We start from the raw sequence: 56437 nt of genomic DNA on the forward strand, positions 1-56437 counted from the left end.
GTGCTCGACGCCGTTATGGCGGCAGCCCTCCAGGATGTTGCCGAAGCCGACCAGGTTGGTGTCGACATAGGCCGCCGGGTTCTCCAGCGAATAGCGCACGCCGGCCTGGGCCGCCAGATTCACCACCCGCTGCGGCCGGTGCTCGCGGAACACCCGCTCCATCGCGGCGCGATCGGCGATGTCCTCGCGCACCTCGGTGAAGTTCGGGTGGTCCTGGGTGCGCGCCAGGCGCGCCTCCTTCAACGAGACGTCGTAGTAGTCGTTCAGATTGTCGACGCCGACCACCTGGTCGCCACGCTCCAGCAGGCGCAGGCTCAGGGCGCTGCCGATGAAGCCGGCCGAGCCGGTCACAAGAACTTTCATCGCGTTAGTCCTGGTCGTCCGGCAGGGTAATGTTCAGCTCGAGGACCTCGCAGTCCCCTTCGCGGTCCACGTTCATCTGCACGGCCTCGTCGTCTACCTGAACGTATTTGCGGATCACCTGCAGCAGCTCCTGCTGCATGGCCGGGAGGTAGTCGGGCCCGGAGCGCGCCGCACGCTCGCGCGCCACGATGATCTGCAGGCGCTCCTTGGCAACGCTGGCGCTCTTCTGCCGCGGCTGACGGAAGTAATCGAAAATCCCCATGATCAACCCTTGAACAGGCGCCCGAAGAAGCCCTTCTTCGGTACATCGACAAAGCGCAGCGGGCGTTCCTCGCCCAGGAACCGGTCCACCGCGTCCTGGTAGGCCTGCCCGGCGTCGGATTCCTCGTCCAGCACCACCGGCTGTCCGGCGTTCGAGGCATTCAGCACCGCCTGGGATTCCGGGATCACGCCCAGGAGTTCGATCGCCAGGATCTCGCCGACATCCTCGATGCTCAGCATCTCGCCGCGTTCGGCGCGCTCGGCGGAGTAACGCGTCAGCAGCAGCTTGCCCTCGATCGGCTCACCGCCTTGCTCCACCTTGCGCGTCTTGCTCGCCAGAATGCCGAGGATGCGGTCGGAGTCGCGCACCGAGGAAACCTCGGGGTTGGTCACCACGATCGCCTCGTCGGCAAAGTAGGCGGCCATCAGTGCGCCGCGCTCGATCCCGGCCGGGCTGTCGCAGACGATAAAGTCAAAGTCGCCGGACAATTCGTTCAGCACGCGCTCCACGCCATCCTGGCTCAGGGCGTCCTTGTCGCGGGTCTGCGAGGCGGGAAGGATGTAGAGGTTGTCCACACGCTTGTCGCGGATCAGGGCCTGCTTCAGGTTCGCATCGCCGTTGATCACGTTGACGAAGTCGTACACCACGCGCCGCTCGCAGCCCATGATCAGATCGAGGTTGCGCAGACCGACGTCGAAATCGATCACGACGGTCTTGTGACCGCGCTGGGCCAGGCCAGTGGCAATCGCGGCCGAGGTGGTGGTCTTGCCCACCCCGCCCTTGCCGGAGGTAATCACTACGATACGTGCCATGTTGGCGGTAGCTCCTTGTCGTCTTGCACGCGCCCGGTGTTCCCGGGGCGTGCGGACGGGTTCCTGTCATTCGTGACCGGCAGGTGGCCGGTCAGATCTCCGCGATCTTGAGGCTTTCGTCGTCCAGTGTCACCAGCCGATTCTCGCCGCGTTCAGCTTCCGTGATGTCTTCGGCGATCCGGTAGTGTCCGGCGATGGACAACAGCTCGGCGTCCAGGCGCCGACAGAAGATACGCGCGGTCACCAGACCGCGCACCCCGGCCAGCGCACGCCCACGTAACGGACCCAGCACATGGATATGCCCGTCCGCCAGCAGTTCGGCGCCCGGCGAGACTGCGCCGGTCACGATCAGGTCCCCCCCGCGGGCGTAGATCTGCTGCCCGGAACGCACCGGTTGATCGACGATACGAGTCGCGCTGTGGACCGCCGCCACGGCGGTCGGCGGGCGTTCCCGCTCGGGCTCGACGGCCTTGTCCTGCGCCGGGGGCTCGTCTTCCAGCGGCACCTCGCCGGAGGGTGCGCCGCCACGCCCGCCCAGTTGCAGCACCGGCAGGACGTCGAACAGTTCGGCATAGCTCTGCAGGCGCTCGGCGGCGGCGCCTGCCTGCAGGCCGATCAGCTTGAAGCCCTCGGCGCGTACGCGCTCGATGGTTGCCTGCAGGTCGGACTCCGGGCTCTCGGCCACTGCCTCCAAATCGAGCACGATGGGCATGTCGCGCATCAGATCCGGGGCCTGGTCGCGCCGCGCGGCCAGCACCTCGCCCAGAACCTGCGGATCGGTCTGGTACACGCGCAGCACAGAGACCAGCATCATGCGGCCTTTCAATTCAATGGCCTGGACAGAACTCGGGGACGCGCTCATCGGATCGGCTGGCTCGCTGGCGGTGACGTGCACAAAAAAGGCGGCGTCCGCAATCTGGGGCGCCGGACAGGACGTGCGCTTTATAGCGCGGACGGGGAAAGCACAGCAAGGGTGCGGGATCACTCCTGCCGCCACATCAGCTGCGCGGCGGGCCCGGGATCAGCGTGTTGGTGCGGCGCACGTAGTCGGCATAACCGGGGCGGGATTCATGCAGACGACTTTCCAGCAACGTGACACCGGACACACGCAGGATCAGCAGGATCATCAGCACCGCCGAGGGCACGGCCCACCAGCCGCCCGCCGCCAGGGCGAGCAGGCCGAACCCGACCCAGACCACAATCTCCCCGAAATAGTTGGGGTGACGGCTGTAGCGCCACAGGCCACGATCCATCACCTGCCCGCGATTGCCCGGATCGGCGCGAAAACGTGCCATCTGCGCATCCGCCACCGTCTCGAAAAAAAGTCCCACCGCCCAGAACAGCAACCCGGCGACGGCCAGCGGCCACCACACCACCTCGGCCCGCACCACGGCCAGCATGGGCAGACCGATCACCGCCACCAGTGCGCCCTGCAACCAGAAGATCGTGACCAGACTGCGCGCGGCAAAGGCACCCTCGCTCCGGCCCGCACGCATGTCCGTGTAGCGCCCGTCCTCGCCGTGGTCCCAATTGCGCCAGGTAATAAAGGCGGACAGCCGCAGCCCCCACAACAGCACCGGGATCACGATCCACAGCCCCAGCAGAGGCCACCCGGCCAGCCCCCACCACACCAGCGTGACCAGGACGAAACCCAGACCCCAGTAGCGGTCCACCAGGCTCGCGTCGCGCCGCAGCACGCTCGCCGCCCAGACCCCCGTCATCAGGGCCAGCGCCGCGCCGAACCCGACCAGGAACATCACCCAACCTGCCATCCGCTAGGCCTCGGGCCGGCGAAACAGGATATGCGACACGAACCACTCGTTCCCGCCGCGATAATCGAACAATTCGGCACAGGCCATGTAGAACATGCGCCAGCGCTGGAACCACAGCGCGGCATCCTGCGCGCCGTAGGTCTGTTCGAACAATGGCATCAGCTCGTCCCGCGCGGCGTCCTGGCGCGCCAGCCAGGCGTTCAGGGTGCGCGCGTAGTGGTGGCCGTTCACCCGCCACTGGCGCACCACGCGCAGATCCTCCTGAAAATGCCGCGCCAGATCATCCGATGGCATCAACCCGTCGCGGAAGAAGTACTGCCCCATCCAGTCGTGTTCGCCCTCGCTCTCGAAGAAGTAGGCGAACTCGCGATGGGCGAAGACATGCATGAACAACTGCCCGCCCGGACGCAGCCAGGTCGCCACGCGCCGCAGCAGCTCGGGCCAGTTGCGCATGTGTTCGAACATCTCCACCGACACCACCCGGTCGAACCCGGTCTGGTCCGGCGCAAAGGTGTTCATGTCCGCGGTCATGATCGTCAGGTTTTCCAGCCCGCGCGCATCCCGCCGGGCCTCGATCGAGGCCCGCTGGGTCGCCGAGTTGGACACCGAGACGATGCGCGACCGCGGGTATTGCTCGGCCATCCAGAGCGACAGCGAACCCCAGCCACAGCCCAGCTCCAGGACCTGCTGCCCGTTCTCGAGGCCCGCCCGTTCGCAGGTCAGCTGCAGCATGGCCGCCTCCGCCCCGCGCAGGTCATCCACGCCCTCCGGCCACCAGGCGCAGGAGTATTTCAGCCACGGCCCGAGGCAACGCTCGAAATATTCGGTCGGAACCTCGTAGTGCTGCTCGTTCGCCACCTCGGTGGACAACGCCACGGGCGCGGCGCGCATCGCCTCGATCAACGCATAGCGCCGCTCCATTGCTTCCTCGGCCGGGGCACCACTCGCGCGCAGCCGCTCGGCCAGCAGCCGACGAATCCCCGCCCGCACGAGCGGGTCCGGCACCCGTCCCTGTTCCGCCCATTCGATCATCCGCTGCATCTGTCGGCCTCTGTTGCAATATTCAGGGAGACACTGACCCGTTCGCACTTTGGCGTTCGAGTCGGCCTTGCGTGCTAGCCCCGGCACCCGCCGCGCCGGGGCTTGTAGAAAGATAGAAGGATCAACGCCAACGTGCGAATGAATCAACATCAACCTCGTTGACCCGGGGCCCGATATGCGGTTCCCCGTCAAGCCAGGGAAACGTCGCGGGTGACTGACACCTTTGCTTGCCGGGGTGCTAGATTGGCAACCTTGATCTCAGCTACTGAACCGACATGGCGCAACCCCAACGGATCCCGGCCCGCACCCTCCACCGCATCTGGGCACCTTTTTTCAAGGCGGTCCAGGAGCGACATGACGCCTTTCTGAATGACCTCGACGACCGCCTGATGGAGGCCTCCGAACGGGCCATCGATTCGCAGCGGGCGGCCCAGAATTTCGCCCTGTCGCGACAGGTTCGAATGGGGAGCTCGACGATCAGGCAACACTTCCGCGAGCGACTACACGCGGCCCTGATCTCTGTTGACGAAACAGAGGGCGCAGGCGACCTCACCGGTGACGGCCTGGAATTGTCCCTGATGGATGACGCCGACACCGAACGTGAAGTTGCCCTGCGCAAGCTCGTCAACAGCGCGCGCTCCAGCCTGTCCGAGGAGATCGACGCGCTGGAGACGGTCACTCGGGATTATGACCTGGCCACGCCGCCCGAAGCCGCGCCCTGGCACCCCCACGCACTGGGCGAGGCGTTCCTCGAGGCTATGGAGGCCGTCCCGCTGTCCACCGACGAATGCCTGCTGCTCCTGCACTGGTTCGATCGTGACATGCTCCGGGAAATGCAGCCCGAAATGCAGGCGCTGCTGCAGGATTTCCGCGAGGCCGGCTTCACGGTTCCCCAGGTGCGCCAGACGACACGCAGGCCGGCCGGTCGTAGCGACACCAACGCGGGACAAACCGCCCCCACCGGCGCCCCGCCGGGGACCGACTTGCCCGGGACCGGCGCCGCATCGGGCAACTGGGGCCAGTTCGGGTACCAGGTACCGCTCGCCGGCCAGGTAATGACTGCAACCGGACAGATGCCCGCCGGCAGCCCGGTCGAGGCTATCACAACCGTGTTGAACACATCCCCGGCCAGCACGCTGGAACCGTTCATCATGGATCTGCTGCAGGGTCTGTTCGACCTGATCCTGAAACGGGACGACCTCAACCCGGCCCTGCGCGAACCGCTTGCCGACCTGCAGCTGCCACTGGTGCGTATTGCGATGCGCGAGACCCACTTCTTTCGCGATCGCACCCACCCGGCGCGCCAGATGACAGGCCTGCTACTGAACATCGCGTTGCGCATCGACCCCGACCTGCCCCTGGAGGAGGCTCGGCAACTGCCGCTCACCCGCCTGGTGTTCGAGAACGTGGAGCGCGTGCGCAACGGTGGCCTCAGCGACAGCGCAGCCTTTGACGAGGCCCTGGATCGACTGCGCAACGAACTCGCGACGGCCGAGGACCAGATCGCCCACCAGGCCGCGAGCGAGCAGGCCGATGCACAGCAGGAAGAACGCACGCTGGAGATCCGTTACAGCGTCGAATCCACGGTGGAGCGCACCGTGATCTCCATGGGCCAGGACATCCCCGACGAGGCCCGCGAGCAGCTGATGGATGCCTGGGTACCCCTGATGACGGCCCAGAAGACCGCTGACGCCGAGACTTCGGCGGTCGGCGATACGCCCCCGGACCCGGCCAACCCGGACAACGATGGCATGGCTCTGCTGCACGAACTGCTGACGCTGATGCAGAAGGAGCCGGACTTCCAGTCCTCCGCCCCGCTCCTGGCCCGTATCCGCGCCTTCCTCGATCGCGCCCCGCTGTCGAAGGAGGAGCGCGCCCGCATCAAGCAGGACCTGGTCAGTGCCCACCTGGTCGCCGCCGGGAAACGCCGTTCCGCCACCGCCGATCGGCAGTCGCCAGCCGAACAGGCGCCGACTGGGCCAACCGGCGAGTCTGGCACCAGCGAAGAACGGTCCGAGCCAGCGCGCAAGCGAGCCAGCGCCCGCCCGGGTTCCATCTTCGGCAGTTCACCGCGCCATCCGGACGACGACCCGTCCCTGATGCGCGACCATGACGACGAACATGTCGAGCATGCCGACAACCTGATCTCCGGCACCTGGATCCAGTTCACCTCCCCCGCCGGCACCCGGGTCACGCGCATGAAGCTGGTCTGGCGCGGCAGTCACGCCGGACGCCTGCTGTTCACCGATGCCGCGGGACGCGCCAAGCGCCAGCACAGCATTCAGGGTCTGGCGCACGAATTCCGCAGCGGGCGCGCCCAGATCATTCCGGAAGAATCGCTGTTCGATCACCTGATGGACCAGCGCCTCGGCCAGACCGCCTGAGTCCAACCCTGGCCCGGTTCGGCACGCGACCTGCCACCCCAGCCGGACCTTTTCCGCCGCGAAGCGGTCCATCTCTCGAACCCCTTTGGGATGCATCGATGACACGCTCACTGGCGGCCCTGTTCGCGGGCCTGGTACTGGGGATCCTGATGACCGGATGCAGCAGCCCGCAGAAGATGCCGACCGTGGATCACGTCGACCTCGACCGCTACATGGGCGACTGGTACGTGATCGCGAATATCCCCACCTTCCTCGAGCGCGATGCCTACAACGCGCTGGAGCAGTACGCGCTGAACGACGACGGCACCATCGCCACCACCTTCTCGTTCAACAAGGGCGGCTTTGACGGGCCGCGCCGCGAGTACAACCCGACGGGTTTCGTGCAGAGCGAGGACAACGCCGAATGGGGCATGCGCTTCCTGTGGCCGTTCAAGGCCGAGTTCCTGATCGTCTACCTCGACGAGGACTACAGCCAGACGGTGATCGGCCGCAGCAAGCGCGACTACGTCTGGATCATGGCGCGCGAGCCGGCGATGCCCGAGGACGACTACCAGGCCATCCTCGCCTACCTCGACGAACTCGGCTACGACACCGACGCGATCCAGCGCGTCCCCCAGCGCTGGGACGACTGACGTCCCCGTGCTGCGGCGAGCCTAATCCCTGACGCGCCCGTAGCCGCCACCCCCCGGAGTCCGGATCTCCACCGCATCCCCCGGACCCACCGACTGGCGATCACAGCCTGCCATCGGCTCGCGCGTGCCATCCGCGCGCAGGATGGCATCCTCGCCCAGCGCCCCCGGCTCGCCACCCGCCAATCCGAACGGGGGTACGCGGCGCCGATTGGCCAGCAGCACCACCTCCATCGCCGCATCAAAACCCAGCCGCCGGATCACGCCATCACCCCCCCGGCGCTGCCCCCGGCCACCGGAGCCGTGGCGATAGCCGAACTGTTCTACCCGCACCGGAAAACGGCTCTCCAGGACCTCCGGGTCGGTCAGGCGCGAATTGGTCATGTGGGTCTGCACGGCGCTGACCCCGTCATAGCCGGGTCCGGCCCCGGCACCCCCGGCGATGGTCTCGTAGTACTGCCGCTCGGCATCGCCGAAGGTCAGGTTGTTCATCGTGCCCTGGGCCGCGGCCTGCACCCCGAGGGCGCCGAACAGCGCGTCGGTCACGACCTGCGAGGTCTCGACGTTGCCCGCCACCACGGCAGCGGGTGGGGCCGGGTTCAGCAGGCACCCCTCCGGGATCGCCAGGTCCACCGGCGCCAGGCAGCCATCGTTCAGGGGAATCTCGTCCTCCAGCAGCGTGCGCAGCACGTACAGCACCGCCGCACGGACGATGGAGCCCGGGGCGTTGAAGTTGTCCTCGCGGGCCGGCGAGGTCCCCGCGAAATCGATCCGCAGGCGGCGCGCTCCCGGATCGGGTGTCACGGCCACCCGGATCTCGGCCCCGTTGTCCAACGCATAGGTGAACGTGCCACCCTCCAGGCCCGCGATCAGCCGTTGTACCGCCTCGGTGGCGTTGTCCTGCACATGCCTCATGTAGGCCGCCACCGTGGCCGCGCCATATTCGTCCAGCAGCCGGCCCAGCTCTTCGAGCCCCTTGCGGTTGGCCGCCACCTGGGCCTCCAGATCGGCCAGATTCTGCTCCGGATTGCGCGCCGGCCAATCGCCCGATCCCAGTAGCGTCCGCATCTCCCCGGTCGCGAAGCACCCGTCGCGCACGAGAAGGGTCGGTGGGATCAGCACCCCCTCTTCTTCCAGACGACGGGAAAAGGCCGGCATCGAACCCGGCGTGATGCCGCCGACATCGGCATGGTGGCCGCGCGAGGCCACGAAAAACGCCGGTTGCGCGATCTCGGCCTGCGGATCCTCCGTCACTGCATCCCCGGGGTCCACGAAGACCGGTGTGACCACGGTGATGTCCGGCAGATGGGTGCCGCCGTTGTAGGGATCGTTCAGCACCCAGGCGTCTCCGGGACGCAGATCACCCTCCGCCGCCGCGATCACCGCGCGCACGCTAGCGCCCATCGAGCCCAGATGCACTGGCATGTGCGGGGCATTGGCGACCAGGTTCCCGCTGGCATCGAACAGCGCACAGGAGAAATCCAGGCGCTCCTTGATGTTCACCGAATGGGCGGTATTGCGCAGTGTGAACCCCATCTGGTCTGCGATTGCCATGAAGCGATTGTTGAAGACTTCCAGCAGGATGGGGTCGCGCGGGATCGCGTCCACATCGGTGGTTTCGGCTGCCCCCCGCCGACCGGCGCCCGCCTCGCGCTCCAGGCACAGCGTGCCCTCGTCCTCGATCCGACCCCGCCAGCCCGGCTCCAGCACCAGCGTTGCGGTGTCCTCGATCACCAGTGCCGGCCCTGCCAGCGTCATCCCGGGGCTCAGGGCCTCGCGCCGGTACAGGGGTACGTCGCGCATCTCGCCCGCCACGACCATCGCGACCGTATCCGCCTCCGGTGCGGGACGCTCGACCATCGAATCCGGTACCCGATCCAGCGGCCACTCGGTCCCGGTCGCGATGGCCTCGGCCGCCGCGACCGCTACCACCAGCTCGCGATCCGGCGGGGCGAAGCCGTAGCGCCCGCGATAAGCCGCAGCGAAGGCCTCCATCAGAGAAGGGGTGGATCCGGCCGAGACCTCCAGCGCCGTATCCGAGCCGGCTAGCCGCAGATGCAGCCGTCGCTCGATGCGCATGTCCCCGGATTCCACCCCCTGTTCCGCGAGGGCCGCGGCCGCCACCGTGGCCTGATCGTCCAGTGCGGCCTCGATCGCTGCGACATGCTCCTCGTCCAGGGGCCACTCCAGGCTGCGCTCGCGCAGGGCCCGCAGCTCGCCCAGCCCCATCCCGTAGGCGGACAGCACGCCTCCCAGCGGATGGAACAGGATGTGGCGCATGCCCAATTGCTCCGCGACCCGGCAGGCATGCTGCCCACCCGCCCCGCCAAAGCAGACCAGGGCATAGCGCGACACGTCATGGCCCCGCTGCACCGAGATGGTCTTGATCGCCTGGGCCATGTGCTCCACCGCGATCTGCAACAACCCCTCGGCCAGCCCCTCCGGCGTCACCCGTTCAGCCGTCATCGACATGACCTGAACCGCCAGCTCATCGAACTGCTGCCGGACCGGCTCCGGGTCCAGCGGACGGTCGCGCTCGGGGCCGAACACGGCCGGGAAATACTCCGGTCGCAAGCGCCCCAGCAGCACATTGCAATCGGTCACCGTCAACGGCCCACCCTGGCCGTAACAGGCCGGACCGGGCTGGGCCCCAGCGGACTCCGGCCCGACCCGCAAGCGGATCCCGTCGAAGCGGCAGACCGACCCACCGCCAGCGGCCACGGTATGGATATCCAGCATCGGCACCCGCAGACGCGCACCCGCCACCTCGCTCTCCTGGCGGCGTTCCAGCTCCCCGGCCAGGTGTGCGACATCGGTGGAGGTCCCGCCCATGTCGAAGGTGATCAGGCGCTCGAACCCCAGGGGCGCGGCGGTCTTCAGCGCGCCAACGATGCCGCCGGCCGGCCCGGACAGGATCGCGTCGCGGCCGCGAAAATGCACCGCGTCCACCAGCCCGCCATGCGACTGCATGAAGCGCAGCGGCACATCCCCCAGTTCGCCGGCCACCTGATCGACATAGCGGCGCAGCACAGGCGACAGGTAGGCATCCACCACCGTGGTCTCGCCACGCGGCACCAGCTTGATCAGCGGGCTGGTCGCGTGGCTGGTCGCTACCTCGGCAAAGCCCATCTCCCGCGCGAGCGCCGCGATGGCCTGCTCATGCGCCGGATAGCGATAGCCGTGGATGCAGACGATCGCCACCGAACGAATGCCCTCATCCAGCGCCGCCTGCAGGCGCGGACGCAGCTCATCAAGATCCACCGGCTGGAGGACCTCCCCGTCCGCGTTCACCCGTTCGCGCACCGGTGCAACCCGCGCATAGATCGGCTGCGGCAGGCGGATGATGCGCGCAAACAGGTCGGGCCGCGCCTGGTGCCCGATCGCCACTGCGTCCTCCAACCCCGCAGTAATCACCAGCAGGGTCGGCTCGCCCTTGCGCTCCAGTAGCGCGTTGGTCGCCACCGTGGTGCCCATGCGCAGCTCGTGGATCACCCCGGCGGGTATCGCGGCGCCGGCGGCCAGCCCGAGGAGGTCGCGGACGCCCTGCACCGCGGCGTCGGCATACGCCTGCGGGTTGTCCGACAGCAGCTTGCGGGTATGCAGGCGGCCTTCCGGGTCGCGTGCGACCAGGTCGGTGAAGGTGCCGCCGCGATCCACCCAGAACTGCCATTGGTTGTCGGTTCGGGCTTGAGTCATGTTTGCCGCTCTGGTCTGATCCCGTGAACTCGGGCGCCGCGCGCCAGTCGCAAGCGCGTCACCTAATAGGAAATGCTCCCGCATGGATCCCGTCACCCAAGCCAGCCTGGGCGCCGTTGTCGGCGGCCTGACCCTCGGATCACGCCTGGGCCGAAAGGCCATCCTGCTGGGCGCTGTAGTGGCCATTATCCCGGACCTGGACGTGCTCATAGCCTACGGGGATGACGTCTCCGATTTCATCCATCACCGCGGCTTCAGCCACTCCCTGCTGCTGCATCTACTGGTCGCGACGGGCATAGCGGGCCTGCTCGCACGCATCCCGGCCACGCGCGATATCGGCTTCGGACGCTGGTGGTGGTTCCTGTTCCTGGTGCTGTCCACGCATGTGCTGCTGGATGCGCTCACCACCTACGGCACCCAGATCCTGTGGCCCTTCGCCGGACCTGTGGGGACAGCCTCGATCTTCGTGATCGACCCGCTCTACACCCTGCCCCTGCTGGTCGCGGCCATCGGCGCGCTGTTCTACCGCTTCGCGCCGCGGCTGCTGGTGGCCGGACTGGTCCTTTCCACCGCCTATGCGGGCTCGGGCCTGGCGCTGAAGGCCTGGATCGACCACCGCATCCAGCCCGCGCTGATCGCGATGGACCTGCAGGACCAGCCGCGCATGGTGCAGCCTACCCCGTTCAACCTGCTGCTGTGGCGCGTCACCGTCGTGGATAATGAACGCTTTCTGGAGGCATGGGTGGGCATCCTCGACCAGCCGATCCGCCCGGACTTCGAGGCCTTCGAGCGCGGCGCGCACCTGCAGCACGAGGCCCTGGCCCTGGAGGATGGCCGGCGCCTGCAATGGTTCGCCGGCGACTTCCTGCGCTTCCACCGGGCCGAGCACACCGACGGCCCCGACCGGCTGGTCGTCACCGACCTGCGCCTCGGCGCACCTGGCTTCTTCCCCTTCGGCTTCGAGATCGCCGAGGAACGCGACGGCGACTGGCAACCCATCACCAGCCGCCAGGTCCGCGAGACCGGCCCGCGTGAAGACGCGATCCGTGCCATCGCCACGCGCATCATTGATCCGGAGGGTGCGCCCTGCCTCATGGACCTGGCCGAACCCGATTACGCCATCACCCGGCCGCCGCCGCGCTGCCGCCTGCAGATGCCGTGATCGGATCCGACGAGCCTGAACCGGGACCCGCGGCCGCCTGCGAACTGTGTGGCCGCAAGATGGACGCGCTGACCCGCCACCACCTGATCCCGCGCAAGCAGCACCGGCGCAAGCGCATCCGCCGGCGATTCAGCCGCGCCGAGCGCGAGGCCCGCATCCTGTGGGTCTGCCGCCCCTGCCATGACCACATCCATAAACACTTCGACGAACAAACCCTGGCGGAACGCCTGAACACGCGCGAGGCGCTCCTCGCCGAACCGGTCGTCCACGACTTCGTCACCTGGATCGCCCGCCACCCACCCGGCTTCAAGCCCCGCGGCTAGCCCCCGGGGGACACAGGACGGCCACTTCCCAAGCCCCGACCTCTTTTGCCTGCGCCGGCGGTGTCGGCGGCTGGTCCTGGTTCGTCCTCCGGTGTTTACGGTGGCTCCGGTCCGCATACTGCCCGGCGCTGACTCGCCAGCGCGCCCCGAGGCACTTTCTTGCTTGCCCAAGAAAGTGCCCAAAGAAGGGCACCCGGATTCCGCCCGGGAACCTTGCTCCAGGGCCCTCGGGCCGGCGGCGCTGAACTCGCTGCGCCTGCGGCTTCGCTCAGACATCCAGCGCCTTCTCCCGGCCCGAGCACCCTTCCGCAAGGGGCTCCATACGGGAGGAGAAGGTCAAAACAGACGGTATCCCGTAGGGTGCGGTTGAGCGCAGCGAAACGCACCGTTCCCCACGTCGTGCGAGACCCTGATGCGATTCGCTTCGCTCATCACATCCTACGCCCCCCGGCGCCCGCTAAGCGGGCGCGGCACGCCGTGGCCGCAGGCCGAGCGTGCCCAAATGCCGGAACAGCCTGCCTCCATCCAATGGCACAGGCCTTCGGGCCGCCGTTGTCTTGACCTTCCTCCCCGTTGTCGTCGCGCCGAGTGGAGAGGGTTTTCGCGGGACGATTCAAAATAGACACGGGGCGCTGGATGTCTGATCGGAGCCGAAGGCGCAGCGAGTTCAGCGCCGCCCGCGAAAAGCCTCGGAGCGAGGGAAACCCCGGCTCGCGCAGCGGGCCGGGGTCGCGGCAGTCGGGCGTGTTTCTTGGGCACTTCTTTGCACGAGCAAAGAAGTGCCTCGCGGCGCGCTGGCGAGAGAGCGCGTGGCAGGCGGCCGGACGGAGGCACGTAAACACCGAGCGCCGAACCATGGCCAGCCAGCAACCGGCAGGCGGCGGACCGAAGTCGCCGTAAACACCGAACGACGAACCAGGGCCAGCCTCCACCAGGCAGGCGATGGCGGAATCCGGTGGGGCTAGAAGTTTTCGGTGGAGGTGAACAGGCCGACGCGGAGGTCGTGGGCTTCGTAGATCGGGCGGCCGTCGACCTTGACGATGCCGTCGCCGATGCCGAGGACCAGCTTGCGCGAGATCACCCGTTTCATGTCGATGTGGTAGGTGACCTTCTTCGCGGTGGGCAGGACCTGGCCGGTGAACTTGACCTCGCCCACGCCCAGGGCGCGGCCGCGGCCCGGGTTGCCGAGCCAGGCCAGGTAGAAGCCAACCAGCTGCCACATCGCGTCGAGGCCGAGGCAGCCGGGCATGACCGGGTCACCCGGGAAGTGGCAGGCGAAGAACCAGAGGTCGGGGTTGATATCCAGTTCGGCGATCATCTCGCCCTTGCCGTACTGGCCGCCGTCGCTGTTGATCTCCAGGACGCGGTCCATCATCAGCATGTTGGGGACCGGCAGCTGGGCATTGCCGGGGCCGAACATGTCGCCGTAGCCGCAGGCCAGGAGTTCGTCGCGATCGTACTGATTCTTCTGCATGGGAGCGCCGCTCGGGGAAAAGGCCGGTATTGGACCGAAACCCGCGCGCAAAAGCAATTGCGGCGGGCGTGGTGACGCTGACCGGCCGGTCGTCAGGCGTCGGATGGATACCGTAGCAGTTCCGCGAGGGTGAAGAAGCGATCGCCGCGCAGGTAGCCGGCCTGGATGTCGGCGGTCAGGGCCGTCGGGCGCCCCTTGCCGTCGCGTTCGGCGACCCAGGGCGCGGGCACGGTATCCAGGATATGCGTGCAGGCCAGGCGCCCGTCATCCAGATGGCTGGCATGGACCGCGCCGGTGCGGCGGTCGCGGAAGGCCGGGAGCCAGCCGGCAGTGAACCCGGCATCCAGCCAGGCGGGGTTCTCGGTGCGGGCCGGGGCGGGTGCCGGCAGGAGGTCGAGGCTGAGCATCGCGAAGTCTCCGGGGATTTAATCCGGATATCGGCGCGGGCGGCGCAAACTTGAGTACGGATCCTTGCGCGCGCCGGCAGGCGTGGAGGCGTTGCGACATAATCGGAGCGCGAAGGCGGAGGTCCGAGTTGCGCTGGAGGGTGCGGGCACCGACCATGCCGTAAAACAATAAGCAAGGGGTCGTCGTGGCGGTCACTGTAATGCTGTGGGTAGTGGGGGTTGTTGTCGCGATTATCGTGCTCGATCTGGCGCGACGGCCGCTGCGGCGATTGCTGGTGGGCCTGACGGGTGGGATTACGCGGCTGGTCTGTGCCCTGCGGCGCCAGGTGCTGCATCTGCGCGATGCGGCTCAGCGCTGGCACCAGGCGCATCTGGCGAGGCTGGAGGCGGAGCGCGTGCATGTCGCGGTGCATGCCCTGGAGCGACGCTACGCTCGGCTGGTGGGCCATGATCTGGCCGAGATCCCCGATCTGCGCCAGCAGGTCCACGAGACGCTGCGCCAGCTGGAGGACGCCTACGCCCGCGACGAGGGGCGCTTGTCCGCCGACCCGGGCTGGGTCAGCCGGCTGGAGGCGCTGGTGAGCACGCCCGTCGGCGAGAGCCCGCAGGGGCAGCGTCTGGCGCAGGACATGCAGGAGACGGTGCTGCGCATCGCTCGCCTGGGTATGGAGGAGCACCGCCAGATGGCCCGTGGCCTGTTGTCGGCGCGCCGCCGCATGGAGGCCCCGTTGCACGAGCTGACCGGGCGCCTGGAGCAAGTTCACCGGCGACTGGCGGACCTGCAGCGCCAGGGGGAACGTCTCGACAACGGTTTGACTCGTTGCGAGAGCCGTGACCATCCGGCGCACCGACAGTGGCCGGCGTATGCCCAGGCGGGTAGCCAGTGGCTGCTGGGCGCAGCCGGACTGGCGCTGACGGCGGTCGCAGTGATCGTGTACCAGCGCCTGTTCGACCCGGCCCTGGGCTCGCAATTTCCGGCGTCCATGGAGGCCGGCGGCGTCGCCTTCCCGGATCTGGTGGTCGTGATCCTGTTGGGGGCGGCCGCGGTCTGTGGCTGGCTGCTGGCCGAGGCGCGCGGTGTCTCGCGGCTCTTGCCACAATCCCTGATGGACGGCAGCGAGGGCGTGCGCCGCGCCCTGGTGGTGGTGGCTGCGGTGGCATTGGCCGCACTGGCGCTGGTCTCCGGGTTTGGCGGTTTTCACCTGGAGTGGGTGGCTTATCGCCAGGAAATGGTGGATACCCTGCTGGCAGGGGGCGAGGCACCCCCGGTGACGCTGGATCTGTTCGAACAGTCGGTGGGGGCGATCCTGGGGCTGGTAATCCCGCTGATCGTGGCGCTGGCACCGATCTGGCTGGTGGGCGTCCTGCAGGCGACCCGAGTGATGCTGGGTGGGCTTCTGAGCTTGCTGCTCGCCGTGCTGGCCGGGGTCCTGTACCTGCTGGCGGTGACGGCGGCGCAGATGCGCCGGCTGGCGCCGATGGCGTTTGACCTGCTCACGTTTCCGTCGCGGGTGGTGCGCGAGCAGTTCTTGTAAGGCTCGCGGCAACCGTTATGTGAACTCGATCAACCCCTGGCGCGGCCTGGCACGCGCTGCGCGGATACCGCTGTAGAATGCAGCGCCGTTGATCCCTGACGAATCAAGAGATGGCAGAAGACATGACGACGAATGGGTGGCCGATGCGGGTGATGGTGCTGGTTCTGGGCGGATTGCTGATGGTGGCCTGGAGCGGCGCCGCCGCTCAGCAGACCCGGTATATCAGCGAGGAACTGGAGGTCGGCGTGCGTGGTGGTCCGTCGAACCAGAACCGGATCGTTAGCGCAGTACGTGCCGGACAGCCCGTGGCCGTGATGGAGCAGTCCGGTGACGGCTGGAGCCGGGTGCGGCTGCCCAGCGGCAACGAGGCCTGGATCCTGACCCGCTACCTGCAGGACGAGCCGCATTCGCGCGAGCGCCTGGCCGAAGTCGAGGCCGAGCTGGCCGAGATCCGCTCTGGGGCAGATGACCAGGAGGGCCGGATCGCGGAACTGCTGGATCGGCGCAATGCGTTGACCGCGGAACGTGACGAACTGCAGGCACAGCTCGCGGAGATGGAAACCGAGCTGGAAGAGCTGCGTGATATCGCCTCGCGGCCGCAGGAAATCCAGCGCGAGAATCGCCGCCTGGAAGAGAACCTGATCGATGCCCGCGACTCCGCCGACGAGTATCGCCGTCAGGTCGAGGTGATGCAGGCGGACAGTCAGCGCAAGTGGTTTATGACCGGGGCACTGGTCACGGTCGGTTCGGTGATCCTCGGGATCGTGCTTACGCGGATTCCCGCCCGACGCCGTCGCAGTGAATGGAGCTGATACCGGGGTCTTGATCGGCGCTTTCCTGAGACCGGTTCTTCTCGTCTGAATCGGCCGCTGTCAGCGTGTCTTTCGGGGCTTGCGCGAGGAACGTCACGTTTCTTGCGCGGCCTCGGCCGAGTCGGTAGGCTTCCGCGACCGATTTGACCCTGGGGTGCCTTGAGCGGCTTGCCCCGTCAGGATCGGAAGGACCCTCACATGCGCGGTCGCGGTCGCGGCCGCGTGCCTTGGCCCGGAACTGAAAGGACTGAGCTGACCGGATGCTGTACGCAATTCTGTCAACGTTCCTGGTGGCGGCGTTTGCGCCCACGATCCACCGCCTGACCGGCCGCACCAGTGGCTGGGTGCTGGGCCTGTTGCCGGCCGGGCTGTTCGTCTATTTCCTGAGCTTCCTGCCGGCGGTTTCCAGCGGCGAATCCATCGTGCTGGCCTGGCCCTGGCTGCCGGGGCTGGATATCCAGCTCTCGTTCCTGGTGGACGGCCTGTCACTGCTGTTTGCGTTGCTGATCTCGGGTATCGGTTTCTTCATCGTCACCTACGCCGGGCGCTACCTCGAGAAGGATCGCGATCTCGGGCGCTTCTACGTGATTCTGCTGGCTTTCATGGGGTCCATGCTCGGGCTGGTGCTGGCGGATAACCTGATCGCGATGTTCGTGTTCTGGGAGCTGACCAGCATCACGTCCTACTTGCTGATCGGCTACAACCACGAGAACGCGGACGCCCGCAAGTACGCGCTCCAGGGTCTGTTCGTAACCGTCGGCGGCGGCCTGGCGATGCTCGCCGGCGTCATCATGCTGGCGATGGCCGGCGGCTCCTACGAGATCTCCGAGATCCTCTCCAACGGCGATGTGGTGCGCGAGCATGCGCTGTATCTGCCGCTGTTGTTCCTGATCCTGCTCGGGGCCTTCACGAAGTCGGCACAGGTCCCGTTCCATTTCTGGCTGCCGCGCGCGATGGCGGCGCCCACGCCGGTCTCCGCCTACCTGCACTCGGCCACTATGGTAAAGGCCGGCATCTACCTGCTGGCGCGCCTGAATCCCTCGCTGGGTGGCACGGATGTCTGGTTCACCACGCTGGTGTTGGTCGGCTCGGTGACCATGTTCACCGGCGTGTTCCTGGCCTACCGCTCCACGGGCGTGAAAAAGGTGCTGGCGTATTCCACGGTGATGGCGCTGGGCACCCTGACCATGTTGATCGGTATTGGCACCGAAACCGCTCTCATGGCGGCGATGGCCTTCCTGCTGGCGCATTCCCTGTACAAGGGCGCGCTGTTCATGGTCGCGGGCATCCTGGATCACGAGGCCGGCGCCAAGGACTTCCTGCAGACCGGCGGACTGCGCAGCACGCTGCCGGTGACGGCGGCATTTACGATCCTCGCGGCACTGTCGCTGGGGGGCGTGATCCCGCTGTTCGGCTTTGTCGCCAAGGAGCTGATGCTGGAGTCGGTGCTTGGGGCCCCGGGGTTGGTCGGCATCCTGACCCTGCTGGCGGTGCTGACCGCGATCCTCGGGGTGGCGGTCGCCGCGATTGTCGGCATCCGGCCGTGGTTCGGGCCGAAGACGGACACGCCCAAGACCCCGCAGCATGACGCCCCGGTGGCCATGCTGGCCGGCCCCGCGGTGCTCGCCAGCCTGGGCCTGATCTTCGGCCTGGGGCCGGGGCTGGCCGACGAGGGCCTGATCAACGAGGCGGCGGCCAGCGTGCAGGGCGCGCCGGTGGACGGCTATCTGTCGCTGTGGCACGGCCTGAACTGGCCGCTGGCGATCTCCGCCTTCAGCCTGTTGGCCGGTGGGGTTCTCTACTGGCGCTGGGAACAGGCGCGCCGCGCGCTGGCCTGGGTCGATCGTGCCGCCGAATACGGCCCGGAGAAGGGCTATTTCAAGATGATGGACGGCCTGGTGTGGCTGTCCGAATGGCAGACCCGAGTGCTGCAGAACGGCTATCTGCGCTATTACGTGATCGTGATCGTCGTGGTGACCGCGGGTCTGGTCGGGGTCACCGCCCAGCTGTTCGAGGTCGGCGTCGGGTCGCTGAATCTCGAGCGCCTGAAGGTCCACGAGATCGCCATCCTGGCGGTCCTGGTGGCCTCCATGCTGTTCGCGGTGCTGACCCGCTCGCGACTGGGCGCGGTGGCGGCCCTGGGCTCGCTGGGCTTCACCGTGGCGCTGGTCTACGTGCTCTACAGTGCGGCGGATGTCGGCATCACCCAGGTGCTGGTCGAGACCCTGACCGTGATCCTGCTGGTGCTGGTGCTGTTCCGACTGCCGGGCTTCCTGAACCTGTCGTCCACCGCGCTGCGCCTGCGTGACGCCGGCATTGCGTTGGTGATGGGCGGCATGATCACGCTGCTGATCCTGAGCACCGTGGATGCGCGGCTGTTCGACTCCATCTCGCAGTACTTCATCGACGAGTCGGTGCCGTCCGGTTACGGCCGCAACATCGTTAACGTGGTGCTGGTGGACTTCCGTGCACTGGATACCCTGGGCGAAATCTTCGTGCTGGCGCTGGCGGCGATCGGGGTGTACGCGATGCTTCGTTTCCGCGCGGAGGACCGCCGATGAACATGCATTCCCTGATCCTGCGCACCGCGGGACATTTCCTGCTGCCGCTGCTGCTGCTGTTTTCCGTGTTCCTGCTGTTGCGCGGGCACGACGAGCCGGGCGGCGGTTTCATTGGTGGGCTGGTCGCGGCGGCGGCGATCCTGCTGTACCTGTTTTCGATGGATACCGAGTCGGCACGCAAGGTGCTGCGGGTGGACCCTCGGGATCTTCTGGGTGCCGGCATGGTGCTGGCGGTGATCAGTGCCATTCCCGGCGTGTTTCGCGGGCAGGCCTTCTTTACTGCCCAGTGGTGGGAGTTCACTGCGCCGATCTTCGGCGAGATGAAGCTCTCGACCGTGCTGATCTTCGATATCGGGGTGTACCTGGTGGTCATCGGCTCGGTGTTGACCATCATGCTCAACCTCGCGGAGGCGGAGGACTAATGGAAGTCGTCATGGCCTTCGTGGTCGGCGGTCTCTATGCCGCGGCCATCTACATGATGCTGCGCCGCTCGATCGTGAAGCTGGTGATCGGCCTGGTGCTGCTGTCGAATGCCGCCAACCTGCTGATCTTTACCGTCGCCGGCATGACATCGGGCGCGCCGCCACTGATCTCCCCCGGGGACACGGTGCCCGAGGGGGTCGCGGCCGATCCCCTGGCGCAGGCCGTGGTGCTGACGGCGATCGTGATCGGTTTCGGGGTGCTGGCGTTCGCCGTGGTACTGATCCACCGCGCCTACGAAGTGGTGCAGGCCGATGACATGGACCAGATGAAGGACACCGATCGATGATGATGTCCGTGGCCCTCCCGATCATCGTGCCGCTGCTGGTCGGTGCGTTGTCGGTGATGTTGTGGCGTTCGCACTTCGCGCAGCGGGCCCTCGGTGTGCTCGGCACCGGGCTGATGCTGGCCGTCAGCGTGTGGCTGCTGGCGGATACCTGGGAGCACGGGCACGTGGTGATGGAGATGGGCTCCTGGCCCGCGCCATTCGGTATCGTGCTGGTGTCCGACATGCTGGCGGCGATCATGGTGGTGCTGACCGGCATCATCGGGTTCGCCACGGCGATCTATTCGCTCTCCGGCATTGGCAAGATGTCGGAGAAGTTCGGCTACTACCCGCTGCTGCATCTGCTGCTGGCGGGGGTGAATGGCGCGTTCCTGACCGGCGACATCTTCAACCTTTACGTGTGGTTCGAGGTGATGCTGGTCGCCTCCTTCGCGCTGCTGATCCTGGGTGGGGAGCGCGCGCAGATGGAGGGGGCGATCAAGTACGTCACCCTGAACCTGCTGTCGTCGATGATCTTCCTGACCGCGATCGGCCTGACCTACGGGCTGACCGGCACCCTGAACATGGCGGATATCGCCGACAAGCTGTCCACCGTCGAGGACACCGGTCTGGTGACCGTAATCGCGATGCTGTACCTGGTCGCGTTCGGGGTGAAGGCCGCGGCGTTCCCGTTCTTCTTCTGGCTGCCGGCGTCCTACCACACGCCGAAGGTGGCGGTCTCGGCGCTGTTCGCGGCGTTGCTGACCAAGGTCGGGGTCTACGCGCTGTACCGCGTGTTCACGCTGATCTTCAATCAGGAAGTCGACTACACCCACGAGATCCTGCTGTGGGTCGCGGCGGCGACCATGCTGACCGGCGTGCTCGGGGCGGCCGCGCATTACGAATTCCGGCGCATCCTGTCGTTTCACATCATCAGCCAGATCGGCTACATGATCATGGGTCTGGCGCTGTTCACGCCGCTGGCCCTGGTGGGCGGGGTGTTCTACATCATGCATCACATCATCGTGAAGGCGAATCTATTCCTGATCAGCGGGATCACGTTCGTGATGAAGGGCACCCACGAGCTGAAGCTGATGGGCGGGATCTACCGTACGCATCCAATGCTGGGGGTGTTGTTTCTGATTCCGGCCTTGTCGCTGGCAGGGCTGCCGCCGCTGTCGGGTTTCTTTGCCAAGTTCATCATCATCCGCGCGGGCATCGAGGCCGAGGCCTACTGGGTGGTGGCGGTCGCGCTGGTGGTCGGGCTGCTGACGCTGTACTCGATGATCAAGATCTGGGCCGAGGTGTTCTGGAAGGCGCAGCCGGAAGGGGTCGAGGGCGAGACGCTTGACGTCACGTCCGGCCCGATGATCTGGATGTGGGTCCCGGTGATCATGCTGGCGCTGATGACCGTGGCCATCGGCCTGTACGGCGAGCCGATCTACCAGATGGCTTTGATGTCGGCCGAGCAGTTGCTGGATCCGTCGCAGTACATCGAGGCGGTACTCGGGGAGGCCCGCCAATGATCGCGCTGACCTGGAACATCGCGCTGGCCCTGATCTGGGTCTTTCTGACCGGGACGTTTACCACCGGCAATCTGGTGGTCGGATTTTTCCTGGGCTACGTACTGCTGGCCTTTGCCCTGCGTGACAAGCCGGGGTTTGCCAGCTATGCGCGGCGGGTGCCGAAATTCATCGGGTTTATCGGGTTTTTCCTGTGGGAATTGTTCCTGTCGAACCTCAAGGTTGCCTACGACGTGATGACACCGACTCACCACATGGTGCCGGGCGTGATTGCCTTTCCGCTGGATGCCAAGACCGATGGCGAGATCACGATTGTTGCCAATTTGATCTCGCTGACCCCGGGGACGCTGAGCCTGGACGTTTCCACCGACAAGAAGGTGCTGTACATCCACGTGATGTACCTCGAGGACCGGGATGCGGTGATCCGCTCGATCAAGTACCTGGAACATCGGGCCCTGGAGGTCCTGCGCTAGATGTTCGATATCGCCATCATCATTGCCAATGGGCTGCTGAGTCTCGCGCTGCTGTTGGGGTTCTGGCGGCTGTACCTGGGGCCGACGCTGCCGGATCGGGTCGTCGCGCTGGAGCTGATCGCGTCGCTGACCATCGGTTTCATCGCGGTCTACGTGATCTCCAGTGGCCGCACCCCGTTCATCGACGTGGCCATGGTGCTGGCGTTGACCGCGTTCCTGGCCGCCGTGGGCTTTGCCCGTTATCTGGAGAAAGGGGGGCACCGGGACGATGACTGAGTTCTTGACGGGGTTGTTTCTGGTCGTCGGGGCCGCGTTCATGGTGGTCGCGGCGCTGGGTCTGGTGCGCATGCCCGACCTGCCGATGCGCCTGCATGCGACCACCAAGGCCGGTGTGCTGGGGGCGGGTCTGATGATGGTCGGCGTGGCGGTCTACTTTGGCGATGGCGGGGTGACCACCCGCGCGGTGGCGGTGATTGGCTTCCTGCTGCTCACCGCACCGGTGGCCGCGCACGCGATCGGGCGCGCCGGCTACTTTGTCGGGGTGCCGCTGTGGGAGCACAGCAAGACCGACGAGCTGAAGGGCCGCTACGACGAGAAGAATCACACCCTGGCCTCGCCCCCGGAGATGCAGGACGCGAAGCAGGACGACGACGTCCCGCGCGCGTGAGCCCGCCGGCGCTCGCGCGCGGATGGCCGATCATCCGGGTAGGGGACATGACGGCGCGCCAGACACGAAAAAGCCGGGGCGCAAGGCCCCGGCCATGGGTACAGTCGTCGGAGAGACGATCGTGCCTGAATAGCGGCCCTCAGGCCGCGTGGGTTTCCTTCGCCTCGCGGGCGGCCCTCGCCTGTTCCGGATCGTAGGCTGCGCCGGACCAGAGCATCTCGTAGGCGATCTCCTCGTTTCCGTTCTCGCACAGTTCCAGTACCTGCTGGAACAGAGGCTGGAAGGTCTCGCTCTGGTGCGACGCTTCGTGTTCGTCGAAGCTATTCCAGAAGGTGATGATGAGGGCTTCCTTGTCCTTCATGGGGCTCTCGACCGCCTGGCCGATGGTGGAGCCTTCATTGGAGACGGAGCCGGAGTTCAGCGCGACAAAGCCGCCGACGAAGCCGGTATCCGAGTGATAGGTCTTTACGTTCTCGCACAGGACGGCGACACGTTCCTGCAGATCGTCGATGGTGTATTCCGGCTTGAGGATCACGCGGTTGATGGTGACGACACCGTCGGCCGGGAAGTTGTTGATCAGTTGGCTCATGACGTTCTCCTGTTGCAGGGGAAGTGTGCCCGAAGGCACGGGTTGCTCGTTAAGTTAGTAAGCAACTTCTAATTGAAGTTCCCGAGTAAACTACTCAGGAATAGGCGATACCCCAAAATCACCCAGAAACCGGAGGGCCCGATCCAGCGCGCCCCTGGCGGTGGGAGGATTCCTCCGCGGCCAGATCCGGGTCATCACCGGACTTGCGTGCGATCCCTGGGTCATCTATCGTTCATTCCAATGAATATTGGAATGAACACTGTGTCCGGACGTGAACTCAAGGATCTGCTGTACGAACAGGTGGCCCGCATCGCGCGCGCCGCGGCCAGCCCGAAACGCCTGGAACTGATCGAGGTGCTGGTGCAGGGCGAAAAGAGCGTCGAGCAGCTGGCTGCGGATGCAGAGCTCAGCGTGAAGCTGACCAGTGCCCACTTGAAGGAGCTGCGCCAGGCGCGGCTGGTCGCGGCCCGGCGCGAAGGGCGCCATATGTTCTATCGCCTGGTGGATCAGCATGTCGCGGATTTCTGGGTAATGCTGCGCACCCTGGCGGAGGAGCGCCTGCTCGAATTGCAGGCCGCGACCCGCGAGATGGCCGAGGGCCCTGGCGAGCTGGCCCCGATGGCGGGCCCCGAACTGCTGGAACAGGCGCGTCGGGGCGATCTCATCGTTCTCGATGTGCGTCCCGGCATGGAATACGCGAACGCCCATCTGCCATATGCCCGATCCATCCCGATCAGCGAGCTGCGCAATCGGCTCGGCGAGCTGCCGAGCGACCGACCGGTGGTGGCTTATTGCCGCGGTCCCTACTGCCTGATGGCCAGCGAGGCTGTAGAGATCCTGGCCGCGCACGGGTTCCAGGCGACCCGCTTCGAGGATGGCGTCGCCGAATGGCGCTATCAGGGTCTGCCATTGGCAACCGTGAGCAACGAGGACAAGGAGAACGCCACATGACGGACCATCACAAGGCCGCGGAGGCCTATGCCCACCTGACGCACGGGATCCGGGAGAACCTCGGGCAGTTCGGTCAGCAGCTGATCCAGGTTTTCTTCGTCGGCCTGACGATCGGGATGATGCGCACGGTCGTGCCGGCCCTGGCGGAGAGCGAGTTCGGGGTGGCCGAGGGCTCGTTCATGCTGCTGACCGCGTTTGTGGTCGCCTTTGGCGTGGTGAAGGGGGCGCTCAATTTTGTTGCCGGTCGCCTGTCCGAACGGCTGGGCCGCAAGACCGTCCTGATGCTGGGCTGGGTGGCGGCGATCCCGATCCCGTTCATGATTCTCTACGCGCCGTCCTGGAGCTGGATCGTGGCCGCGACCGTGCTGTTGGGCGTGAACCAGGGCCTTGCCTGGTCGATGACCCAGACGGCCAAGATGGACATCACCCGTGCCGATGAACGCGGTTTCACCATGGGGATGAACGAGTTCTCCGGCTATGTCGGGGTCGCGGTGGCGGGGATCGTGACGGGCTACATGGCTGCAGCGTTCGGTCCGCGCATGGGGCTGTTGATTTTTGGCCTGGTGGTCATCGCGCTGGCGATCGTGTTGACCGCGCTGTTTGTGCGCGAGACGCTTGACTGGGCGAAGGCCGAGGGTGCGCGGCATGCCGCGGGGCAGTCCACAGGGCCCATCCCGCGGTATTCGAAGAACATCTCCGATACGCCCAGCACCTGGGAGGTGTTCACGCTGATGTCCTGGCGCGACCGGCGCATGGCCGCGTTCAGTCAGGCGGGGCTGGTCGAGAAGTTCGTGGATGCGCTGGTGTGGGTGTTCTATCCGGTGTTCCTCTACCAGCAGGGGCTCAGTCTCGCGGCGATCGGCTGGGTGGTCGGGATCTACGGGTTTGTCTGGGGCGGATCGCAGTTCCTCACCGGCCGCCTGTCGGACCATATTGGCCGCCGGCAGCCGATTATCTGGGGCATGTGGATCTGCGGCGGCGGGGTGGCCCTGACGCTGCTGGGCGAGGGCGTGCTGTGGTGGTCGTTCGCGGCGGCGGTGACCGGTCTCGGCATGGCGCTGCTGTATCCCAACCTGAGCGCGGCAGTGGCGGATATCGCGCACCCGAACTGGCGCGGTTCGGCGATCGGGACCTACCGCTTCTGGCGGGATCTTGGCTACGGAGTGGGGGCCTTCGGGTTGGGCATCGTGGCCCATATTGGCGGGTCGGTGGTCTGGGGCTTCTGGTTTGTGGTGATCGCGATGTTTGCCTCCGGCGCCGTGGTCTGGTGGTGGGGCGAGGAGACGCATCCGCGCCTGAACCCCGACGACGATTAGGCGTATGGCGGCTCGTCCGCCGGGCGCCGCTACCAGCGGCGCTTGTCCCACATCTCCGGGTTGGCCCAGAAACGGGCGTTCAGCCAGTCGGGGGTGAGCTTGTAGTCGTACAGGCTGGTGCGATAGACCGTGTGATCCGGCGCGGCCGCCTCGGCCTCCGGGTCGTGGCGGAAACCGAGGGCGAGGAAATCGTTCAGGCCCCAGCGTTCGTCGTCCCGGCGGTGCAGGATCAGCACCTCGTCGGCCCAGCGGTCGCGCAGCCCGCCCAGGAGTTGCTGGCCCGTCGTGACGTCCAGTGCGCTCAGCGTATCCGGCAGCAGGACCAGCGGCACGCGCGGCCCGGGCGGGTGCTCGAGAAATGCCGCGACGCTCTCCTGCTCCACGCCCGGAGGGCTTTCCTGGCGATCCGGGTCGGCCACAAGCAGGACGGTCCGGCCGTCGCGCAGGCGCTGCGGCAGGTGGCGGCGCAGGGCATCGATGTCGATCAAGCGGTACCTCCCCGGTGGTCTTGGTCGCCCCGTCCCGGGGTCGCGTTCGTTATACTCTAATGTACTCCCACTTCTACTGCGGACCCGTCAGAAGGAAGCCTCTCCATGTCCAAGGAACTGCTGACCGAATTCCTCTCCAAACACCCGATCTCGGCGTCGCTGACGCCGGCCGAGGTCGAGATCCTTCTCGAATACCTGGAGGTGCTGGAAACCCATCACAAGCAGGTGATCGCCGATATCGGCGAGGTCGGGGAGTCGTTGTTCTTCGTCGTCAGCGGGACCGCCGCGCTCTACCATGACGACGGCAACCAGGAGATCGAGGTCGGGCGCATGCAGACCGGCGAACTCGCCGGGTCCATGTCGTTCTTCGACCGCGTGCCGCGCGGCGTACGCATGCGCGCCCTGAGCGACAACACGCGTCTGCTGCGTCTGTCGCGGTCCATGTATGACCGCCTGCGCGTCGAACAGCCGTACATTGCGGTGAACCTGCTGGAGTTCGCCATCATCAGCCTGGATCACCTGATCCGCCGGGTCTCCGAGGACGTGGCGACGTACGCCCACTACCTCTATTCCCCGGGCAAGAAGTAGGGCGGATCGCAGGCGGAGAGCGCCGTGCTCGCGTCCCTGCAGACGGTTGCCGAATACCTGTTGCTGCCCCCGGGGCTTGGGATCGCGCTGACCCTGGTCGGGGTCGCCTTCTGGCGCGCCGACTGGCGCGGGGGGCGGCCGTTATTGGCGATCGGTCTGCTGGCGCTGGTGCTGCCAAGCCTGAATGTTGTTGCCCAGCCGCTGGCGCACGCCATCGAGCGCGATCTGCGCGATGCCGTGGTGGCGGTGGGGCGAGCCGATGCCATCGTGGTGCTGGGCGGCGGACGCTGGCCCGGACGCGGCGAGGACGGCGGCCGCGATGCCCTGAATCCCCAGACCCACGAGCGTCTGCGCCATGCCGCCCGGCTGCACCGCGATACCGGGCTGCCGCTGCTGGTCTCGGGCGGGCGTCCGGGTGCGTTGCCCGGGCGGCGCTCCGAGGCCGAGCTGATGGCGGCCACCCTGCAAACCGATCTGGGTGTGCCGGTGCGCTGGCTGGAAAGCACCTCGCGCAACACCTGCGAGAACGCCACGCACACCCGCCAGCGCCTGCAGCAAAGCGACGTGCAACGGGTGCTGGTGGTAACCCAGGCCCTGCACATGCCGCGTGCCCTGGCCTGCTTCGAACGTGCCGGCCTGGCGGCTGACCCGGCACCGACCGGCTTTCGCGGCCCCACGGGCGATCCACGGCGGGTCGAGGACTTCCTGCCGACCCTCGAGGCCTTGGAGACGTCGCGCTTCGCGATGCGCGAATGGCTGGCCCGCCTGGCGCGGCCGCTACGCGACCGTCTGCCGGACCGGGGCGACCCGGCCTGATGCTCGCGCTGCGCCGTGCACCGGGCTTGTATGGCGCGGCGGCCGGGCTGATGCTCTTTCTGCTGGCGGGTGTGGCCGTGGCCGCGGATGCGGAGGTGGAGTTCGATGGCGGCATCCAGCTGGATCTGCGGATCGAATCCCTGTTGCGCGACGATCTTGACGCGCATGGCCTGAGCACCCGTGTGCAATGGACGCGCGAAGGCCTGTCCCTGGCGATCCGCGCGGATCGCGTCGAACTCCCCGAGCCCATCGGAACCCTGCAAGACCTGCGTGTGGAATGCAGTGATCTGCAGGTAAGTCGTGCCGAGGTCCGCTGCGATACGGCGCGACTCTGGGGTGATGCCGGGGATCTGCACCTGCGGGGTGCCCCGGTAGGCCTGTATTGGGGGCGCGAGACGGGCGCGCTTGCGCTGGCGGGTGCGTGGCCCGGTTGGTTCGGGGCGCAGGGCGATTTCCACGTGCGGCTGGATCCCGCCCGCGGCTGGGATGTGCGGGCCGATTTCGCGGGGATCAACCTGGCGGCCCTGGCCGGTTCGGCGCGCCTGCCAATGGAGTTGCCCGTGCATCTGGGGCAGGGCACGGCGGATCTCGCGCTGCACTGGCGTGAACGCAGGCGTTCCGAGGTCACCCTGACGGTGCATGATCTCGCATTCAGCGACGATCTGGGCCTGCAGGCTGGGGAAGAACTGGACGGTCGGCTGCGCCTCGCGGGTGATGCCGACGGCTGGGATGTTGATCTGGCACTGACAGCGGGTGTGGTGTTCGTCGATCCCTGGTTTGTCGATCTGGATGCCGAGGGTCCGCTGACCCTGGACGCCCGCGGGGTGGTGGTGGACGGCGAGAGCCGAGCGGTGCGAGCGGAGTCGCTGTCACTGGATTATGGCGAGGCGGCCTCGCTGCAGGGACAGGGCCTCGCCTTCGCGCCCGAACGTGGTCTGGATGGCCAGTTCCGGGGTGAGGTCGGGGCACTTGGCGTGATCTACGAGACCGTGCTGTCGCCGTGGCTGGTGGGGACAGCCCTGGGCGAACTGGATGCCGCAGGGCGTATGAGCGGCGAGGTCGAGGTGCAGGCCTCCGAGCCGCACTACGCCCGGCTCGAATGGTCCGGGGTCGAGGCCCAGGACCGGCGTGGGCGTTTTGGTGTGAGCGGTGCGCGGGGCGAGCTGGACTGGTCCGCCACCGTGCCGGGTGGCCCCGGCCGCATCGGCTTTGATGCGGCCCATCTGTACGGCCTGCCGTTCGACGGGTTTTCCGCCCGGGTGCGTGCGCGGCCACAGGGGCTGGAATTGCTGGAGGCGACCGAGATCCCGATCCTCGATGGGGGCCTGCGGGTCAGGGCCTTCAGCGTGCAGCAGACCGAGACCGGGCCGGACGTGCAGTTCCAGGGGGGGATTCGGGCGATCAGTCTGGAGTTGCTGACCGACGTGCTGGGCTGGCCTCGCTTCTCCGGTCAGGTGGCCGGGATGATCCCGCGGGTGCGCCTGGAGGACGGCGATCTGAACGTGGATGGGCGGCTGCTGGTCCAGGTGTTCGATGGCGAGGTGGTGCTGCGCGATGTCTATATTCACGATCTGTTCGGGTACGCACCGGAGCTCGGGCTGTCCACGCAGATCCAGCGCCTGGACCTGGAACTGGTCACGCGGGCCTTCGATATCGGCCGGATCCAGGGACGGCTGTCGGGGCACGTGAACGACCTGGTGATGGTGGACTGGTCGCCGGTGCACATGGACCTGGAGCTGATGACGCCAATGGACGATCCGGGACGGCGGCGCATCAGCCAGCGGGCGGTGGAGAACATCACCGAGCTGGGTGGCGGCCTGCAGGCGGCGGCTTCGTCGATCTTCCTGCGCGTTTTCGAGAACTTCAGCTATCGCCGCCTGGGCTTTCGCTGCGAACTGCGCGGGGACGTGTGCACGGCCTCCGGGGTGGCAGACCGCCCGGACGGCGGGTTCGTGCTGGTACAGGGCGGTGGCCTGCCGCAGATCGAGGTGATCGGCTACAACCGCCGGGTGGACTGGCCGGAACTGATCGACCGCCTGGCGACGATTCAGGGCGGCGAGGGGCCGGTCGTGCAATGAGTCAGTCGCGGTGTTTGGTTACGGTTCAGGATGATGGTGTAGATTGGGCACATGCGGGGTTTACCCGCCCGAACAAGGGATGACAGGCATGAAGGCTTTGTGGAGTGTTCCGGGACTGGCTCTGATGTTCGCGCTGCTCGCGGGCTGTGTGACCATCAATATCTACTTCCCCACCGCAGCGGCGGAGGAGGCGGCGCGCGCCATCGTGCGGGATGCGCTGCAGGTGCCCGAGGCCGAGCCGGCACCGGAGTCCGAGTCCGGTGTGCAGCTGCCGCCGTCGGAGCCGCGCCACACGGGCACGGCGAGCGCCGCGCCGGTGCTCGTGTGGGTGCTGGAACGCCTGGTGAGCCCGGCCGCCGCGCAGAGCCCGGACCTGCAGATCGAGACCCCGGCCATTAACCGCATCCGGGCCTCGCTGCGCGAGCGGGGGCCGCAGCTGGCACCGCATTTCCGCAGCGGTGCGATCGGTTTCGGTAACAATGCGGATGTGGTGATCCGCGATCTCTCCGAGGTTCCGCTGCGCGATCGCAGCACCGTGCAGCGACTGATTAGCGAGGAGAACTCGGATCGCGATTCGCTCTACCGCGAGATTGCCCGGGCCAATGACCGTCCGGACTGGGAACGCCAGATCCGCGAGACCTTTGCTCGCGTCTGGGTGGAAGAGGCCCCCTCGGGTTACTGGTACCAGGACGGCAGCGGCCAGTGGCAGCAGAAGTAACGGCCAGTGAGGGAACCCCCCATCCACGGGAGTGATGCGTGGCCGGCGTAGCCTGGGCCGAGCGCCTGGATGCCCGGCGCCGCCAGTTGACCGAGCTGGTCAATGACACGGATCTTTCGGCGTTGCCGCGCTGGAAGGCCGTCCCGCTCGGGATGGTACGCGGTGTCTTCGCGCTGGTGCGCGAGGTCTCCGAGGGGCAGCTGACGCTGCGCGCGATGAGCCTGGTGTTCACTACCCTGTTGTCGATGGTGCCGCTGCTGGCGCTGTCATTCTCGGTGCTCAAGGCCTTTGGTGCCCACAACGCGGTGGAGCCATTCTTGCTGGGCGTGCTCGAGCCCCTGGGCGAGCAGGGGGTGGAGATTGCCCACAATGTACTCGAGTTTGTCGACAATATGCGCGTGGGCGTGCTCGGGTTCGTGGGTCTGCTGTTCCTGGTCTACACGGTCATCGCACTGGTGCAGAAGATCGAGCTGGCCTTCAACGCCATCTGGCGGGTGGAGAACAACCGCAGCCTGGCCCAGCGCTTCTCCAACTACCTGTCGGTGATCCTGATCGGTCCAGTCCTGGTGGTATCCGCCCTGGGGGTGACCGCCACCGTGATGTCATCGGCGGCGATGCAGACGGTCGCCGGGATCGGGCCCGTCGGCATGCTGATCACCGAGATCTCGCGGCTGGTGCCCTATCTCCTGATCATCGCCGCCTTTGCCTTTATCTATGTGTTTGTGCCGAACACCCGGGTGAAGGTGATCCCGGCGCTGCTCGGGGCCGTGGTGGCCGGGTTGCTGTGGCAGAGCGTTGGCTGGGTGTTCGCCAATATGGTGGCGGGTTCGACCCGCTATGCGGCGATCTACTCCAGCTTCGCGATCATGATCATGCTGCTGATCTGGCTCTATCTCGCCTGGCTGATCCTGCTGATCGGGGCGAACGTCGCCTTCTTCGTGCAGCACCCGGAATACATGAACGTGCGCGGTATCCGCCTGCGCTTGTCCGGCGCGGGGCGCGAGCGCATGGGCCTGCACCTGATGCAGCAGGTCGGACAGCGCTTCCATGACGGGCATCCGGCGCCGACGCTGGACGAGGTCGCCGCGGCGCTGGCCGTCCCGGGCAATGCCCTGGGAGGCTCCGCGCGCCGGCTGGAGGAGGCCGGGCTGTTGCTGAAGGCGGGCGAGGACGGGCAGCAGCTGGTCCCGGCGCGGGATCTCGACGCCATCCGTGTGGACGAGATCCTGGAGGCCCTGCGCGCGGACACCGACGACCGCGCGATCCGCCGCTTGCGTGGCAGTGCGGCGGTGGAGCGGACCCTGAAGGACGTCGATGTGGCGCGGCGGGAGCGTCTGGATGGACGCACCCTGCGCGATCTATTGAACGAGGCTGCCGGCGATTCCGGGGCGGTGGAAACCGCCTGACGGCTCGCCTGTAGGGCCGTCAGGCGCGTGGCGCCTCGGCATCCAGGCGCTGCTGGGCGCGGGCCATCAGCTGCCCCGATACGCGCTCCACCAGCGACTGGGCCACGCGTCGCACGGCGGCATCCAGGATCGGATTCAGCTTGTACTCCAGTTCGAAGTCCACCCGCGTATGGCCCTCGCCATCAGGGGTCAGCCGGTAACTGCCGCGATTGTGAATCCCGCGGATGGAGCGCCAGGCGAAGTGTTCGGGGGCGATGGCGCTGCAGACTTCGACGTCGAAGCCCATGCGCATGCCGGCGGCGCGAATGGTCCAGCGGTAGCAGTCATCGCCCAGCCGTTCGATATGTTCCACGTGGTCGCACAGGTCCACGAAATTGGGGACGTGGCTCAGGAGCTCGAAGACCCGATCCGGCTCGGCGCGCAGGGAGGTGGAGTGGCTGATCGTTCGCATGGCGGATTCGTCTTCGCTGGCGGCTCTTTGGACTAAGAGCCTGGCGCGGGTTCGGGGTTCCACGCAAGCGTGGGTCGGATCGGTTTCCACCGGCTTGTCGCATCCGGGGTGGGGGCCTACGATGTTCGCTTACGCTGGCGACCCCCGGATGCCTTTGATGTCCACCGCGCAACAATGTCCCGAACTCGACTTCCTGCAACGATTCGAGGCCGGTTCCACCGGTATCCTGTACTGGGAACAGCTGGATCAACTGTGGGAGCATCTGCGCGAGCGCGCGGACGCCGGATGGTACGTCTATGCGGTGGGCGACGACGTCCCGGATCAGCCGGTGCCGGAGGAGACCTTCCGGCGTTTCGTCGACGAAGTCGACGCCCTCTTGCGGCGTGATCACGACGAGGATTACTGCGGGATCGTTTACGTCGACGACCGCGAACATCCGGAGTTCGTGAAGATCTTTGATCCCAACAACCTCGGCTCCAGCTGCGGCTCCTCCGGGCTCCGGGTCCTGCCGGGCTGGGTCGTGTCGCGGGTGCCGCCGGTGGATCTCGAGGTCGCGGTGCCCCCCACCGGCAGTCGCCGGCGCTGGTGGCAGCGGCTGTTCGGTGGTGCACAGTGAGACCGGGGGCCGGGTTGCTGGTGCGGTTCGTCCGGGCGCGGCTGGAAGCGTAGCGTGAGCGGGTCTGTCTGGCAGCGTCTGCGCGCCCAGTCCCGGTTGTTCATCGCCCTGGGCATTCTGGTGCTCGTGGTGGTCTGGATTGTCTCCGGGATGCTCGGGCGCGAGACGGAGGAGGCGCCGCGGGCAAGCGATCCCCAGCCCATGGCGGTGGCGGTAACGGAGCTCACGGCCGACCCGGTAGAGCGTTTGCTGGTGCTGCAAGGGCGGGTGGAACCGGATCTGCGCGTGATGGTTCGCGCGGAGACCGAAGGCCAAGTCGCGGAATGGGCCGTGGCCCGAGGCGCGCGGGTGGCTGTGGGGGATGAACTCGCGAACCTGCGCATGGATGATCGCGAGGCGCGGCGGCGCCAGGCAATCGCCCGGTTGCGCGGGGCGGAGAGCGAATACGAGGCGGCCCAGCGCCTGCACGACCAGGGGCATGTCTCGCGTACCCAGCTGGAGGCCCGCGAGGCGGAGCGCGAGGCCGCGCGGGCCGGGCTCGAGGCAGTCGAGCTGGATATCCGCAACACGCGGATTGTTGCACCCGTCGCGGGGATCGTGAATCAGCGCCTGGCGGATCGTGGTGACTTCGTCAGTCGCGGCGACCCGGTGGCGGAGGTGGTCGACAACGACCCGCTCCTGGCGGTGGTGCATGTACCCCAGCATCAGATCGGGCGGGTCGAGCCGGGCCAGTCGGCGCGGATCCGTTTCCTTGATCGACGGCGTGCCGAGGGCGAAGTACGGTTCGTTTCGCGCGTGGCCGAACCGGGCACGCAGACCTTTCGCGTCGAGATCGCGGTACCGAACCCGGACGAGGCCCTGCCGTCGGGTATCAGTGCCGGCGTCGAGATCCCGACCGCCGTGGTGCAGGCGCACAAGCTGTCCCCGGCCTGGATGGGGCTGGATGACGCCGGGCGTGTGGGGGTGAAGACGGTCGACGCGGCGGATCGAGTGGTGTTCCACGCCGTAGAGGTGATCCGGGCCGCGGCCGATGGCGTCTGGGTGACCGGCCTGCCCGAAACGGCACGGGTGATCACCATCGGCCACGGTTTCGTGACCGATGGCGAGCGGGTGCGCCCGCAAGCGGCGCAGGCGGACCCGGGGGCGGCGGTGCCGGAATCGGTGGACGGGGCGGCGCCGTGAGGTCCCTGATCGCCTGGGCGGTGGCACATGCCCGGACGGTACTGCTTTTTCTTCTGTTGATCCTGGTGCTGGGGGCGACCGCCTACCACATCGTGCCCAAGGAGGCGGCACCGGAGATCGATGTGCCGATCTTCTTTGTCTCGGTGCCGTATCCCGGGGTCAGTCCGGAAGACGCCGAGCGCTTGATGCTGCGGCCGCTGGAGCGCGAGCTGCAGGCACTGCCCGGGGTGGACGAGATGCAGTCCTGGGCGGGCGAGGGCTTTGCCCTGGTGCGTCTGGACTTCGAGCCGGGCTGGGACAACCGCCAGGCGCTGTCGGACCTGCGCGAGGAGGTCGACCAGGTGCGCCCCGAACTGCCGGCGGGTGCGGAGGAGCCGAGCGTCTCCGAGGTCGATCTGTCGCTGTTTCCGGTGCTGACGCTGAATCTCTCCGGGCCGCTGGACGAGCGGGCGCTGGTGCGCCTGGCGCGCGAGCTGCGCGACCGGGTCGAGGCGATCCCCGGGGTGCTGGAGGCGGATGTCGGCGGGGATCGCGAGGAGCAGATGGAGGTCCTGGTCGATCCGCTGGTGCTGGAGACCTATGAGCTGTCCTTCAGCGAACTGACCCGCGCGATCGAGCGCAACAACCGGCTGGTGGCGGCCGGCGCGCTGGACACCGGGGCCGGACGTATTCCGCTGCGCGTGCCGGGCACCATTGATGATGTCGACGACGTGCTGGACACCGCGATCCGTGTGGAGGGCGATGCGGTGGTGCGGGTGCGCGATGTCGCGGAGGTGCGTCAGACCTACCGCGACCCCGAGGGCTTCACCCGCATCGATGGTCAGCCTTCGGTGTCCCTGGAAATCCGCAAGGCGTCGGAGGCCAATATCCTCGAGGTGGTCGCGGCCGCCCGCGCGACCATCGAGGCTGCCCGCGCCGACTGGCCGGAAGCCGTGGAGGTGACCTATCTGCAGGACATGGCGCGGGATGTAGGTGACCTGCTGGGGGACCTGGAGAACAGCGTGATCACCGCGATGCTGATCGTGGCGCTGGTGATCCTGGCGATGATGGGGGCGCGCGCGGCGCTGCTGGTGGGAATGGCGATTCCCGGGGCCTTCCTCGGCGGCATCCTGGTGATCTACCTGATGGGTTTCACACTGAACGTGGTGGTGCTGTTCGGCCTGATCCTGGTCGTGGGCATGCTGGTGGACGGTGCCGTGGTGGTCGTGGAGCTGGCGGATCGCTATGTGGCCGAGGGCATGGCCCGGGCGGATGCGTTCCGCGCGGCTGCCCAGCGCATGGCCTGGCCCATCACCACGGCCATTGGGACCACGCTGGCGGTGTTCGCGCCCATGCTGCTGTGGCCCGGCATGGTCGGCGAGTTCATCGTCTACCTGCCGGCCACCGTGATCGTGACCCTGATCGCCTCGCTGGCGATGGCACTGGTCTTTATCCCGGCACTGGGTGCCGTGATCGGGCAGAGCCGGCCGATCAACGCCGCGCAGACGCGCTACGTGCGCGCGGCAGAGGAGGGACGCTACGACGAACTGCAGGGGATTACGCGTGCCTATATCCACCTGCTGCAATCCCTGGTGCGGCATCCCGGCTGGACGCTGGCGGGGACGGTCGCGGTGGTCGTGGTGGCCTACGCGCTGTATGCCACGCAGGGCCGGGGTGTGGAGTTTTTCCCGCAGGTCGAGCCCGATTTCGTGCAGGTCCAGGTGCAGGCACGCGGCGATCTCTCGGTATGGGAGGCGGATGCCCTGGTCCGCCAGGTGGAGGGCACTCTGCACGGCGTACCCGAGATCCGCCACGTCTACGCGCGCACCATCGGGACCCAGCTGGGCCGTCTGCAGGGCGACTATGCCGAGGACGTGATCGGGGTGATCCAGCTGGAACTGATTGGCTGGCGGCAGCGGCCACCGGCGGAGTCGATCATCGAAGATCTCCGCCGGCGGACCGCGGACCTGCCGGGGATTCGCCTGCAGTTCCGCGCCCAGGAACGTGGACCGAGCGAGGGTCGTCCGATCGTGCTCGAGGCCGCCAGCGCCGACCCCGAGCGGATTGCACCCGTGATCCGTCAGCTGCGCGCCGAAATGGACGCCCTCGGCGGGTTCGTGGACGTGACCGACGACCTGCCCTTGCCCGGGGTGGAGCTGGAGGTGCGCTTTGACCGTGAACAGGCGGCTCGCTTCGGGGTTGATGTCCCGTTGCTGGGCGAGGGCGTGCAACTGGTCACCAGCGGGATCTTGCTGGGAACCTACCGCCCGGACTACAGCGACGAGGAGGTTGATATCCGCTTGCGCTTGCCGGCCGCGCAGCGCCATCTTCAGCAGCTGGCGGGCCTGAACCTGCCGGGGGCCACCGGGCTGGTGCCGCTGGCCCATTTCGCCGAGTTGGTGCCGGTGCCGGCGACCGGCCTGATCAAGCGCCGCGATGGCCAGCGTGCGTACACCCTGGAGGCGGATGCGGGCCCCGGCTATCTGGTAGACGAGCGCCAGCGTGCGCTCGAAGGCCGGATGGCCGACATGGAGCTGGACGCCGAGGTGCAGCTGCGCTTTCGCGGTCAGGCGGAGGAGCAGGCCGAGGCCACGAACTTCCTGCTGGGGGCGTTCGGGCTGTCGCTGTTCCTGATGCTCGCGATGATGGTGACCCAGTTCAATCGCTTCTCCCAGGCCTTTCTGGTGCTCTCGGCCATCGTGTTTTCCACCGCCGGGGTGCTGCTGGCGCTGCTCTTGCGCGGGGAGCCCTTCGGTATCGTGATGAGCGGGATCGGCGTGCTGGCGTTGGCGGGGATCGTGGTGAACAACAACATCGTGCTGATCGATACCTACAACGAGCAGCGCAGGCTTGGGCTGGATGCGATGGAGGCGGTCCTGCGCGCGGCCGCGCAGCGGATGCGGCCGGTGCTGTTGACGGCGATCACGACCATCCTCGGCCTGTTGCCGATGGTGCTGGCGTGGACGGTGGACTTTGCCGGCCGGGACTTCTACGTGGGTGCGCCGGTCACCGGGTTCTGGGTCCAGCTGGCGACGGCCATCGCCGGAGGGCTGTTGTTTGCGACTCCGCTGACCCTGCTGTTTACGCCCGCCATGCTGGTATTGCTGGACCGTTGGGGTCTGGACCGACGGCCGGTATCGGTGGGCGGGTCGGGTTCCGCGGTCAGCGGCTCGCCAGGCGCTTGATGCACTCGAGGTAGGCATTCTCGTCCGGCGCGGCGTTGCTGCGCTGGGCTTCCCACAGGATCTGGCCCAGGCATTCCATCATCCGGTGCTCGGCATCCATGACGCCAAAGCGGGCGCACAGCCCCTGGTGCAGCTGGCGGGTGCCGGCTGGGCGGTCGGTGCGCGCCTGGTCGCGCAGGCTCAGGTGCATCGCCATGTGCAGGAACGGGTTGGAGGTGCCGAGCTCGGGCGGGAATTCGCCGGTCAGCGCGGTCTCGCGGTCTTTCAGGTAGTCGTGGTACTCGGGGTGTTCCGAGATCACGTCCACCAGTTGCTGCTCCAGATCGGTCAGGGCCTCGCCGGCCTGCGCCTTCTGCCAGGCGTCGACGAACTGGGTGCGGATCTGGTCGCGGTTGCCGTACATGGGAGGTTCCTTGAAGGGGGTAGGTTCGTTCAGGCGCCGACCGGGGGCGGTGTCTTTGCCTTGTATTCGCACAGGTCCGCGATCGGGCAGTGCCAGCACTCCGGCTTGCGCGCCTTGCAGACGTAGCGCCCGTGCAGGATCAGCCAGTGGTGGGCGTCCTGCAAGTAGGCCTTCGGGGTCAGGCGCATCAGGCGCTTCTCCACCTCCAGCACGGTCTTTCCGGGGGCCAGGCCGGTGCGGTTGGCGACCCGGAAGATGTGGGTGTCCACCGCGATGGTGGGGACGCCGAAGGCCGTGTTGAGGATGACGTTCGCGGTCTTGCGCCCGACGCCGGGCAGGGCCTCCAGCGATTCGCGGTCACGGGGGACCTCGCCGCCGTGGCGCTCGACCAGCATGCGGCAGGTCTTCATTACGTTCTCGGCCTTGGCGTTATACAGGCCGATGGTCTTGATGTGTTCCTTGAGGCCGTCGAGGCCCAGCTCGAGGATCGCCTCGGGGGTGTTCGCCACCGGGTAGAGGCGGCGCGTGGCCTTGTTGACGCCGACATCCGTGGCCTGGGCGGACAGGATGACCGCGATCAGCAGTTCAAACGGGGTGGCGTAGTCGAGCTCGGTCGTCGGCGCGGGGTTCGCCGCCTTCAGGCGCTCGAAGATGGCTTCACGCTTCGCGGCATTCATGGATGCGGGGGCTCCAAACAAACCGGCCCCGCTTCGCGGGGCCGGCAACTCGCGTAGTGACGTTGCTCAGACGTGGCGGAAGAGGCCGACATCCGGCGCGGCGTCGCGCGGGTTGGACTCGGCTTCCTTCTCCAGGTCCTTGATCAACTTGGCGTGCTTCTCTTCGATGTCGTGCATCGCCTTTTCGTCCATCTTCGGGAAGATCACGTCACGGATGAACGAACCCAGCTCGTCCAGGCAGCTCGGCCAGTATTTGTCGTTCAAGTGGAACGCATGGTGGGCATGGGTGCCCATCGGGTAGCTGTCGAACTTGCGGATCATGGTGTAGGACAGGTCGCTGTCCTTCTCGACAAAGTCCTTGGCGAAGTCATACCACCACTTGTAGTACTTCTCCTGGAGTTCGTCGTTGAACCCGTGGTTCTCGAAAAAGGCGGCGATCGTGCCGCGCGGGGCGAGGCCGTAGCGCGTGCCGCGCTTGCCAGCAAACGGGAAGTGTCCAGCCATGCCAATCTCCTGGGACGTTTGAATGTCCGGGGCGGTGGCCCCGGTAGAACGGATTCGTGGCGCCGGAAGTTTACCGGCTGACAGCCAGGAATCAAGGCCGGAGCCGATCAGGCGTTGTCGGGGCTCGCCTCGGTTGCGGTCGCGGTCTCGTCGCCGGTGGGGCTCGGTTCCGCTTCGAACTGGCTGTCGATCCAGTTCTTGGCGGCGATCAGGAGGCCCATGGCCATGAAGGCGCCGGGGGGCAGCAGGGCCAGCAGGAAGCCGTGCTCGGACGGGTAGAGCTGCAGGGTCATGCCGTGGCCCCAGTCGCCGAACAGCAGGTGGGCGTTGGCCATCAGCGTGCCCTGGCCGAGGACCTCGCGCAGGGCACCCAGGGCAATCAGCACGCCGGTGAAGCCCAGCCCCATCATCAGCCCGTCCAGCGCCGCGCGCGGGACCGAGTTGCGTGAGGCGAAGGCCTCGGCGCGGCCGATGATCGCGCAGTTGGTCACGATCAGCGGGATGAAGATGCCGAGGATCAGATACAGCCCGTGAAACCAGGCGTTCATCGCCAGTTCGATGGCGGTGACGATGGAGGCAATGATCAGCACGTACACCGGGATGCGGATCTCCGGGCGCGCATGGTCACGGATCAGCGAGACCAGCACGTTCGACAGCAGCAGGGTCAGGGTGGTCGCAATGCCGAGGCCAATCGCGTTGACCATGGTGCCGGAGATCGCCAGCAGCGGGCACAGTCCCAGCAGCTGCACCAGCCCGGGGTTGTTGTGCCACAGGCCGTCGCGAATGATGTCGGTCAGGGTCGGATTCATCGGCTTGCCTCGTCGTCCCCGTTGGTCTCGCTGGTCGGGAGCGGTTCCGTGACGGAGCCGGTTTCCTCGGGCCGGGTCGCCAGCAATTCGTCGCGGTGATGGTCGAAGTATTCCAGCGTGCGATAGACGGCGCGAACCACCGCACGCGGGGTAATGGTGGCCCCGGTGAACTGGTCGAAGACCCCGCCGTCCTTGCGCACGTGCCAGCCCTCGGTCGGTGGGTTGCCCAGCGAGCGCCCGTCGAAGCCGCGGATCCAGTCGGAGCGCTCGGCCTCAATGGCATCGCCCAGGCCCGGGGTCTCGCGGTGCGCGGAGACCCGCACGCCCTGGAGTTCGCCGTCGCGGTCGACGCCGATCAGCAGGTGGATATTGCCACTGTAGCCGTCCGGGGCGATCGCGGAGAAGACGATACCGACCACCTCGTCCTCGGCATCGCGGGCGAACCAGACCGGCAGGGGGCCTCCACCCAGCAGCTCGTGGTGCAGATCGATGGTGTCGTGGACCGGGTCGTTGCGGTAGTCGAGTTCCCCGGTCAGCTCCGCGATGCGGTTGCGATTGACCGCCATGCGGTTCTCCGCGATGCGCGCCTCGGTGGAGTCCTGTACCAGGGCGACGATGCCGGCCCCGGCGGCGGCAAAACCAGCGAGCAGGGCGGTCGCCAGCAGGATGTCCCGTGGCTTCAGGTTACCCATGGCCGTCCCCCGGCGGCGGTCCGCGGCGCTCGCGCCCGAAGATGCGCGGGCGCGTCAGGTGGTCCAGGGTCGGCGCGACCATGTTCATCAACAGTACGGCGAAGGCGACCGCATCCGGGTAGCCGCCCCAGGTGCGGATGACGAAGATCAGCAGGCCGATACCGGCCCCGTAGAGGATGCGCCCCAGCGGGGTGGTGGAGGCGGACACCGGGTCGGTGGCGATGAAGAAGGCGCCGATGATCACCGCGCCGCTGAATACATGGAAGGCCGGCGAGGCGAAGGAGTCCGGGTCCAGCATCCAGAAGAAGCCGGCCGGGATCGCCACGCCCAGGATTACCGCCACCGGGATGTGCCAGTGGATGATCCGCCGGAACAACAGGTACAACCCGCCGAGCAGGAAGAAATTGCCGATCCACTCCCAGCTGGTTTCGCTGAAGGTGCCGAACAGCGGGCTGGTGGTGATCTCGTTGACCGTGCGCCCGGCGCCCAGGCCCTCGCGCATCGCATCCAGCGGTGTGGCGCGGGTGATGGCATCCCAGTCCATGGCGGCCGGGAGGCTGCCGGTGAGGACCGTCTGCAGCGTCTGCCCGAGGCCCAGCGACATCTCGGACAGGGTGTCCGGGGCCGGCCACAGGGCCATTTCGCGCGGGAACGAGACCAGTACCACCACGTAGCCGACCATCGCCGGGTTGAACGGGTTGTAGCCCAGCCCGCCATACAGGTGCTTGGCGACGATGATGGCGAAGGCGATGCCGATCAGGGTGACCCAGACGGGTGTGAGCGGCGGTACCGCCAGCGCGAATAGCCAGCCGGTGACGATCGCCGAGTTGTCGCCCAGCGTGGCCATCACCGGGCGCTTGCGGGCGGCGACGATCGCGGCCTCGAAGGCCACCGCGAACAGCACTGCCAGGACCACATTGACCAGTACGCCCCAGCCGAAGAACCAGGCCATGGCGAGGGTGCCGGGCACCAGCGCCATCAGGACCTGCTGCATGACCCCACCCACCGAGTGGGCCGGGATCATGTGCGGCGAGGATTCGGTGCGAAAGCGCATCAGCGGTTGCCCGTGTCCGTGGAATCACGTTCGCCGGATTGGGCGGGTTCGGTGTGCGTCTCGGGGGTGGCGGCCGCCTTGTCCGCTTGCTCGGTCGCCGCGCCCTCGACGGCGTCCCCGGCCTTGGCGGCCTTGCGCGCTCGGGCGCGCTCGAGCGCGGCCTGAATGGCGGCCTGTTTGTCACTGTTTTCGTTACTGTCGCCGTCGGCGCTGCTGTCTTTTTTCTTGAGCGCGGCCTTCTTCTTGGCCATGCGTTCGGCCTTTTCGCGTTCCTCGCGCTCGATGCGTTCCTGGCGAAACTCGTAGCGTTCGCGCGCGATATCCGACTTCTGGCGCTCCTTCTCGCGCGCCCAGATCTCGTTCTTGGCATAGCGGTAGTACTGCACCAGCGGGATGTTGCTGGGGCAGACATGCGCGCAGCAGCCACATTCGATGCAGTCGAACAGGCCGTACTCCTGGGTCGCGTCGAAGTCCTTGGCCCTGGCCTGCCAGTACAGCTGCTGCGGCAGCAGTTGCGCCGGGCAGACGGCCGCGCACTCGCCGCAGCGGATGCAGGGCATCAGCGGGCCGGGTGCGGGCGTGTCCTGCGGGCGGGTCGCCAGCAGGCAGTTGGTCCCCTTGATCACCGGGATGGCGTCGTCATGGACCGCGAAGCCCATCATCGGGCCGCCCATCACCAGGCGGTCCACGCCCTCGGCATAGCCACCGGCGGCGGCGATCACATCGGCGAACGGGGTCCCCAGCAGGGCCTCGACATTGCGCGGATGCTGCACGCCCGGCCCGGTGACGGTGACGATGCGCGACAATAGCGGGCGACCCTGGATCACCGCATCGCAGACCGCCTTGAAGGTACCCGGGTTGTTGCAGATCATCCCGATATCCGCCGGCAGGCCGCCGCTGGGGACCTCCTGGCCGGTGAGGACCTTGATCAGCTGGCGCTCGCCGCCGGTGGGATAGATGGATGGCACCGAGACCAACTGGACCCGTTCGCGCAGCTCGCCGGGGAGGGTCTCGGTCAGTGCCCGCATGGCCTCCGGCATGTTGTCTTCCACCGCGAACAGTACGCGCTCCACACCCAGCAGGTGGGCGACGATGCGGATGCCCTCGAATACCGCCTCGGGGGCGCTGCGCAGCAGCGAGTCGTCGGCGCTGATGTAGGGTTCGCACTCGGCCCCGTTCACGATCAGCGTGTGGATGCGCTGGCCGGCGCGCGGATTGAGCTTGACCGCGGTAGGAAAGGCGGCCCCGCCCAGTCCGACGATCCCGGCATCGCGAATGCGTTGGCGCAGCTTGCGCGGGTCGCGGGTGTCCCAGTCCAGCCAGGGCTCCATGCGGGTTTCGCCCCAGTCGTCGCGGCCATCGCTTTGGATGGTCATGCAGGGGGCGCTGAGGCCCGAAGGGTGGGGTACCGCGTGGTCGGCGATCTCTACCACCTCGCCGGAGGTGGGGGCATGCACGTGGGCTGCGATATAGCCCTTGGACTGGCCAATCCGCTGGCCCTTGGTCACACGGTCCCCGACTGCCACGCAGGGCTCCGCCGCCTCGCCGATATGCTGGCCCAGGGGGACGATCAGCCGGGACGGCACGCCCATCACCAGCACCGGGTCGCGGGTGCTGGCGTCGGTCTCTTCGGCCAGTTTCAGGCCCCCATGGAAGCGATGCAGCTGCATAAGCGTATTCTAACGGTTCGCGGGCATCCGGCTCAGCCGGACTGCCGCGAACCGTCCGCGATGACGTGGATGGGCCGTTCGATCGGCGAAGGGTTCGGCTCCGACCAGCGCCATTCGGTGATGTCGGTGCCGACCGGGACCATGGTGATGCAGTCCACCGGGCAGGGCTCGATGCACAGCTCGCAGCCGGTGCATTCTTCCTCGATCACGGTGTGCATCTGCTTGGCAGCCCCGAGGATCGCGTCCACCGGGCAGGCCTGGATGCACAGGGTGCAGCCGATGCAGATGTTCTCGTCGATGATGGCGACGGCCTTCTCCTGTTCTTCTTCCTCCAGGGGCGTGGGTTCGCGGTCGAGCAGGTCCGCGAGGGCACGCACGGTCGCCTGGCCGCCGGGCGGACAGCGGTTGATGTCCGCTTCGCCCGCGGCGATGGCCTCGGCGTACGGGCGGCAGCCGGGATACGAGCACTGGCCGCACTGGGTCTGCGGCAGCAGGGCATCGATCTGATCGACGACTGGATCCGCCTCCACGCGAAAGCGCTGCGCGGCGAAGCCCAGAATCACCCCGAACACGGCGGCCAGGCCGCCGATCGCGAGGATGGCGTACAGCACGCTCACAGCCGAACCAGCCCGGAGAAGCCCATGAACCCCAGCGACATCAGCCCGGCGGTGATCATGGCGATCGCGCTGCCGCGGAACATCACCGGCACGTCGGCCACCGCGATCCGCTCGCGGATGGCGGAGAACAGGATCAGGACCAGCGAGAAACCGACCGCGGCGCCGAAGCCGTACAGGGCCGACTCGACGAAGTTGTGCGCCTCCTGGACGTTCAGCAGGGCGACGCCCAGCACCGCGCAATTGGTAGTGATCAGAGGCAGGAAGATGCCCAGCACGTTGTACAGCAGGGGCGAGGTCTTGCGCACCACCAGTTCGGTGAACTGCACCACGGCGGCGATCACCAGGATGAAGGCGATGGTGCGCAGGTACTCCAGCCCGAGCGGGAGCAGCAGGTACTCGTTGATCACGTAGGAGCTGACCGCGGACAACGTCAGCACGAAGGTCGTGGCCAGGCCCATGCCGGTGGCCGTCTCGACCTTGCGTGAGACCCCCATGAACGGGCACAGGCCCAGAAACTTCACCAGTACGAAGTTGTTCACGAGGATCGTACTGATGAGTATCAGGACGTATTCCACGTTAAATCCGAGTCGTCAGGTCAACAATACAGTATCCGGGAGTGGTACAGCGTACTCAACCCCGAGGGCTTCGTGGGTACCCGCTTTCTGCGGGTTGACCCCGTCTTTGGGCGGGTTCCAGGTGTGCGGCGGACAACCTTCTTGTCAGCGGTCCCGAGTAAGAGACTAGCCGCCCTGCGCGCCCGCGGGCATGAGCGAGCTCAAGGACCGTACCGGATGCGCGTCCTGCGGATTCGGGTCGGCCTCGGGCCGGGCGGTCATGAGCCAGGCCTGGTGAGCGCAATCGAGCTCGTCGCCACGCGCGGACAGGACCAGCACCGTCTCGGGCGTGCGGCCGATCTCTTCCGCCAGACGGCGGTAACTGCCGGCATCCCGCCGGCCCCCGATCCGGGTATCGAACAGCCCGTCCAGGCACTCTTCCACTTCCGGGTGCGGACTGTGGCGCAGCCAGTCGCGCTGCACCGGGGCCGGGGTTGCGCCGAAACTGTAGAGGGCGACGCCGGCCGCGTGCAGGTGCACCAGGGCTTCGGCTGTGGCCGCGTCCAGTTGCGGCTGCAGCGCGCCGGCCTCCAGCGCGTCCGCCCAGACCATGCCCTGCAGTTGGCGCACCGGGGTAATGTCCTGGCCGCCGCGAATCCAGGCGCGGATCTGGGCGAGAAGGCCATCCGCGTCCAGCTCGCGCCCGGAGTAGGCGAGGATATCCGCCAGGGTGCGCTGTACCGCGGTGGACTCCGCGTGACGCTCGAGGAAGCCGGGCAGCGCCTCCTGGGCATGTGGCTCCAGCGTCTCGCGCAGCACGCCGGATGGGGCAAGGATCCCTTCGAAGGCCAGGATGATGGCCTGAGGCGCCGAATGCGCGGCAGAGGCGGCCATTACACGACGAGCTGGCGGGCCAGCGTCTCGCATTCGAACATGAACTCGAAGGCCTCGGTTCGCTGCATCGCCAGTTCTACGGTCTGACCCCAGGTGTAGAGGCCGTGCCCGTTGATCAGATACCCGGCGAGCTCCGGATGGCGCGTCATGGCGGCGTCGACCTGGGCGGCCAGCTGCTGCATGTCCGGGTGATTGGCGAACACCGGGATCTGGAGGCCGCGCGAGGGGTGTTCGCAACCCGGGAGTTCGCGCAGGGCCTCGTAGTCGCGCAGCAACAGCGTCCCGGCGACCTGGCGCGAAAGCACCGTGCCGTGGACGCTGTGCGTGTGCAGCACGGCCCCCAGCTTGGGGTCGTGGCGGTACATGATGATGTGCAGGAAGGTCTCGGGGCCGGGGTCTCCGCTGCCGGAGATCAGGTGGCCTTCCAGATCGACGACCATGAAGTCGTGCGCATCCAGCAGATCCTTGCCGCGCCCGGGAGCGGTAATGACAATGTGCTGGTCATCCAGGCGCGCGGAGAAGTGCCCGGTGCGCGCGGGGAGCCAGCCGCGTTCCGCGAGCTCGCGTCCGGCGTCGGCCAGCAGGCGGACCTGTGCTTTGAATTCGGGGCTTTGTTCCATGCGTCCGGGGACCGAGAAAAGAGCGGCAGCTTACGCGAGCAACGGGCGCAAATCCATGGGCCGCGGGTGTTCTGCGTAAATCGCGCCGCCGGGGGCGGGCACTACTTGACGCGCATGCCGGGCCGGGCGCCGTCATCCGGATTCAGGATGTACAGCTCCGAGCCGCCCGGGCCGGCGGCCAGCACCATGCCCTCGGAGACGCCGAAGCGCATCTTGCGCGGGGCCAGGTTGGCGACCATCACCGTATGCTGACCGATCAAGTCCTCCGGCGCGTAGGCGGACTTGATGCCGGCGAATACCTGGCGCGTCTCGTTGCCGATGTCCAGGGTCAGCTTCAGCAGCTTGTCCGCGCCCTCGACGTGTTCGGCGTTGGCGATGCGCGCGATGCGCAGATCCACCTGGGCGAAGGTGTCGAAGTCGATGGTCGCGGCGATCGGATCCACGTTCGCCTCCGGGGCGGCGTTGTCGGTGGCGCTGGATGCCTCGGTCGCGGCCAGGGTGGCCTTCGACGCCTCCAGCAGCTTGTCGATGGTCTCCGCTTCGATGCGGGTCATCAGCGGCTTGAACTTCTGGATGCTGCGTCCGACCAGCGGCTCGCGGCTGGCCCAGCGGGTGTCTTCCAGGTTCAGGAACTCGGCGGCGTCGGCGGCCAGTTTCGGCAGCACCGGGGCGAGATAGACGATCAGGATCCGGAACAGGTCCAGCCCCTGGGTGTTGATCGCCTGGACCTCGGCCTCGCGGCCCTCCTGCTTCGCCAGGACCCAGGGTTGGGCCTCGTCGATGTACTGGTTGGCCTGGTCGGCCAGGGCCATGATGCGGCGCATCGCCTGGGCGAATTCGCGCTTCTCGAACGCCTCGGCAATCGCCTCGCCCTCGGCAACGAAGGCCTCGTGCAGGTCCGGGCGCGGGAGTTCCGCGGCCAGTTCGCCGTTGGAGCGCTTGTTGATGAAGCCGGCGCAACGGCTGGCGATGTTGACCACCTTGCCGACCAGGTCCGAGTTCACGCGCTGCACGAAGTCTTCGAAATTCAGGTCCAGGTCGTCGACGCTGTCGCCCAGCTTGGCGGCCAGGTAGTAGCGCAGGGATTCCGGGTTCAGGTGCTCCAGGTAGTCGCGGGCGCGGATGAAGGTGCCGCGCGACTTGGACATCTTCTGCCCGTTGACGGTCAGGAAGCCGTGGCAGAACACCGCCGAGGGGGTGCGATAGCCCGCACCGTGCAGCATGGCCGGCCAGAACAGGGTGTGGAAGTAGGCGATGTCCTTGCCGATGAAGTGATACAGCTCGGCGTCGGAGTCCGCCCCCCACCAGGCGTCGAAGTCCAGCCCCTGCTGCGCGGCGTAGGCGCGAAAGCTCGCCATGTAGCCGATCGGTGCGTCCAGCCAGACGTAGAAGTACTTGCCCGGCGCATCGGGGATCTCGAAGCCGAAGTAGGGTTTGTCGCGGGAGATGTCCCAGTCGCTGAGACCGGTGTCGAACCACTCGTCCAGCTTGTTGCGGATCGCGTCCTGCAGGCGTCCGGAGCGGGTCCATTCGCGCAGGAAGGCCTCGAAGTCGCCGAGCTTGAAGAAGTAGTGCTCGGAGGCGCGCGACTCCGGGCGCGCACCGCTGATCGCGGAGACTGGGTCCTTCAGGTCCAGCGGGCTGTAGGTCGCGCCGCAGGCCTCGCAGGAATCGCCGTACTGTTCCGCGGCGCCGCATTTGGGGCAGGTGCCCTTGATGAACCGATCGGGCAGGAACATCCCGGCCTCGGGGTCATAGGCCTGGTCGATGGTGCGGGTCTCGATATGTCCGGCATCGCGCAGCGCGGTGTAGATCTGCCCGGCCAGCTCGCGGTTCTCGTCCGAATGGGTCGAGTGGTAGTGGTCGAACCCGATGCGGAAGTCGGCGAAGTCGGCCTCGTGCTCCTGGCGCACGCGGGCGATCAGTTCCTCCGGCTCGATGCCCTCGGCGCGCGCCTTGAGCATGATCGGCGTGCCGTGGGCGTCGTCCGCGCAGACATAGATGACCTCGTGGCCGCGCGAACGCTGGAAGCGCACCCAGATATCGGTCTGGATGTATTCCACCAGGTGGCCCAGGTGGATCGGGCCGTTGGCGTAGGGCAGGGCGCTGGTGACGAGGATCTTGCGCGGGGTATCGGTCATTGCTTGGCTCGTTTGGGTGGCACCGGGCGCGGGTGCAGGGGCGCTATTGTCGGGTTTGGCTCGCGGGTTGTCGAGGCGTGCCAAGGGCTCCGGCATGTTGTCCACAGAAGTTGTGGATAACTCTGTGGGCAACCCGGTGGAATCGGTCGCGAGGCCTTGCCACACAAGGCCGCATGACAAATTGGTTAAAAAACGACCAACACATAAGAAGGCAGGACAAACAGTACTTTGCGGAACAATTGTGCAGCGACTTAGATGCTTGTTCGCCTATCTTGGCCGATGTTCCCTATCTTCAGGTCCTTTGTGCATAAAACCGTCGCAAGGGCCTTGACACCTGCCTTGATTCGCGCCTGGGGGCTTCGGAAAGGACGGGTGGCTCGTGGTGCCATTGGCGTGGTGCACCGAGGCCAGTAGAATCGCGCGATCACTCCCAACATCGGATGCCACGTACCCATGGCCGAACTCGCGCGAGAGCAGATCGAAAACGCCCTGAAGACCGTTCAGGACAAGTACCTCGAGCAGGACCTGGTCGCCGCCGGCGAGGTCCGGGACATTCGCGTGGACGGTGCCCGTGCCGCGATCGATATCCAGATGGGGTATTCCGCTGCTGGGTACCACGACGAGCTGCGCGCCGCCATCCAGGGTGCACTGGCGGGTGTGGCCGGGCTCGAGTCCTCCGAGGTCACCATCAGCACGAAGGTCACGACCCACGCGGTGCAGAAGAGCCTGAAGCCGATGGCGGGGATCAAGAACATCATCGCCGTGGCTTCCGGCAAGGGCGGGGTGGGCAAGTCCACGACCGCGGTCAACCTGGCGCTGGCCCTGGTCGCCGAGGGCGCGCAGGTCGGTATCCTGGATGCCGACATCTATGGCCCCAGCCAGCCGCGCATGCTGGGGATCAAGGACAAGCCGGAATCCAAGGACGGCAAGAGCATGGAGCCGCTGGAGCGCCACGGCGTGCAGGCGATGTCCATTGGTTTCCTGATCGACGAGGACACGCCAATGATTTGGCGTGGCCCGATGGTTACCCAGGCGCTGGAGCAGCTCCTGAACGAGACCAACTGGAAGGAGCTGGACTACCTGATCATCGACCTGCCGCCGGGCACCGGTGACATCCAGCTCACCCTGTCGCAGAAGATCCCGGTCTCCGGTTCGGTGATCGTGACCACGCCGCAGGACATCGCGTTGCTGGATGCGCGCAAGGGCCTGCGCATGTTCGAGAAGGTCGAGGTGCCGGTGCTCGGCATCATCGAGAACATGAGCATCCACATCTGCTCGAAGTGCGGCCACGAGGAATACATCTTCGGCCAGGGCGGCGCCGAGGGCATGGCGGAGGAATACGGCGTGGATCTGCTGGGCGCCCTGCCGCTGGACATCCGCATCCGCGAGCAGGCGGACGGTGGCGAACCCACCGTGGTCGCCGACCCGGAGGGCCGCATCACGGAGATCTACCGCGAGATCGCACGGCGCACGGGTGCCAAGCTGGCTGAGCAGTCCAAGGACTACAGCAGCAAATTCCCCAACATCGTGATCCAGGACAACTGATCCGGTGCGCCACCAGGGACAGGGCCAATGAGCATCAAGGCGGACCGCTGGATTCGGGAGATGGCCGAGACGAAGGGCATGATCGAGCCCTTCGAGCCCGGCCAGATCCGCTACCGCGACGAGCAGCGGATCGTGTCCTACGGGACCTCGAGCTACGGCTATGACGTGCGGTGCTCCGATCACTTCAAGATCTTCACCAACATCAACTCCAGCATTGTCGACCCCAAGGGCTTCGACGAGGGCAGTTTCGTGGACGTGCAGTCGGACTGCTGCATTATCCCGCCGAACTCCTTTGCCCTGGCGCATACGGTCGAGTACTTCCGCATCCCGCGCGATGTGCTGACCATCTGTCTGGGCAAGTCGACCTACGCGCGCTGCGGCATCATCGTGAACGTGACCCCGCTGGAGCCCGAGTGGGAGGGCCACGTGACGCTGGAGTTCTCCAACACCACGCCGCTGCCCGCCAAGATCTACGCCAACGAGGGCGTGGCGCAGATGCTGTTCCTGCAGTCCGACGAGGTCTGCGAGACCTCCTACAAGGACCGCGGTGGCAAATACCAGGGCCAGCGCGGCGTCACGCTCCCGCGCACCTGACCGAACCCTTCAAGTACGGAGTAGGCCCGCCATGCGTATCGTGATCGCGCTGGGCGGCAACGCCCTGCTGCAACGCGGCGAGACCCCCTCGGCCGAGGCCCAGCAGCACAACGCCCAGCGTGCGGCGGCAGCCATCGCGGCCGTGGCGCGCGCGCACGAGGTGGTCGTCACCCACGGCAACGGGCCCCAGGTGGGGTTGCTCGCCAATCAGGCGGAATGCGATCGCATCGCCTGGCCGCTGGATGTGGTCGGGGCCGAGAGCCACGGCATGATCGGCTACATCCTGGCGCGGGAGCTGCATAACGCGCTGGGCCATGACCGGGTGGCAAGCTTGCTCACCCAGACCGAGGTCGACCCGAACGACCCCGCCTTCGACCACCCGGAAAAGTTCATTGGCCCGACCTGGGACGCGGCCCGCGCCCGCGCGCTGGCCGACGAGCGTGGCTGGGACGTGGCGCCAGACGGCGAGGGCTGGCGGCGGGTGGTGGCATCGCCGGAGCCACAACGCCTACTGGGTATGGAGGCCGTTCGCAGTCTCGTGGATGGCGGGTCGGTGGCGATTTGTGCCGGGGGCGGCGGCGTACCGGTCGCGCGTGACGGCGTCGGGCGTCTATACGGCATCGAGGCCGTGGTGGACAAGGACCTGACGGCCGCGCGCCTGGCCGCGCATGTCGGGGCGGACTGGCTGTTGATGCTGACCGATGTCGACGGCGTCTACATGGACTGGGGCACGCCGGACGCCCGGCGCCTGAAGGCGCTTCTGGTTACGGCCGTGGAGCCGGCGGCGTACCCGGGCGGTTCCATGGGGCCGAAGATGGAGGCTGCACGGCGCGCTGCCCAGGGCGGCATTCGGGTCGGGATCGGTTCGCTGGAGGACGCCGCGGCTATCCTGGCCGGGCAAGCGGGGACCCGGATCCTGCCGGTGGGCGCCGCCTGAAGCCCTTGCCGGAACCCCCGCCTGTTACACTCGATGTTGCGCGCCCGCCGCAGAGTTTGCAGGCTTCGAGTACACATGGATCAAGAGTGAAGATGATGCGAGAGATTCAGCGAGCCGCCCCCCTGGTGATCGGTCTGACGGCCGTGGGTCTGCTGGCGCTAGGCTGCGGCAGCGGCGGCGAGCCGGAGGAGTCGGCCGGCCCCGCCCAGGGCCTGGAGCAGGGCGGCATCACGCCGCAGGACATGTCCAGTGACGAGGCGCGGCGCCCGCAGCAAAGCGGCATGCCCGCCGCGGACGTGAAGCGCGCAACCGACTGATTGGATCGCTGGCCTGCAGGGATTCCCCTGCGGGTCACCACATGAGGTCGTCGGGTACCACGTAGTCCTTGTATGGGTCGTCCGGGGCAGGTTCCGATCCGGTTTCGTCCTCGGCGGGGATGACCAGTGGCCATTCCGGATCGCGCTCGCGGATGCGGTCGGCGGTCTCGCGCGGGATGACCCGGAACCCCTTTTCCGGGCGCACATCCAGGCCGGCAAGCGCGGCGCGGCCGTCGGCCAGGCGCTTTTGCAGGTCGGCGGTCACCGGGAGGTGGCGGATCTGCCCGCCCTGCTGGAAGTGATAATCCAGCGCGGCATCGCCGGTGGGAATCGGCGCCAGGTGGGCGCTGACCAGTTCGCGGATCTGCGCGTGGCGTGCCCGGCGTTCGGCACGTTCCTGCTGTTCGCGGTTCTTCTGTCGCGAACGCTCGGCCTGCTCGGCCTTGCGCGCCTCGGCCACGCCCGGTTCCGGACCCGTGTTGCGGTCCTTCTTCTTCTTCGCGTTGCCTTTCTGGGCCTTGTGCTTTTGCGACTTGGCCTGGCGAACCTGTTTTTCGTCGACCAGCCCCGTTTTCAGGAGCTGACTGCGCAGATCATCCGACATGAATCCTGCCGTGTTCGGTCAATGGGTTAGGGAAACACTCATCCATGTACACGTTCGCGCTCGAGTCGCTTTTTCGTGCGAACAAGGCGCGGTGACTGCCGTGCAGTCATTCTGCACAAGGGAGCCGCAACGCCGTGCGCGCGCAAAAGCGGCCGAGCCCCTGCATTCAATAGCTTGTGGGGTTGGCACCCCAGGTTCCCCGATCCTGCGTTGCGCCGCTTGCAGGTAGAAGCCCCTACCTGCTGCGCACCGCGCCTTGGTTCGGAAAACCTGGGGTGCCAACGCGAACGTGTACATGGATGAGTGTTTCCCTAAGAGCATAGCCGGAATGCGCCCTTGCGTGCAGCACGCGCGGTTCAGGCGGCCATGAACTCGCGCAATCCGTCGCGGATCTCGGCGTCCGGCAGATCGGGGAACAGGGTGCGCAATCGGCGCTGGGGGTCGATGGCGAATGCGGGGGTGGTCTGCGGCGCCAGGTGCCGGGCCTCCGCGAGCAGTTGCAGGCCGGCGAGCCGCTCGCTTTGAAGCTCCAGTGCCAGCACCGCGCGGTAAAGCGCGTTGCGCTCGGGGGTGTGGAGCCGCCGGCGCAGTGCGCGGAGGCGTTCGGTGGAGGATGACTGCCAGCGCCGGGCCGTTTGCCGCAGTACGCGCCATTGCGAGGGTCTGAGGGGCTGCGGGTACCACAGGGCAAACAACGCGAGCATCACGTCCACGCCAAATTCGTCCTGCCAGCGCATCAAGCGCTCACGCGCGACGGGGTCGGTCCAGAGGCGGGCAGCGAAATCCCAGAAGGGGGCGAAGCCTGTGGCCAGTGGGGGTTTCCCTGGCTCCGGCTTGGGTCCGGGTTCAGGCACTGCTCGCGGCGGAGGTGAAGGTGACCCCGGCCGTGTTGCGCAGGCCGTCGGGCTGGAGGATCTCCAGGTCCCGGGTGTGCAGGTTGATTACGCCCTGGTTGCGCAGCTGAGTAAACAGCCGGCTGATGGTTTCCTGGGTCAGGCCCAGGTGGTTGGCGATGTCTGCCCGTGACATGGGCAGGTAGAACCGCTCGGGGGACAGGCCGCGGGCGCGATGACGCTCCGACAGGGCGATCAGGAAGGTCGCCAGACGCTGCTCCGCGGTACGTTGGCCGAGCAAGGCATGCAGGCTTTCGTCCTGGGCCAGTTCCTGACTCATCACGCTCATCATGTGCTGGCGGAAGGTCGGAAGGCGGCCGGCGAGGTCGTCGACATGGCCGTAGGGCACGGCGCAGACGCTGGTGGACTCCAGTGCAATGGCACTGACCGGGTGCTTGCCGGAGTGGATCGCGTCCAGCCCCAGGAGGTCGCCGGCCAGCGCGAAGCCGGTGATCTGTTCGGTCCCGTCATCGGAGATCAGCACCGTTTTCAGTGCCCCGGTGCGGACCGCGTACAGCGCTTCGAACTTGGTCCCCATGGTGAACAGGGGCGCACCCTTGGCGATCGGCCGGCGTTGCTGGACGATTTGGTCGAGTTGCCAGAGTTCATCCTGGGGCAGGCCCATGGGCAGGCAAAGCTGGCGCAGGGTGCAGTGCTGGCAGGCTTGGGTGGGTCGTAGCGTCATGGGTGCAGGGTAGCCGTTTTTTCGACGTTGGGGAAAGCGATCTTCGGGGTATGCCATCGGGCGCGGGAATGCGGTACTGTCCCCATGAGTTGTAGGCGATTACAGAAGGGATTGCCGTCGGTCAGCCGGGCCGCACATCAAGATGTGCTCGGTGTCTTCTCCCTCCGGCGGCTGCGTGGACAATGCGAGACATCGGTTATTAGACTGAGTCTAGAGTCTGCGGCACGGTCACGTTCGGCGTTACGCGTGGGGGCTGAGAGACCCGACCGCTAGAACAAGGACAGGGGTAGAGATGATCGAGCGGTTACTGGAGCAGTACATACGCTACGGGACCTTCGTGCTGCGGCATCCGGATGGCCGTGAGCAGCGTTTCGGGAACGGGGCGCCGGAAATCACCATGCAGGTGCATGACAAGGCGGCGTTACGCAAGATTGGGCGCGACCCGGGTTTCCAGCTGGGCGAGACCTACATGGACGGCCTGTGGTCGCCCGGCCCCGAGGGCCTGCAGGTGTTCCTCGACGTGGCCATGCGCAACTTCGCGCCGATGTTCAAGCAGCGGGTCAACCCTGCAGTGCGCATGCTGCGGGCCCTGATCGAGCAGGGCAACAAGGTGGCGCGCTGTTACCAGAACATCGCCCATCACTACGACGTCGATGAGTGGCTTTATCGTCAGTTTCTGGACGAGGGCATGTTCTACAGCTGCGCCTATTTCGAGCGCCCGGATATGACGCTGGAAGAGGCGCAGCAGGCCAAGTGCGCGATGCTGCGGAAGAAGTTGATGCTGGAGCCGGGCATGCGGGTGCTCGACATCGGTTGCGGCTGGGGCGGTCTGGCCTTCCATCTCGCCGAGCATGCCGGTGTCCATGTGGATGGCGTGACGCTGTCGAAGGAGCAGTTGCGGGTTGCCCGTGACGAGGCCAAGCGTCGGGGACTCGAGGATCGGGTGCGGTTCCTCTATCAGGACTACCGCGAACACGACGACCAGTACGACCGCATCGTCAGCGTCGGCATGTTCGAGCATGTGGGCACGCCCAACTACGAGACGTTCTTCCGGCGCGTGCATGATCTGCTGAAGCCGGAAGGCATCGCGGTGCTGCACACCATCGGGCGCCAGGAGCCGCCTGGCACCTCCAACCCGTGGTTGAGCAAGTACATCTTTCCGGGCGGGTATACGCCGGCCCTGTCCGAGGTGATGGGCGCGCTGGAGCCCACGCCGCTGGACACCACCGATATCGAGTTCTGGCGCCTGCATTACGCCGAGACGCTGGCCGAGTGGTATCGCCGCTTCCAGGAGGTGCGGGGCGAGGCCGTCGAACGCTTCGATGAGCGGTTCTGCCGCATGTGGGAGTTTTACCTGGCGAGTTGCGAGGGCACTTTCCGCTGGTGGGGCCAGGTGGTCTTCCATGTGCAGATGGCCAAGCAGCAGGATGCGGTGCCGCTGACCCGCGATTACCTCTATCGTGACGATGCCCCCGAAGTGATCTCCACCCCGCCCGGGGAGGCCCGGGCACAGCCCAGCGACGCCGCCTGAAGGCGAGGGGAGCGATCCGGGGCCGATCCCGAAAGTACTGCAAAACTCGGGCGAACCGAACGCGCATTCCCTACACTAGTGGTCACGTTGCGGCCATGCCGGCGGTAACCACCCATTCCGGAGCAGGGGCGCGTGTTCGGTCGCTTTCGTAAACGCAGGGAGGCACAGGGCCAGGAAAGCCCGCAGGCCGGCGGACCGTCACAGGAGCACGTCCTGATCGAGGCGGCCGGGCGCAGCCGCATTACCGAGGTGGCCGCCACCGCACGGCGCGTACCCTGGTCGCTGAACTTCCTGCAGTTGCTGTGGGCCGCCGGGCCAGTCACGTTCCTGGCAATGCAGGGCGGCTACTTCCTCGGTTTCGGCCACGCCGCCCCGGCACAGAACTTCATCTTCTTTGCCGTTTACACCCTGCTGTTCGGGGTCATCGGCCTGGTCGCGCGTTTCGTTGCGGACGCCACACGGGGCAAGCGCCAGGAGCGCTCGCGCGATCAGCTGCGCAACACCATCGACTTGCTGCCGGATCTGCTGTTCGTCACCCGCGACCTGGCGATGGGCGAGATGACCCCGGACATGCGCCGGCGCAAGGCAGCCCAAGTCCTGCTGCACGAAGTGGATATCGCCCCCGAGGCCGTGGCGGTCGCGGTGCGCGAGATGACCGGCGATGCCAGCCTGGCGGCCGCCGCGGAGCAGATCGAGATTTATCGTCGCCTGGGTCTGCGCTCGCGCGTCGCGGATCTGGTGGATGCGACCGAGGACTCCCGGCTCGCGGCCCTGGAGAAGCTGCACCACGAGGCGCCGGAGGTTGCGGACCTCCTGCGCGACCGCCTGCGGGGCGTGGCGCCAACCCAGGAGGACGGTGTGCGCCGGGTGGATCAGTTCCTGGATCGACTGTTTTCCGCCGCGGACGCCGATGACCTGGCGCGCTGCACCCTCGACGACGTGCAAGCGATCTTTGTCCTCGCCTTCGAGTTGGAGAACGGACGCCAGATCAAGCGGCTGAGCTTCGAATGGTCGGGGGGCTGGCAGCTCGGGGCTGCCCTGGACCGCCTCGAATCCCAGGGCAACCGCTTCCGTGTGGCTCAGGCCGGGGTGGTCAGCCGCCTGCGCTCCCTCGGCATCCTGCTATCCCAGCACGAGGCGTCGGGCCTGGATCCACAGGCCCTGCGCGAGCCGATCGTCAGTCTGGGGCGTCAGGTGCTGGAGGCGCTGCAGCGACTGGAGGATCTCGAACCTCCGGAAAATTCCGCGGATGGGCAGCTCCTCGGTCTTGCGCTGCGCCGAGTCGAGGACCTGCGTGAGGCGCGCGACCACCTGATGCAGTCGCAAAGCCGCTACATCAACGCAGTAGAACGCTGGGAGGCCCTGCGTCGGGCGCAGGTGGAGAAGCGCGGCGAGAAGCGCTGGTTCAAGCGCAGCGTGCGCGGCATCCGGGTGAGCGAGGAGCTGATCGAACTGACCGACGACCAGAAGCTGAAACTGGCCAGCCACTTCTGCTCTTTCCTCAAGGAACTCAAGATCGAGCGCGAGGGTGACCTGTTTTACTTTGGCGGCTCGGCACTGGATGCGGAGACCGCCAAGCGGATCGGGATCCAGCTCGCCTTGATCATGGAGCCGCTGGTGGATCTTACGAATCCCAGTATCCAGCGCGCGATATATGCCAATCCCGCGGCCTATCTGGGCGGGCTCTACGTG

General features: G+C 66.9%; 56 protein-coding genes and 1 pseudogene (1 of these 57 cut by a window edge). 29 read left to right on the forward strand and 28 right to left on the reverse strand.

Features of this window, described 5'->3' with window-relative positions; translation table 11 throughout:
* The 6 genes from G315_RS0108970 to G315_RS0108995 form a co-directional block, all read right to left on the reverse strand.
* A partial coding sequence (locus G315_RS0108970; RefSeq protein WP_019612351.1) for a GDP-mannose 4,6-dehydratase occupies positions 1-363 on the reverse strand: 363 nt, incomplete at its 3' end.
* A 4-nt stretch (positions 364-367) separates the two neighbouring features.
* Entirely contained in the window at positions 368-625 is a 258-nt protein-coding gene (minE, locus tag G315_RS0108975) for a cell division topological specificity factor MinE (protein ID WP_018937842.1), read from the reverse strand.
* A 2-nt stretch (positions 626-627) separates the two neighbouring features.
* Positions 628-1437: a septum site-determining protein MinD gene (gene minD, locus G315_RS0108980; RefSeq protein WP_018144362.1), complete on the reverse strand. Its 810-nt coding sequence runs from the start codon at positions 1435-1437 to the stop codon at positions 628-630.
* A gap of 91 nt (positions 1438-1528) precedes the next feature.
* Positions 1529-2251 (reverse strand): septum site-determining protein MinC, encoded by a 723-nt coding sequence (gene minC, locus G315_RS0108985; protein WP_019612352.1) that lies wholly within the window; start codon positions 2249-2251, stop codon positions 1529-1531.
* A 184-nt stretch (positions 2252-2435) separates the two neighbouring features.
* Positions 2436-3209, reverse strand: a complete 774-nt coding sequence (locus G315_RS0108990) for a DUF1295 domain-containing protein (protein ID WP_018144364.1) — start codon at positions 3207-3209, stop codon at positions 2436-2438.
* A gap of 3 nt (positions 3210-3212) precedes the next feature.
* On the reverse strand, positions 3213-4250 hold the full coding sequence (locus tag G315_RS0108995) for a cyclopropane-fatty-acyl-phospholipid synthase family protein (RefSeq protein ID WP_019612353.1): 1038 nt from the start codon (positions 4248-4250) through the stop codon (positions 3213-3215).
* A 275-nt stretch (positions 4251-4525) separates the two neighbouring features.
* On the opposite strand from G315_RS0108995, the gene G315_RS0109000 reads away from it, so the two are divergent.
* Together G315_RS0109000 and G315_RS0109005 are read left to right on the forward strand one after the other, a co-directional pair.
* On the forward strand, positions 4526-6634 hold the full coding sequence (locus G315_RS0109000) for a DUF1631 family protein (protein ID WP_019612354.1): 2109 nt from the start codon (positions 4526-4528) through the stop codon (positions 6632-6634).
* A gap of 98 nt (positions 6635-6732) precedes the next feature.
* Positions 6733-7266: a lipocalin family protein gene (locus tag G315_RS0109005; protein WP_018144367.1), complete on the forward strand. Its 534-nt coding sequence runs from the start codon at positions 6733-6735 to the stop codon at positions 7264-7266.
* Positions 7267-7287: 21 nt separating this feature from the next.
* On the opposite strand, the gene G315_RS0109010 is transcribed toward G315_RS0109005, so the two are convergent.
* On the reverse strand, positions 7288-10959 hold the full coding sequence (locus G315_RS0109010; RefSeq protein ID WP_019612355.1) for a hydantoinase B/oxoprolinase family protein: 3672 nt from the start codon (positions 10957-10959) through the stop codon (positions 7288-7290).
* An 82-nt stretch (positions 10960-11041) separates the two neighbouring features.
* Between G315_RS0109010 and G315_RS0109015 the strand changes: the two genes are divergently transcribed.
* Entirely contained in the window at positions 11042-12121 is a 1080-nt protein-coding gene (locus G315_RS0109015; RefSeq protein WP_019612356.1) for a metal-dependent hydrolase, read from the forward strand.
* Between the two features lie 59 nt (positions 12122-12180).
* Positions 12181-12444: a hypothetical protein gene (locus G315_RS0109020; RefSeq protein WP_051076210.1), complete on the forward strand. Its 264-nt coding sequence runs from the start codon at positions 12181-12183 to the stop codon at positions 12442-12444.
* A gap of 268 nt (positions 12445-12712) precedes the next feature.
* Here G315_RS0109020 and G315_RS14740 read toward each other — a convergent pair.
* The 3 genes and pseudogenes from G315_RS14740 to G315_RS0109030 all read right to left on the reverse strand — a co-directional run bounded on the left by G315_RS14740 (position 12713) and on the right by G315_RS0109030 (position 14325).
* Positions 12713-12973, reverse strand: a pseudogene (locus tag G315_RS14740) (hypothetical protein).
* Positions 12974-13405: 432 nt separating this feature from the next.
* Positions 13406-13918 carry a 3-hydroxyacyl-[acyl-carrier-protein] dehydratase FabA gene (fabA, locus tag G315_RS0109025; RefSeq protein ID WP_018146069.1) on the reverse strand — a complete coding sequence of 171 codons (513 nt, stop codon included), beginning with the start codon at positions 13916-13918 and terminating at the stop codon, positions 13406-13408.
* A 92-nt stretch (positions 13919-14010) separates the two neighbouring features.
* On the reverse strand, positions 14011-14325 hold the full coding sequence (locus G315_RS0109030; protein WP_019612357.1) for a hypothetical protein: 315 nt from the start codon (positions 14323-14325) through the stop codon (positions 14011-14013).
* Between the two features lie 200 nt (positions 14326-14525).
* Here G315_RS0109030 and G315_RS0109035 point away from each other — a divergent pair, with 200 nt between their 5' ends.
* From G315_RS0109035 to mnhG, 9 genes are all read left to right on the forward strand, one after another.
* Complete coding sequence (locus G315_RS0109035) at positions 14526-15860, forward strand: hypothetical protein (protein ID WP_019612358.1); 1335 nt, start codon at positions 14526-14528, stop codon at positions 15858-15860.
* Between the two features lie 110 nt (positions 15861-15970).
* Entirely contained in the window at positions 15971-16672 is a 702-nt protein-coding gene (locus G315_RS0109040) for a TIGR04211 family SH3 domain-containing protein (RefSeq protein ID WP_018146066.1), read from the forward strand.
* A 260-nt stretch (positions 16673-16932) separates the two neighbouring features.
* Positions 16933-19233, forward strand: a complete 2301-nt coding sequence (locus tag G315_RS0109045) for a putative monovalent cation/H+ antiporter subunit A (RefSeq protein ID WP_018146065.1) — start codon at positions 16933-16935, stop codon at positions 19231-19233.
* Positions 19230-19655 (forward strand): Na+/H+ antiporter subunit B, encoded by a 426-nt coding sequence (locus tag G315_RS0109050; protein WP_018146064.1) that lies wholly within the window; start codon positions 19230-19232, stop codon positions 19653-19655. Before G315_RS0109045 ends, G315_RS0109050 begins: the two co-directional genes overlap by 4 nt.
* Positions 19655-20002 (forward strand): Na+/H+ antiporter subunit C, encoded by a 348-nt coding sequence (locus tag G315_RS0109055; RefSeq protein ID WP_018146063.1) that lies wholly within the window; start codon positions 19655-19657, stop codon positions 20000-20002. The genes G315_RS0109050 and G315_RS0109055 overlap by 1 nt, the downstream gene beginning before the upstream one ends.
* On the forward strand, positions 19999-21504 hold the full coding sequence (locus tag G315_RS0109060) for a Na+/H+ antiporter subunit D (protein WP_018146062.1): 1506 nt from the start codon (positions 19999-20001) through the stop codon (positions 21502-21504). The genes G315_RS0109055 and G315_RS0109060 overlap by 4 nt, the downstream gene beginning before the upstream one ends.
* On the forward strand, positions 21501-21974 hold the full coding sequence (locus G315_RS0109065) for a Na+/H+ antiporter subunit E (RefSeq protein WP_019612359.1): 474 nt from the start codon (positions 21501-21503) through the stop codon (positions 21972-21974). Before G315_RS0109060 ends, G315_RS0109065 begins: the two co-directional genes overlap by 4 nt.
* Complete coding sequence (locus tag G315_RS0109070; RefSeq protein ID WP_019612360.1) at positions 21975-22250, forward strand: cation:proton antiporter; 276 nt, start codon at positions 21975-21977, stop codon at positions 22248-22250.
* Complete coding sequence (mnhG, locus tag G315_RS0109075; RefSeq protein WP_018146059.1) at positions 22243-22641, forward strand: monovalent cation/H(+) antiporter subunit G; 399 nt, start codon at positions 22243-22245, stop codon at positions 22639-22641. Before G315_RS0109070 ends, mnhG begins: the two co-directional genes overlap by 8 nt.
* Before the next feature lie 139 nt (positions 22642-22780).
* Here mnhG and G315_RS0109080 read toward each other — a convergent pair whose 3' ends face one another.
* Positions 22781-23230, reverse strand: coding sequence for a hypothetical protein (locus G315_RS0109080; RefSeq protein WP_018146058.1), 450 nt, complete (start codon positions 23228-23230; stop codon positions 22781-22783).
* A 252-nt stretch (positions 23231-23482) separates the two neighbouring features.
* Here G315_RS0109080 and G315_RS0109085 point away from each other — a divergent pair, with 252 nt between their 5' ends.
* A complete protein-coding gene (locus tag G315_RS0109085) occupies positions 23483-24181 on the forward strand; it encodes a metalloregulator ArsR/SmtB family transcription factor (RefSeq protein ID WP_019612361.1) in 699 nt (232 codons plus the stop codon).
* Positions 24178-25497, forward strand: coding sequence for an MFS transporter (locus tag G315_RS0109090; RefSeq protein ID WP_018951205.1), 1320 nt, complete (start codon positions 24178-24180; stop codon positions 25495-25497). Before G315_RS0109085 ends, G315_RS0109090 begins: the two co-directional genes overlap by 4 nt.
* Before the next feature lie 29 nt (positions 25498-25526).
* Here the strand turns inward: G315_RS0109090 and G315_RS0109095 are convergent, their stop codons facing one another.
* Positions 25527-25985 (reverse strand): DUF6231 family protein, encoded by a 459-nt coding sequence (locus tag G315_RS0109095; protein ID WP_019612362.1) that lies wholly within the window; start codon positions 25983-25985, stop codon positions 25527-25529.
* A gap of 105 nt (positions 25986-26090) precedes the next feature.
* Here G315_RS0109095 and G315_RS0109100 point away from each other — a divergent pair, with 105 nt between their 5' ends.
* From G315_RS0109100 to G315_RS0109120, 5 genes are all read left to right on the forward strand, one after another.
* Entirely contained in the window at positions 26091-26573 is a 483-nt protein-coding gene (locus tag G315_RS0109100) for a Crp/Fnr family transcriptional regulator (protein ID WP_018146053.1), read from the forward strand.
* A 24-nt stretch (positions 26574-26597) separates the two neighbouring features.
* Complete coding sequence (locus tag G315_RS0109105; RefSeq protein ID WP_018146052.1) at positions 26598-27389, forward strand: YdcF family protein; 792 nt, start codon at positions 26598-26600, stop codon at positions 27387-27389.
* Positions 27389-29467, forward strand: coding sequence for a hypothetical protein (locus tag G315_RS0109110; protein ID WP_019612363.1), 2079 nt, complete (start codon positions 27389-27391; stop codon positions 29465-29467). Before G315_RS0109105 ends, G315_RS0109110 begins: the two co-directional genes overlap by 1 nt.
* 88 nt (positions 29468-29555) lie before the next feature.
* On the forward strand, positions 29556-30185 hold the full coding sequence (locus G315_RS0109115; RefSeq protein WP_038034786.1) for a YdbL family protein: 630 nt from the start codon (positions 29556-29558) through the stop codon (positions 30183-30185).
* Between the two features lie 38 nt (positions 30186-30223).
* Entirely contained in the window at positions 30224-31591 is a 1368-nt protein-coding gene (locus tag G315_RS0109120) for a YihY/virulence factor BrkB family protein (protein WP_018650335.1), read from the forward strand.
* A gap of 19 nt (positions 31592-31610) precedes the next feature.
* Here the strand turns inward: G315_RS0109120 and G315_RS0109125 are convergent, their stop codons facing one another.
* Positions 31611-32042, reverse strand: a complete 432-nt coding sequence (locus G315_RS0109125; protein ID WP_018146048.1) for an SRPBCC family protein — start codon at positions 32040-32042, stop codon at positions 31611-31613.
* A gap of 157 nt (positions 32043-32199) precedes the next feature.
* Here G315_RS0109125 and G315_RS0109130 point away from each other — a divergent pair, with 157 nt between their 5' ends.
* From G315_RS0109130 to G315_RS0109140, 3 genes are read left to right on the forward strand one after another with little or no spacing between them, the layout of a single operon-like run.
* The gene (locus tag G315_RS0109130; RefSeq protein WP_019612365.1) at positions 32200-32658 is read left to right on the forward strand and encodes a hypothetical protein; all 459 of its coding nucleotides are present in this window, start codon (positions 32200-32202) and stop codon (positions 32656-32658) included.
* A gap of 54 nt (positions 32659-32712) precedes the next feature.
* Positions 32713-33840, forward strand: a complete 1128-nt coding sequence (locus tag G315_RS0109135; RefSeq protein ID WP_018146046.1) for an efflux RND transporter periplasmic adaptor subunit — start codon at positions 32713-32715, stop codon at positions 33838-33840.
* A complete protein-coding gene (locus tag G315_RS0109140) occupies positions 33837-37004 on the forward strand; it encodes an efflux RND transporter permease subunit (RefSeq protein ID WP_019612366.1) in 3168 nt (1055 codons plus the stop codon). Before G315_RS0109135 ends, G315_RS0109140 begins: the two co-directional genes overlap by 4 nt.
* On the opposite strand, the gene G315_RS0109145 is transcribed toward G315_RS0109140, so the two are convergent.
* The 12 genes from G315_RS0109145 to metG form a co-directional block, all read right to left on the reverse strand.
* Positions 36982-37407, reverse strand: a complete 426-nt coding sequence (locus G315_RS0109145) for a DUF1841 family protein (RefSeq protein ID WP_018146044.1) — start codon at positions 37405-37407, stop codon at positions 36982-36984. The genes G315_RS0109140 and G315_RS0109145 overlap by 23 nt on opposite strands.
* 29 nt (positions 37408-37436) lie before the next feature.
* Positions 37437-38084 (reverse strand): endonuclease III, encoded by a 648-nt coding sequence (gene nth, locus G315_RS0109150; RefSeq protein ID WP_019612367.1) that lies wholly within the window; start codon positions 38082-38084, stop codon positions 37437-37439.
* 66 nt (positions 38085-38150) lie between these two features.
* Positions 38151-38588 (reverse strand): hypothetical protein, encoded by a 438-nt coding sequence (locus tag G315_RS0109155; RefSeq protein ID WP_018146042.1) that lies wholly within the window; start codon positions 38586-38588, stop codon positions 38151-38153.
* Between the two features lie 107 nt (positions 38589-38695).
* A complete protein-coding gene (locus G315_RS0109160) occupies positions 38696-39397 on the reverse strand; it encodes an electron transport complex subunit E (RefSeq protein WP_018146041.1) in 702 nt (233 codons plus the stop codon).
* The gene (rsxG, locus tag G315_RS0109165) at positions 39394-40089 is read right to left on the reverse strand and encodes an electron transport complex subunit RsxG (RefSeq protein ID WP_018146040.1); all 696 of its coding nucleotides are present in this window, start codon (positions 40087-40089) and stop codon (positions 39394-39396) included. Before rsxG ends, G315_RS0109160 begins: the two co-directional genes overlap by 4 nt.
* Positions 40082-41143: an electron transport complex subunit RsxD gene (rsxD, locus tag G315_RS0109170; RefSeq protein WP_019612368.1), complete on the reverse strand. Its 1062-nt coding sequence runs from the start codon at positions 41141-41143 to the stop codon at positions 40082-40084. Before rsxD ends, rsxG begins: the two co-directional genes overlap by 8 nt.
* Positions 41143-42813, reverse strand: a complete 1671-nt coding sequence (gene rsxC, locus G315_RS0109175) for an electron transport complex subunit RsxC (RefSeq protein ID WP_018146038.1) — start codon at positions 42811-42813, stop codon at positions 41143-41145. Before rsxC ends, rsxD begins: the two co-directional genes overlap by 1 nt.
* Before the next feature lie 32 nt (positions 42814-42845).
* Entirely contained in the window at positions 42846-43430 is a 585-nt protein-coding gene (gene rsxB, locus G315_RS0109180) for an electron transport complex subunit RsxB (protein WP_018146037.1), read from the reverse strand.
* Positions 43427-44005: an electron transport complex subunit RsxA gene (gene rsxA / locus G315_RS0109185; protein ID WP_018146036.1), complete on the reverse strand. Its 579-nt coding sequence runs from the start codon at positions 44003-44005 to the stop codon at positions 43427-43429. The genes rsxB and rsxA overlap by 4 nt, the downstream gene beginning before the upstream one ends.
* A gap of 165 nt (positions 44006-44170) precedes the next feature.
* Complete coding sequence (locus G315_RS0109190) at positions 44171-44878, reverse strand: hypothetical protein (protein WP_018146035.1); 708 nt, start codon at positions 44876-44878, stop codon at positions 44171-44173.
* Positions 44878-45498 carry a methylthioribulose 1-phosphate dehydratase gene (gene mtnB, locus G315_RS0109195; RefSeq protein WP_018146034.1) on the reverse strand — a complete coding sequence of 207 codons (621 nt, stop codon included), beginning with the start codon at positions 45496-45498 and terminating at the stop codon, positions 44878-44880. The genes G315_RS0109190 and mtnB overlap by 1 nt, the downstream gene beginning before the upstream one ends.
* 101 nt (positions 45499-45599) lie before the next feature.
* Positions 45600-47639 (reverse strand): methionine--tRNA ligase, encoded by a 2040-nt coding sequence (gene metG / locus G315_RS0109200; RefSeq protein WP_019612369.1) that lies wholly within the window; start codon positions 47637-47639, stop codon positions 45600-45602.
* A gap of 453 nt (positions 47640-48092) precedes the next feature.
* On the opposite strand from metG, the gene apbC reads away from it, so the two are divergent.
* The 4 genes from apbC to G315_RS0109220 all read left to right on the forward strand — a co-directional run bounded on the left by apbC (position 48093) and on the right by G315_RS0109220 (position 51032).
* A complete protein-coding gene (gene apbC / locus G315_RS0109205; RefSeq protein WP_018146032.1) occupies positions 48093-49184 on the forward strand; it encodes an iron-sulfur cluster carrier protein ApbC in 1092 nt (363 codons plus the stop codon).
* A gap of 27 nt (positions 49185-49211) precedes the next feature.
* Positions 49212-49778, forward strand: coding sequence for a dCTP deaminase (gene dcd / locus G315_RS0109210; RefSeq protein ID WP_018146031.1), 567 nt, complete (start codon positions 49212-49214; stop codon positions 49776-49778).
* 31 nt (positions 49779-49809) lie between these two features.
* On the forward strand, positions 49810-50715 hold the full coding sequence (locus G315_RS0109215) for a carbamate kinase (protein WP_019612370.1): 906 nt from the start codon (positions 49810-49812) through the stop codon (positions 50713-50715).
* A gap of 95 nt (positions 50716-50810) precedes the next feature.
* Positions 50811-51032 carry a hypothetical protein gene (locus tag G315_RS0109220; RefSeq protein ID WP_026182140.1) on the forward strand — a complete coding sequence of 74 codons (222 nt, stop codon included), beginning with the start codon at positions 50811-50813 and terminating at the stop codon, positions 51030-51032.
* Positions 51033-51066: 34 nt separating this feature from the next.
* On the opposite strand, the gene G315_RS0109225 is transcribed toward G315_RS0109220, so the two are convergent.
* From G315_RS0109225 to fnr, 3 genes are all read right to left on the reverse strand, one after another.
* Complete coding sequence (locus G315_RS0109225) at positions 51067-51636, reverse strand: DUF2058 domain-containing protein (protein ID WP_019612371.1); 570 nt, start codon at positions 51634-51636, stop codon at positions 51067-51069.
* Between the two features lie 356 nt (positions 51637-51992).
* On the reverse strand, positions 51993-52490 hold the full coding sequence (locus G315_RS0109230) for a DUF2390 domain-containing protein (RefSeq protein WP_026338858.1): 498 nt from the start codon (positions 52488-52490) through the stop codon (positions 51993-51995).
* Entirely contained in the window at positions 52483-53214 is a 732-nt protein-coding gene (gene fnr, locus G315_RS0109235; protein WP_038034789.1) for a fumarate/nitrate reduction transcriptional regulator Fnr, read from the reverse strand. The genes G315_RS0109230 and fnr overlap by 8 nt, the downstream gene beginning before the upstream one ends.
* A gap of 292 nt (positions 53215-53506) precedes the next feature.
* On the opposite strand from fnr, the gene G315_RS0109240 reads away from it, so the two are divergent.
* Positions 53507-54745 (forward strand): cyclopropane-fatty-acyl-phospholipid synthase family protein, encoded by a 1239-nt coding sequence (locus G315_RS0109240; protein WP_018146025.1) that lies wholly within the window; start codon positions 53507-53509, stop codon positions 54743-54745.
* Between the two features lie 132 nt (positions 54746-54877).
* Positions 54878-56437, forward strand: the 5' portion of a protein-coding gene (locus G315_RS0109245) for a hypothetical protein (RefSeq protein ID WP_019612373.1). Its footprint extends 339 nt past the window's final position; only the first 1560 of its 1899 coding nucleotides appear in the window; it begins with the start codon at positions 54878-54880; the stop codon falls past the right edge of the window.

Source organism: Thioalkalivibrio sp. AKL7 (genome assembly GCF_000381705.1).
Classification (GTDB): Bacteria; Pseudomonadota; Gammaproteobacteria; order Ectothiorhodospirales; family Ectothiorhodospiraceae; genus Thioalkalivibrio; species Thioalkalivibrio versutus.

Excerpts from the sequence above, each read along its gene's own strand:
- G315_RS0109035 (WP_019612358.1), top strand. The coding sequence starts at position 14,526 with ATGCTGTGGGTAGTGGGGGTTGTTGTCGCGATTATCGTGCTCGATCTG.
- apbC (WP_018146032.1), top strand. The coding sequence starts at position 48,093 with ATGGCCGAACTCGCGCGAGAGCAGATCGAAAACGCCCTGAAGACCGTT.
- G315_RS0109090 (WP_018951205.1), top strand. The coding sequence starts at position 24,178 with ATGACGGACCATCACAAGGCCGCGGAGGCCTATGCCCACCTGACGCAC.
- rsxD (WP_019612368.1), bottom strand. The coding sequence starts at position 41,143 with ATGCGCTTTCGCACCGAATCCTCGCCGCACATGATCCCGGCCCACTCG.
- G315_RS0109225 (WP_019612371.1), bottom strand. The coding sequence starts at position 51,636 with ATGTCGGATGATCTGCGCAGTCAGCTCCTGAAAACGGGGCTGGTCGAC.
- G315_RS0109160 (WP_018146041.1), bottom strand. The coding sequence starts at position 39,397 with ATGAATCCGACCCTGACCGACATCATTCGCGACGGCCTGTGGCACAAC.
- G315_RS0109005 (WP_018144367.1), top strand. The coding sequence starts at position 6,733 with ATGACACGCTCACTGGCGGCCCTGTTCGCGGGCCTGGTACTGGGGATC.
- nth (WP_019612367.1), bottom strand. The coding sequence starts at position 38,084 with ATGAATGCCGCGAAGCGTGAAGCCATCTTCGAGCGCCTGAAGGCGGCG.
- metG (WP_019612369.1), bottom strand. The coding sequence starts at position 47,639 with ATGACCGATACCCCGCGCAAGATCCTCGTCACCAGCGCCCTGCCCTAC.
- G315_RS0109040 (WP_018146066.1), top strand. The coding sequence starts at position 15,971 with ATGGCAGAAGACATGACGACGAATGGGTGGCCGATGCGGGTGATGGTG.
- fabA (WP_018146069.1), bottom strand. The coding sequence starts at position 13,918 with ATGCAGAAGAATCAGTACGATCGCGACGAACTCCTGGCCTGCGGCTAC.
- G315_RS0109000 (WP_019612354.1), top strand. The coding sequence starts at position 4,526 with ATGGCGCAACCCCAACGGATCCCGGCCCGCACCCTCCACCGCATCTGG.
- G315_RS0109240 (WP_018146025.1), top strand. The coding sequence starts at position 53,507 with ATGATCGAGCGGTTACTGGAGCAGTACATACGCTACGGGACCTTCGTG.
- G315_RS0109100 (WP_018146053.1), top strand. The coding sequence starts at position 26,091 with ATGTCCAAGGAACTGCTGACCGAATTCCTCTCCAAACACCCGATCTCG.
- G315_RS0108990 (WP_018144364.1), bottom strand. The coding sequence starts at position 3,209 with ATGGCAGGTTGGGTGATGTTCCTGGTCGGGTTCGGCGCGGCGCTGGCC.
- G315_RS0108995 (WP_019612353.1), bottom strand. The coding sequence starts at position 4,250 with ATGCAGCGGATGATCGAATGGGCGGAACAGGGACGGGTGCCGGACCCG.
- G315_RS0109130 (WP_019612365.1), top strand. The coding sequence starts at position 32,200 with ATGTCCACCGCGCAACAATGTCCCGAACTCGACTTCCTGCAACGATTC.
- G315_RS0109060 (WP_018146062.1), top strand. The coding sequence starts at position 19,999 with ATGATGATGTCCGTGGCCCTCCCGATCATCGTGCCGCTGCTGGTCGGT.
- G315_RS0109010 (WP_019612355.1), bottom strand. The coding sequence starts at position 10,959 with ATGACTCAAGCCCGAACCGACAACCAATGGCAGTTCTGGGTGGATCGC.
- mtnB (WP_018146034.1), bottom strand. The coding sequence starts at position 45,498 with ATGGAACAAAGCCCCGAATTCAAAGCACAGGTCCGCCTGCTGGCCGAC.
- minD (WP_018144362.1), bottom strand. The coding sequence starts at position 1,437 with ATGGCACGTATCGTAGTGATTACCTCCGGCAAGGGCGGGGTGGGCAAG.
- G315_RS0109215 (WP_019612370.1), top strand. The coding sequence starts at position 49,810 with ATGCGTATCGTGATCGCGCTGGGCGGCAACGCCCTGCTGCAACGCGGC.
- mnhG (WP_018146059.1), top strand. The coding sequence starts at position 22,243 with ATGACTGAGTTCTTGACGGGGTTGTTTCTGGTCGTCGGGGCCGCGTTC.
- rsxG (WP_018146040.1), bottom strand. The coding sequence starts at position 40,089 with ATGGGTAACCTGAAGCCACGGGACATCCTGCTGGCGACCGCCCTGCTC.
- minE (WP_018937842.1), bottom strand. The coding sequence starts at position 625 with ATGGGGATTTTCGATTACTTCCGTCAGCCGCGGCAGAAGAGCGCCAGC.
- G315_RS0109030 (WP_019612357.1), bottom strand. The coding sequence starts at position 14,325 with ATGCTCAGCCTCGACCTCCTGCCGGCACCCGCCCCGGCCCGCACCGAG.
- G315_RS0109015 (WP_019612356.1), top strand. The coding sequence starts at position 11,042 with ATGGATCCCGTCACCCAAGCCAGCCTGGGCGCCGTTGTCGGCGGCCTG.
- G315_RS0109085 (WP_019612361.1), top strand. The coding sequence starts at position 23,483 with ATGAACACTGTGTCCGGACGTGAACTCAAGGATCTGCTGTACGAACAG.
- fnr (WP_038034789.1), bottom strand. The coding sequence starts at position 53,214 with ATGACGCTACGACCCACCCAAGCCTGCCAGCACTGCACCCTGCGCCAG.
- rsxC (WP_018146038.1), bottom strand. The coding sequence starts at position 42,813 with ATGCAGCTGCATCGCTTCCATGGGGGCCTGAAACTGGCCGAAGAGACC.
- G315_RS0109145 (WP_018146044.1), bottom strand. The coding sequence starts at position 37,407 with ATGTACGGCAACCGCGACCAGATCCGCACCCAGTTCGTCGACGCCTGG.
- G315_RS0109045 (WP_018146065.1), top strand. The coding sequence starts at position 16,933 with ATGCTGTACGCAATTCTGTCAACGTTCCTGGTGGCGGCGTTTGCGCCC.
- G315_RS0109155 (WP_018146042.1), bottom strand. The coding sequence starts at position 38,588 with ATGGCTGGACACTTCCCGTTTGCTGGCAAGCGCGGCACGCGCTACGGC.
- G315_RS0109020 (WP_051076210.1), top strand. The coding sequence starts at position 12,181 with ATGGACGCGCTGACCCGCCACCACCTGATCCCGCGCAAGCAGCACCGG.
- dcd (WP_018146031.1), top strand. The coding sequence starts at position 49,212 with ATGAGCATCAAGGCGGACCGCTGGATTCGGGAGATGGCCGAGACGAAG.
- G315_RS0109220 (WP_026182140.1), top strand. The coding sequence starts at position 50,811 with ATGCGAGAGATTCAGCGAGCCGCCCCCCTGGTGATCGGTCTGACGGCC.
- minC (WP_019612352.1), bottom strand. The coding sequence starts at position 2,251 with ATGATGCTGGTCTCTGTGCTGCGCGTGTACCAGACCGATCCGCAGGTT.
- G315_RS0109065 (WP_019612359.1), top strand. The coding sequence starts at position 21,501 with ATGATCGCGCTGACCTGGAACATCGCGCTGGCCCTGATCTGGGTCTTT.
- G315_RS0109115 (WP_038034786.1), top strand. The coding sequence starts at position 29,556 with ATGAAGGCTTTGTGGAGTGTTCCGGGACTGGCTCTGATGTTCGCGCTG.
- G315_RS0109055 (WP_018146063.1), top strand. The coding sequence starts at position 19,655 with ATGGAAGTCGTCATGGCCTTCGTGGTCGGCGGTCTCTATGCCGCGGCC.
- G315_RS0109110 (WP_019612363.1), top strand. The coding sequence starts at position 27,389 with ATGCTCGCGCTGCGCCGTGCACCGGGCTTGTATGGCGCGGCGGCCGGG.
- G315_RS0109125 (WP_018146048.1), bottom strand. The coding sequence starts at position 32,042 with ATGCGAACGATCAGCCACTCCACCTCCCTGCGCGCCGAGCCGGATCGG.
- G315_RS0109070 (WP_019612360.1), top strand. The coding sequence starts at position 21,975 with ATGTTCGATATCGCCATCATCATTGCCAATGGGCTGCTGAGTCTCGCG.
- G315_RS0109080 (WP_018146058.1), bottom strand. The coding sequence starts at position 23,230 with ATGAGCCAACTGATCAACAACTTCCCGGCCGACGGTGTCGTCACCATC.
- G315_RS0109050 (WP_018146064.1), top strand. The coding sequence starts at position 19,230 with ATGAACATGCATTCCCTGATCCTGCGCACCGCGGGACATTTCCTGCTG.
- G315_RS0109190 (WP_018146035.1), bottom strand. The coding sequence starts at position 44,878 with ATGGCCGCCTCTGCCGCGCATTCGGCGCCTCAGGCCATCATCCTGGCC.